Raw genomic sequence first — 56056 nt, 5'->3', positions numbered from 1 at the left:
GAGCAGCGTTGCGATCATTCCGGCCCGCGGCGGCAGCAAGCGAATCCCGCGCAAGAACCTCAAACCGTTCGACGGCGTGCCGATGATCGTTCGTTCGATTCGCACGGCGCTGGAGTCGCAACTGTTCGACCAGGTTATCGTCAGCACTGACGATGAAGAAATCGCCGAGGTCGCGCGGGCTCATGGGGCTCAGGTGCCGTTCTTGCGTCCGGCGTCGTTGGCCGACGACTTCACCGGCACCGCCGCGGTGATCGTTCATGCCTTGAATCAATTACCAGCATTCGACTATGCCTGCTGCATCTACGCGACCGCACCGCTGTTGCAGGTACGGTTTCTGCGTCAGGGACTTGAACTGCTGGAGCAGCATCCGGAAAAATCCTTCGCGTTTTCCGTGACCGATTTCGGCTTTCCCGTGCAGCGCGCCTTGACCCTCGACGAGCAGGGCGCGCTGACATCGTTGTACCCCGAGTTCCGCAACACCCGGTCGCAGGATCTGCCCGCTGCCTTTCAGGACGCCGGCCAGTTCTACTGGGGACGCAGCGAGGCTTGGTTGCGCGGCGACGTGTTGTTTTCCCCGGCGAGCCTGCCGGTTATCCTGCCGCGACATCTGGTGCAGGACATCGACACCCTCGAAGACTGGACGCGCGCCGAATACTTGTACGCTGCGCTGAAGGCGGGTGGTGAGTTGCAATGAGAGTGCTGATTCGCTCCGACGCGTCGCCCACCATTGGCAGCGGGCACATCGCTCGTTTGTTGCCGTTGGCCAGGGTTTTGCGCAAACAGGGCTCGCATGTTGCTTTTGCATGCCGCCAACTGCCGGGGCATCGGCTGGACATGCTGGCAGCCGAAGGCTTCCAGACATTTGCGCTGCCCGATCGTTATCCCGACGAAGACCCGCAACAAGCCATCGAATCCATGCTGCCGTGGCAGGCGGACATCGACGCGCTGGCGCACGCGTTGGAAAACCATCCTGCATTCGACTGGATCATCGTCGACCACTATGGGCTCGACCATCACTGGCAGGCGGCGGCCCGGCGCTGGGCGCCACGGATCGCCGCGGTGGACGACCTCGCCACTCGCCGGTACGCCGTCGACCTGCTGCTCAACCAGAATCTGTCGGGTACACCAGAGGCTTATGGTTCGCTGCTTGAACCCGGTTGCCAGACGTTGTTCGGCCCGCGATTCGCAATGCTGCGCGATGAGTTCTGCTGCCCGGCAATTACGATCAAGCCTCAGGCCAATAGGGTGCTGGTCAATTTCGGCGGTTTCGATGCGGCGATGCAGACTTATCACGCGATGTTGGCGATGGCCGATTTCCATGCGTTGGACGTTGATTTCGTGGCCGGTGCCGATAACCCGGCATGGGACAAGATGATGGCCATGGCGGCAAGTCATCCCAACTGGCGCTTGCACAGTTTTGTCAGCGACTTCTACCGCCTGATGACCGAGGCCGACCTGTTTGTCGGTGCCGGTGGGGGAACCAGTTGGGAGCGGGCGGCCTTGGGGTTGCCGACGATTTGCATTGCAGTCTCGAATAATCAGCAGGCCAACGGCGAGGTCATGGCGGCCTCGGGCTCCCATGTGTACCTGGGCCCCCGTGAGCAGGTGAGCGTCGAACAATTGCGGCAGGCCATCGGTTTTGTCGCGGGCAATCCTGGGATACGCCAGAGTCTGGCCGAACATTCGCGCCAGTTGGTGGATGGTCGGGGCGCACAGCGGGTGGCGGCCGCCCTGGCCGGTGCGGTGTTGCTGATCCGTCCCGTGACCACAGATGATGCGCAGCTTCTATTCGACGGGCGTAATGCCGAAGCGGTACGGCGCTCTTCGCTGGAGACTGGGGTGATCGAATGGTCGTCGCATCAAGACTGGCTGGCTGCCAGTTTGAACAATGCACAGCGTCTGCTGTTGATCGCCGAGGCCGATGACGGCCCGGTGGGCGTGTTGCGTTATGACTTGTGCGAATTTGAAGCTGAAGTCTCGATTTATCTGTTTGAAGATCGCATCGGCCTGGGGTGGGGCAAGGCGCTGCTGGCTCGGGGCGAGGCTTTCGTGACCACTCATTGGCCGCAACTGCGGACTATCACCGCTCAAGTATTGTCCGAGAACCTGCCGTCGCTGAAGGTATTTCGCGAAGCCGGTTTCACTCAGAGTGCTTGCGTGTTCACGCGCGAATTAAAGGATCACTGCAATGACTAGCTTCAAAATTGGCGACCGCTCGATCGGGGCTGATGCGCCGCCGTTCATCATCGCCGAGATGAGTGGCAACCATAACCAGTCACTGGACATGGCCCTGCAAATCGTCGATGCCGCGGCCAAGGCGGGTGCGCATGCCTTGAAGCTGCAAACCTACACCGCCGACACCATGACCCTGGACCTGTCCGAGGGCGAGTTCTTCATCAAGGACCCGAACAGTCTGTGGGCCGGGTCTTCCCTGTACGCGCTGTACGAAAAAGCGCATACGCCGTGGGAATGGCACGCGCCGATTTTCGCCCGCGCCAAGGCGCTGGGCATGCTCGCGTTTTCCACGCCGTTTGATGACACCGCAGTGGACTTCCTCGAAAGCCTCGACGTGCCGGCCTACAAGATCGCCAGTTTCGAGAATACGGACCTGCCGTTGATTCGCCGGGTTGCTGCAACCGGCAAGCCATTGATTATTTCTACCGGCATGGCCAGCATCGCTGAACTCGACGAAACCGTACGTGCCGCCCGCGAAGCCGGTTGCAAGGATCTGGTGTTGCTCAAGTGCACCAGCACCTACCCGGCGACGCCCGCCAACAGCAACGTGCGGACGATTCCTCATTTGCGCGAATTGTTTGGCTGTGAAGTCGGGCTGTCTGATCACTCGATGGGCGTCGGTGTGTCTGTGGCCGCGGTGGCCCTCGGGGCAACGGTGGTGGAAAAGCACTTCACCCTCGACCGTAGCGCCGGTGGCGTGGACGCCAGTTTTTCGCTGGAGCCGGCGGAGCTCGCCAGCCTGGTGATAGAAACCGAGCGCGCGTGGCAGGCCATGGGGCATGTGCATTACGGTGTGACGGACGCCGAGCGCAAGTCACTGGTGTACCGCCGCTCGCTCTACGTGACTCAGGACATGGCTGCCGGCGAACCCTTTACTATCGCTAATCTGCGAGCCATTCGTCCGGGGCTGGGGTTGGCTCCAAAACACGCGGAAACCCTTCTGGGTCGCCGTGCCCGTCAGGCCATCCCGCGCGGAACGCCGCTGGACTGGTCGTTGGTCGAATAACCCCTTATGGTGCCGATTCGGCAAAATAGCGTGACCTGCGAGTCATAACGCGCATCTTCACTGTATTGTATTAATCGGGAAGGTGGCGCCTGGCCTGTTTTTGGCCCAGTGATAGCCTTTTATTCTTCTCGCCGTCGCCTCAATGAGGCGGCGTTTTTCTCCGTTTGTCGGCGCCCCTCGAATCATTACGAGCGGTGGTATTGGGCTGTTTATTATTGGGAAGCCGTAATGATTGGCATAAAAAGCATTGCGAGCTACGTTCCTGTAGCCGGCGTGGACAATTACGCACAAGGTGCAAAATTCGAAAAGGATGAAGAATTCATCCTGGGCAAGATCGGTTCGGCCTTCCTGCCGCGTAAAGACGCTGGTCAGGAAACCTCGGACCTGTGTGTCGAAGCAGCCAACGCGCTGTTCGCCAACAATCCGGACTTGAAACGTGAAGACATCGACGTGCTGATCGTCGTCACGCAGAACGGCGACGAAGAAGGCCTGCCGCACACCGCCGCCATCGTTCAGGACAAACTGGGCCTGCCGACCACCGTCGCCGCGTTCGATATTTCCCTGGGCTGCTCCGGTTACGTCTACGGCATCTACGCCATCAAGGGCTTCATGGAAGCTGCAGGCTTGAAGAATGGCCTGCTGATCACCGCTGATCCGTACTCGAAGATCGTCGACCCGGAAGACCGCAACACCACCATGCTGTTTGGCGATGCCGCCACTGCAACCTGGATGGGCGAAAACGCGCCATGGCAATTGGGCAAGGCCAAGTTCGGCACCGACGGTTCCGGTGCGCCGCACCTGAAGGTGACCGATGGGGTGTTCTTCATGAACGGCCGTCAGGTGTTCAACTTCGCGCTGCTGAAAGTCCCGGCGCACTTGCACGAACTGCTGGCCGATTCGCAGCTGACCGCTGATGATATCGATGCGTTCTGCATTCACCAGGGCAGTGCCGCGATTGTCGACGCCGTAGCGCGCCGTTTCGAAGGCGAGCCGGAGAAGTTCATCAAGGACATGGTCGAGACCGGCAACACCGTGTCGTCGAGCATCCCGCTGCTGCTTGAGAAACACGTGCTGGACTCCACCTGGAAACGTGTGGCGTTGAGCGGTTTCGGCGTTGGTTTGTCATGGGGTTCGGCGATTATCTATCGCCCTTGATCCTTCAAAAGCCAGGCACAAAAAAAGCGTTCAAGGTGTAACCTTGAGCGCTATTTTTTTGCCCGAATGAAAAGCGAGGCTCCATGAGCGAGTTGTTTGAGCGCAACGGCGAGTTGATTCAGCGGCGCTGGCCCAAGGTCTGGCATCGACTGTCGGTGGAGAACAGCGCCGAGTTGCACGCAGATCTGGTGGAAGGCCAGGGCTCGACATTGAGCATCAATGGCATTCAGTTGACCAGTCGCCATGACCGCACTCGCGAAGCGTTGCTTCAGGCCGACAGCCTGCCCGTCGACAGTCCGGTGGTGCATGTCTATGGCACCGGGCTGGGGGATTTGCAGCTGCAATTGCTGGAGCGAACCGGGCTTGAACGGTTGTACGTGCACATTCTGAACGGCGCGGTGTTTGCCCTGGTGCTGCAACTGCTCGATCAACAGTCGTGGCTCGGCGATTCGCGAGTGGTGCTGCTGTACGCCGGCGATCTGGCGGAAATCCAGTTGCCGTACTTCGCGCTGCCTTCGGAGCTGGTGCTGGCGGATGACTACAACGCCAAGATCCGCGACCGGCTGATCAGCGAAACCCACTTGACCTTCAACAATCGCGAATTCAATGCCGACAATCCGGAGATTGCCGAGCGTTTGCAGGCGAGTGTCGAGCGTGTTCGCGCCGATGCCGATGCTGCCGAGCTGTTTGCCACCTGTTCCGGCAGGGAAGTGTTTGTCATTGCCACCGGACCCAGCCTGGAACAGCACTTCGACACGCTGCGGACAGTGCGCGAACAGGCGCAGCGGCCGTTGTTCATTTGCGTCGATACCGCCTACCGACCGCTTATCGAGCATGGCATCAAGCCGGATGTGGTGGTCACGATTGATCAGCGCATCTCGACGCGACATTTGCCGCCCGATGCCACGCGCGATATCACGCTGGTCTACATGCCTATGGTTGATCCTGAGGTTTTGGGAGGTTGGCAGGGCAAGCGTTACGTGGCCTATTCCGCCAGTCCTGTCTATAGGGACATACGCGAGCAGTTGCCCAAGGCCCAACTGTTTGTCGGTGGCAGTGTGATTCACCCGGCGGTGGACCTGGCGGTACACATGGGTGCCAGCCAGATCACGCTGTTCGGCGCCGACTTTGCTTTTCCGAACAACAAGACCCACGCCGGCTGGAATGACGGTGACCTTGGGCCGCAGGTGGGCGCTGCCCGGCACTGGGTGCTCGATGGCCACGGTCAGCGGGTCAAGACGCAGCTCAATTTCCGCAGTTACTTGTGCGAGCTGGAACGGTACATCGGCGGGCATCCTCAGGTGGCTTTCTATAACAGCAGTCGGGCAGGGGCGATGATCGTCGGCACGACGTTTCACCCGGAGCTCACGCGATGACTGAATCCTCCCTGATTGCCGAAGCGCTGCAGTGTTCTGTTTTGTTCCGTCTGGGGCGAGATGTCGAAGCCGCGCTGCTCATGGTCCAGGTATGCAGTGATGTGCAATCCGCGATGGGGCACGAGACTGTCGAGGTCCAATCCCGCTGGGCGGCGTTGCTCACCGACATGCTGACCTGTCAGGAGGCGCAGGATTGGTTGGCGCTGGCCGATTATCTCGATCATGAGTTGCCCCAATTGCTGGAAGCAGCCTTGGCCGGTCAAGGCTTTTGACAATGTGCCGGTACAGGCGAGTCCTCGCTGTCCCGTTACCGGCATTTCCCTGACGTCACTTTTTTGGATTGGCTTGCCGCCAAGCCCTTGTTTTATGGGGGGTGGCAGTGTGATGGCAAATTTTTTTCAAAATGGCCTAAAGCAACCTGCATTCGCGACGATAACTATTACGAAGGTTCTCTAGGCCATACCCGGCGGTTGCCAGGGCCGGAAGCCGCAGTACCCAACCAACGAGGAATTCGTCATGGCTTTGACAGTAAACACCAACACTACGTCGCTGAACGTTCAGAAAAACCTGAACCGTGCTTCCGACGCGCTTTCGACTTCGATGACTCGCCTGTCTTCCGGCCTGAAAATCAACAGCGCCAAAGACGACGCCGCCGGCCTGCAAATCGCTAACCGTATGACCTCGCAGATCCGTGGTCAGACCATGGCTATCAAAAACGCCAACGACGGTGTTTCGATCGCTCAGACCGCTGAAGGCGCTCTGCAAGAGTCGACCAACATTCTGCAACGTATGCGTGAAATTGCACTGCAATCGCGAAACGACTCCAACGGCACTGCTGACCGTACCGCTCTGGACAAAGAATACCAACAGTCGGTTGCAGAACTGACCCGTATTGCTCAGTCCACCAACCTGAACGGCAAAGCGCTGATCGACGGTACTGCTGGCGCGATGGAATTCCAGGTAGGTTCGAACACTACTTCCGACAACCAGATCACTCTGACCCTGTCGACCAGCTTCGACGCCAGCGCCCTGGGCATGACCGGTACTACCATCTCCGGTGCTTCCAACTCGGGTAACCACAACTCTGTTCTGTCGGCAATCTCGGCAATCAACGTTGCTCTGGACAAAATCAACTCCACTCGTGCTGACCTCGGTGCTGCTCAAAACCGTTTCTCCACCACGATCTCCAACCTGCAGAACATCAACGAAAACGCCAGTGCTGCACTGAGCCGCGTACAAGATACCGACTTCGCTGCTGAAACTGCACAGCTGACCAAGCAAAACACCCTGCAACAAGCTTCCACTTCGGTTCTGGCCCAGGCCAACCAACTGCCATCCGCTGTACTGAAACTGCTTCAGTAATAGCTCGGTAAGTTTTGGCGGGGGAGTGCGCACGCGTGCTCTCTCGCTTTTTCAATTTAAGAGGTGATGGACATGGATATGAGCGTGAAGCTGAACTTGTCTTATCCTGCCGCGAAGCCGGCGACGACTGTTGCTGAACAACCGGTGGAAAAGCCTCGAGCCGATGCTGCCACCGTGGCAACGGTCAAGGATGAACCAAAAGACGCGCAAACCGAGCAGGACAAACTGAAGATGGCCGTTCAGGAAATCGAAAAGTTCGTTCAATCGATCAAGCGCAATCTGGAGTTCTCGATCGATGAGCCTTCAGGCAAGGTTGTCGTTAAAGTGATCGCCAGCGAGTCGGGTGAAGTGGTTCGCCAGATCCCCAACGAAGAAGTGCTCAAACTGGCCAATAGTTTGAATGATGCAAGCAGCCTGTTGTTCAGCGCTAAAGTCTGACAGCTGGCACGAATTTTGTTGTTATGTTCTTTTGGGCGTTGTAATGGTCAAAAGGCCGGCGACACACTGAAGGGAGTCCTACATGGCAAGTCCAATTCTACCGGGTCTGGGGTTAGGCTCCGGCCTTGACACCACGGCTATCGTCAAAGCTTTGGTTGATGCTGATAAGTCGGCCAAGCAAACCCAGATCAACCGGCAGACGAACACCAATACATCGCAGATTTCCGGTGTCGGGACCCTCAAGAGTGTGTTGGCGAATTTCCAGGCCGCGATCAAAAACCTCGGTGATACCAAGACCCCTCAGTTCCTGGGTTACAACGCCACGAGTTCCGACCCCAAAGTGCTGACCTCTGTCGCCAGCAACTCGGCGGTCAACGGCACGTATGTCATCAAGGTCAACAACCTTGCGACATCATCGAAAGTGGCGACCGCTGCGTTTGCCCTTGGCCCTACCAGTGCCATTCAGGACGGTACGCTCAATATCACTCAAAATGGCATTGCCCGACCGGTCACCATTCCTCCTGGCGCTACGTTGCAGTCGGTGCGGGATGCGATCAACACCCAGCAAGGCGCCAATGGCTTCAGTGCCAACATTGTCACTGACTCCTTCGGTTCGCGTCTGGTCCTGGGGTCTACCGCGACCGGTTTGGGTTCCGATATCACGCTCAGTGGTATTCCTGGCCTGGAAATTACCGCGGGCCAGAAAATGGGTGCCACGCCTGATGAGACTTCGGCGGGTGCCATCGGCGAACTCGCTGTGAATGCCAGCTTTACGGTTGACGGGCTGGCTATCTCCAGCAAATCCAACACCGTGGATAGCGCCATTTCCGGCCTGACGCTGAATCTGGTGGCTGGGGGTGTTGGGGCGACCTCCACTGTGACGGTCGGGCCGAACAGTGACGGTTTGAAAAAATCGATCCAGGCCTTTGTCGACGCTTTCAACCAGGTGGTCACCACCGTCAGTACGCTGAGCAAGCCCTCCCTGGATAAAGATAACAAGCCAACCATTCCTGCGGCATTGACCGGTGACTCGCTGGGTCGCAGTGTTCTGGCGTCGATCCGTGAGCCGTTGGCAAGTACCGGTGCTGGCGACAAGCTGACCGTACTTTCGCAGTTGGGTATTACCACTAACCAGAAAACCGGTGCGCTCGATTTTGACAGCACCAAGTTCTCTGCGGCGATGGATACGCAGAAACTGGGTGGTGAGATTCAGAAGCTGTTCCTGGGTGATCCAACGGCGACTGGCGATGCCGCCAAGGGTCTGCTGGAACGAATGAATGCGGTGATTACGCCTTATACCGTCACTGGCAACGAAGGCATTCTTGATGCGCGTTCGGCCAGCCTGGCGAAGGTTAAAACCAACCTGGCCAGCCAGCAGGAAGCACTGGATCGTCGGGTCGCGACTCTGACAACCGTGCTGACCAAGAAGTACAACGACATGGACACCCTTGTCGGCAAGCTCAAGGCAACTGCAAGCAACATTACCTCGATGTTCGAGGCGATGAACGCTCAGAAAAACGCCTGATAGCGCGTAGGCGCCAAAAGCCCGGCAGCGAATTCCGCTTGTCGGGCTTTTTTTGTTTCGATCTAAAGATTTTTGACGCGGTGTCGATACACTGGCTATACGAATCACAAAGTTTTGATGAGGTACAGCATGAACCCGATGTTAGCCCTTCGGCAGTACCAGAAGATTGGTGCTCAGGCCCAGACTTCCGAAGCCAGCCCCCATCGCCTGGTGCAAATGCTCATGGAAGGTGGGCTGGATCGCATCGCTCAGGCCAAGGGTGCCATGGAGCGCAAGGATATTCCCAACAAAGGCATTTTCATCGGCAAGGCGATCGCGATCGTCGGCGGCTTGCGTGAAGGCCTGGACCTGGAAAATTCGGTTGAGTCTGTGGGTGAGCTGGACAAGCTGTACACCTACATGATGAAGCGCCTGGCAGAAGCCAACGTCAAAACCGATCCAAAGATTCTCGACGAAGTCGCCGATTTGCTTCGCACAGTCAAAGAAGGCTGGGATGCTATCGCCGCGCCGGGTCCGCAGTTTTAAGGAGATCACCATGAGTCTTGTATTGCAGCGTATCGAACACACCCGTGATGCCCTCGTCGGTGCCTTGGCCGAGCGCAATTGGGAAGCCATCGGTGAGTTGGATCTGGCTTGTCGTTCCTGCATGGAAGACGTCTTGAGTGAAGCTTCGGTGGACGAGGCCGCCTTGCGCGACAATCTTGAGGAGTTGCTGGGGGTGTATAAGCAGCTTCTGGAGGCGGCGACAGGGGAGCGACAAGCAATAGTTGATGAGATGTCGCAGATCCATCAAGCACAGAACGCTGCAAAGGTTTACCATCTGTTTGGTTAATTAATCCTCAGTTAATCCAAACATAGTGCGCCATAAATTTGACTGTGCACGGTTTTTTGACTTAACTAGTGGCTGGTTCCAGATTTCAGGCGTCTACAGGCATAACGTGTCTGCAAGCGTCTAGCTTGCCCCATCATTTCGGGCATTGAGTTGACTAGGGAAGTTGCTATTGCATGTGGCGTGAAACCAAAATTCTGCTGATTGATGACGATAGCGTCCGCCGCCGCGACCTGGCGGTGATTTTAAATTTTCTTGGCGAAGAAAATTTACCCTGCGGTAGCCATGACTGGCAGCAGGCTGTCGGCTCTTTGTCATCAAGTCGTGAAGTGATCTGTGTCCTCATCGGGACGGTCAATGCTCCTGGTGCACTTCCGGGCTTGTTAAAGACACTCTCTACCTGGGATGAGTTCCTTCCGGTTTTGTTAATGGGCGATAATTCTTCCGTTGACCTGCCAGAAGACCAGCGTCGCCGAGTGCTTTCGACCCTCGAAATGCCACCCAGCTACAGCAAACTGCTCGATTCGCTGCACCGTGCCCAGGTCTATCGCGAGATGTACGACCAGGCCCGCGAGCGCGGTCGTCATCGCGAGCCCAACCTTTTCCGCAGTCTTGTCGGCACCAGTCGGGCGATTCAACACGTCCGTCAGATGATGCAGCAAGTTGCCGACACCGACGCCAGCGTGCTGATCCTCGGCGAGTCGGGGACTGGCAAGGAAGTGGTCGCGCGCAACCTGCACTACCATTCCAAGCGTCGTGACGCGCCGTTCGTCCCGGTCAACTGCGGGGCGATCCCGGCCGAGTTGCTGGAAAGCGAATTGTTCGGTCATGAGAAAGGCGCCTTCACCGGGGCGATCACCAGTCGCGCCGGGCGCTTTGAGCTGGCCAATGGCGGCACGCTGTTCCTCGACGAAATCGGCGACATGCCGCTGCCGATGCAGGTCAAGCTGCTGCGCGTGCTGCAGGAACGCACTTTCGAGCGCGTAGGCAGCAACAAGACCCAAAGCGTCGATGTGCGCATCATCGCGGCGACTCACAAGAATCTCGAAAGCATGATCGAGATCGGCACTTTCCGCGAAGACTTGTACTACCGCCTGAACGTGTTCCCGATCGAGATGGCACCGCTGCGCGAACGTGTCGAAGACATTCCGCTGCTGATGAACGAGTTGATCTCGCGCATGGAGCACGAGAAGCGCGGTTCGATCCGTTTCAACTCCGCAGCGATCATGTCGCTGTGCCGTCACGGCTGGCCGGGCAACGTTCGCGAACTGGCCAACCTGGTGGAGCGCATGGCGATCATGCACCCGTACGGGGTGATCGGTGTGGTCGAGTTGCCGAAGAAATTCCGCTACGTCGATGACGAAGATGAGCAGCTGGTCGATAGCCTGCGCAGCGATCTTGAAGAGCGCGTGGCCATCAACGGTCACACTCCGGACTTCACCGCCAACGCCATGCTGCCGCCGGAAGGCCTGGACCTGAAAGACTACCTCGGTGGTCTGGAACAGGGCCTGATCCAGCAGGCGCTGGATGATGCCAATGGCATCGTGGCGCGTGCTGCCGAGCGGTTGCGGATCCGTCGTACCACGCTGGTAGAGAAGATGCGCAAGTACGGCATGAGTCGTCGCGACGGTGATGAACAGGCGGATGATTGACGCCTGTTTTTCAAGTCGTTCATTTGTAGGCGGTTTTTTTTAGGCACGGGTATTGCTACATCCCTCGCAACGTTCCGTTTAACTGACGGTCAGCCAAGCGAGAGAGCCCGATGCCCCAAGCCGCCCAGATGTCTCCTGTCCCTGATGCTTCGGGACAAACGTCGTCCGTAGAGCAGGCAAGCCGGCTTGGCCTTGAGCAGGCTTTCGCGTTGTTCAACCAGATGTCCAGCCAGTTGACCGACTCCTACAGCATGCTCGAAGCCCGGGTCACCGAGCTCAAGGGCGAGCTGGCGGTGGTCAGCGCTCAGCGCATGCAGGAACTGGCGGAAAAAGAACGCCTGGCCAACCGCCTGCAAAACCTCCTCGATCTGTTGCCCGGCGGCGTTATCGTCATCGACGTCCAGGGCATCGTGCGTGAAGCCAATCCCGCGGCCTGTGAACTGCTCGGCCTGCCTCTCGAAGGCGAGCTGTGGCGTCATGTCATTGCCCGATGCTTCGCGCCGCGCGAAGACGACGGTCACGAAATCTCGCTCAAGGACGGTCGGCGTCTGTCGATCGCCACCCGCTCGCTGGATGCCGAGCCCGGCCAGTTGGTGTTGCTCAACGACCTGACCGAAACCCGTCATCTGCAAGATCAACTGGCTCGCCACGAACGCCTGTCTTCCCTCGGTCGAATGGTCGCGTCGCTGGCTCACCAGATTCGTACGCCGTTGTCCGCGGCATTGCTTTACGCCAGTCATTTGACCGAGCAAGAACTGCCGGTTGCCACGCAGCAACGTTTTGCCGGGCGGCTTAAAGAGCGTTTGCATGAGCTGGAGCATCAAGTGCGCGACATGCTGGTGTTCGCTCGTGGCGAGCTGCCGCTGACCGATCGCGTCACGCCGAAAATGCTGATGCAATCCTTGCAGGCAGCGGCGCTGACCCATGTGCAGGATTTGCCGGTTCGCTGGCAGTGCGACAGTCATGCGGGTGAGTTGCTGTGCAATCGTGACACGCTGGTCGGGGCGATTCTCAATCTGATCGAGAACGCGATCCAGGCCAGTGCCGGCGACGTTCGCTTGAAAGTCCATCTCTACACCCGTGACAACAACCTGCGTGTCTGCGTCAGTGACAGCGGCAGCGGCATCGATACGAAAGTGCTGGCGCGTTTGGGCGAGCCATTTTTTACCACTAAAACCACCGGGACCGGCCTTGGCCTGACCGTGGTCAAGGCCGTGGCTCGTGCCCATCAGGGAGAATTGCAGCTGCACTCGCGGTTGGGTCGCGGCACCTGCGCGCAGGTGATTCTGCCGCTGTTTTCTGATGAGAAGCGCAGTACCCAGGGAGTGGAGTGAACGACATGGGGATCAAGGTTTTACTGGTCGAGGATGACCGCGCATTACGCGAAGCACTGACCGATACGCTGTTGCTCGCAGGGCATGACTACACAGCCGTGGGGTCGGCCGAAGAAGCGCTGGACGCCGTCGGAGCCGAGGCGTTCAACCTGGTGCTCAGTGACGTCAACATGCCGGGCATGGACGGCCATCAACTGCTCGGATTGCTGCGCGCTCGCCAGCCGCAGTTGCCGGTGCTGCTGATGACGGCGCACGGCGCCGTAGAGCGCGCGGTCGATGCGATGCGTCAGGGTGCGGCGGATTATCTGGTCAAGCCGTTCGAGCCCAAGGCTTTGCTGGATCTGGTTGCGCGGCATGCGCTGGGTAGCCTCGGTGCTGCCGACAGCGAGGGGCCTGTAGCGTTCGAGCCAGCCAGTGCGCAGTTGCTGGAATTGGCCGCACGGGTGGCACGCAGTGATTCGACGGTGTTGATCTCCGGTGAGTCCGGGACCGGTAAAGAAGTGCTGGCGCGTTACATCCATCAGCATTCTCATCGCGCCAGCCAGCCGTTCATTGCGATCAATTGCGCGGCGATTCCCGACAACATGCTCGAGGCAACGCTGTTCGGTCACGAAAAGGGTTCGTTCACTGGTGCCATCGCGGCGCAGGCCGGCAAGTTCGAGCAGGCTGACGGCGGAACCATTCTGCTCGACGAAATTTCCGAAATGCCCCTGGGTCTTCAAGCCAAGTTGCTGCGTGTATTGCAGGAGCGTGAAGTCGAGCGGGTCGGCGCGCGCAAACCGATCGCGCTGGATATTCGGGTCGTCGCCACCACCAACCGTGACCTTGTCGGTGAAGTGGCGGCAGGGCGTTTCCGTGAAGACCTTTACTATCGCCTGTCCGTATTTCCTTTGGCCTGGCGTCCGTTGCGCGAGCGCACCGCCGACATCCTGCCGCTGGCCGAGCGGCTGCTGACCAAGCACGTCAATAAAATGAAGCATGCGGCGGCGCGACTGTCGCCCGAGGCGCAAGCGTGCCTGATCGGCTATCCATGGCCGGGCAATGTGCGGGAGCTGGATAACGCGATTCAGCGTGCATTGATCCTGCAGCAGGGCGGTGTGATCCAGCCGCAGGATTTTTGCCTGGCCGGGCCGGTTGCCTGTGCGCCGTTACCGGCATTGGCCGCCGTGCCGATGCGGGTTGCTGACATCGAGCCCGAGTCTGCCGGTGCGCTGGGTGACGATCTGCGTCGCCGTGAATTCCAGATGATCATCGATACCTTGCGCTCTGAACGGGGTCGTCGCAAGGAGGCGGCAGAGCGTTTGGGTATCAGCCCTCGCACCCTGCGCTACAAACTGGCGCAAATGCGTGATGCCGGAATGGATGTAGAGGCTTACTTGTTCGCCACCTGATTTTACTTTGTGGGAGCGAGCCTGCTCGCGAAGAGGGTGCATCAGGCGACATTTATGCAGCTGTCACACCGCCTTCGCGAGCAGGCTCGCTCCCACACTGTTTTGCGGTGATTTACGGTAAGGCAAAGCCAGGACGGCTTTTGTTCAGCGCGGCCACGGAGCTGGCACCCTTGTTGCTAACACCTCACTACCCGCCGAGTGAGTGTCAAAAAATTGCGGGTCGTCAATGAGAGTAGACCATGAGCCAAGGTATTGAATTCAATCGGTTGATGCTGGATATGCGCTCCATGCAAATGGATGCCATGTCTGCGCCGAAATCGACTGCCGCCGTCCCTGAATTGAGCGGCAGCAGCTTTTCCGACATGCTCGGTCAGGCCGTCAATAAAGTGAGCGACACCCAGCAGGCTTCCAGTCAGTTGGCCAGTGCCTTCGAGATCGGCAAGAGTGGTGTCGACCTGACGGACGTGATGATTTCCTCGCAGAAGGCCAGCGTGTCTTTTCAGGCGTTGACCCAAGTGCGTAACAAGCTGGTTCAGGCATACCAAGACATCATGCAGATGCCGGTTTAAGGACGAGATTGAGTCATGGCAGAAGCAGTCGCCGATAATGTTCCGGCCAAGGCCACTCCGATAGACGGCAAACCGCCGCTGTTCGGCTTGTCCTTCCTGGAAAACCTCTCCGAGATGACCATGTTGCGTCAGGTGGGCCTGTTGGTCGGCCTGGCTGCGAGCGTGGCGATTGGCTTCGCCGTTGTGTTGTGGTCCCAGCAGCCGGACTACCGGCCTCTGTACGGCAGCCTTGCCGGTATGGACGCCAAGCAAGTCATGGATACCCTGGCTGCCGCTGACATTCCCTATACCGTTGAACCGAACTCCGGTGCCTTGCTGGTCAAGGCCGATGACCTGTCCCGTGCGCGACTGAAACTCGCGGGCGCTGGTGTCACTCCCAGCGACGGCAACATCGGTTTCGAGATCCTCGACAAGGACCAGGGGCTCGGCACCAGCCAGTTCATGGAAGCGACCCGTTATCGTCGCGGCCTCGAAGGCGAACTGGCCCGGACCATCTCCAGCCTGAACAACGTCAAGGGTGCCCGCGTGCACCTGGCGATTCCGAAAAGCTCGGTGTTCGTACGTGACGAGCGCAAGCCGAGCGCTTCGGTGCTGGTTGAGTTGTATTCCGGTCGCTCGCTGGAGCCGGGCCAGGTGGTGGCGATCATCAATCTGGTCGCGACCAGCGTTCCAGAACTCAGCAAATCGCAGATCACCGTCGTCGATCAGAAGGGCAACCTGCTCTCGGATCAGGCGGAGAACTCCGAACTGACCATGGCCGGCAAGCAATTCGATTACAGCCGTCGCATGGAAAGCATGCTCACTCAGCGTGTGCACAACATCCTGCAACCGGTGCTGGGCAACGACCGCTATAAAGCCGAAGTCTCGGCGGACGTGGATTTCAGCGCCGTCGAGTCGACCTCCGAGCAGTTCAACCCGGATCAGCCGGCGTTGCGCAGCGAACAGTCGGTCAACGAACAACGCACCGCCAGCAATGGCCCGCAAGGCGTACCGGGTGCCCTGAGCAACCAGCCGCCATCGCCAGCCTCAGCGCCGCAAACCACCGGTGGCGCTACCGCGTCGGCCGGCATGGTGCAGCCAGGCCAGCCACTGCTGGATGCCAACGGTCAGCAAATCATGGACCCGGCCACCGGCCAGCCGATGCTGGCACCGTATCCGGCGGACAAGCGTCAACAATCCACCAAGAACTTCGAACTCGACCGCTCCATCAGTCACACCAAACAACAGCAAGGGCGTTTGAACCGCCTGTCGGTGTCGGTAGTGGTGGACGATCAGGTCAAGATCAACGCAGCCAACGGCGAAACCACCCGTGCACCGTGGAGCGCCGACGAATTGGCGCGCTTCACTCGTCTGGTACAGGACGCCGTCGGTTTCGACGCCAGTCGTGGTGACAGCGTCAGCGTGATCAACATGCCGTTCTCCGCCGAGCGCGGTGAAGTGATTGCCGACATTCCGTTCTACTCCCAGCCGTGGTTCTGGGACATCGTCAAGCAAGTGCTGGGTGTCTTGTTCATCCTGATACTGGTGTTCGGTGTGCTGCGTCCGGTGCTCAACAACATCACCAATGGCGGCAAAGGCAAACAGCTGGCCGGTTTTGGCGGCGACGTGGAACTCGGTGGCATGGGCGGCCTGGACGGCGAACTGGCCAACGACCGCGTCAGCCTCGGCGGCCCGACCAGCATCCTGCTGCCGAGCCCGAGCGAAGGCTATGACGCACAGTTGAACGCAATCAAGAGTCTGGTGGCAGAAGATCCGGGTCGCGTGGCCCAGGTCGTGAAAGAGTGGATTAACGCAGATGAGTGATAACCGAGCCGTTGCCGCCAAACTGTCCCGGGTCGACAAAGCCGCAATCCTGCTGCTGTCTCTCGGTTCTACCGATGCCGCCCAAGTGCTGCGCCACATGGGGCCCAAAGAGGTCCAGCGTGTGGGTGTGGCCATGGCGCAGATGGGTAACGTGCACCGCGAGCAGGTCGAGCAGGTGATGAGCGAGTTCGTCGACATCGTCGGCGATCAGACCAGCCTGGGCGTCGGCTCCGACGACTACGTGCGCAAAATGCTGACTCAGGCGCTGGGCGAGGACAAGGCCAACGGCCTGATCGACCGGATCCTGCTGGGCGGCAACACCAGTGGCCTCGACAGCCTGAAGTGGATGGAACCGCGCGCCGTTGCCGACGTGATCCGTTACGAGCACCCGCAGATCCAGGCGATCGTCGTGGCGTATCTCGACCCGGACCAGGCCGGCGAAGTGCTGGGCAACTTCGACCACAAGGTGCGACTGGACATCATTCTGCGGGTTTCCTCGCTGAACACCGTGCAGCCAGCCGCCCTGAAAGAACTCAACCAGATTCTCGAGAAGCAGTTCTCCGGCAACTCGAATGCCTCGCGCACCACCCTGGGTGGCATCAAGCGTGCGGCCGACATCATGAACTTCCTCGACAGCTCGATCGAAGGTCAGCTGATGGACTCGATCCGCGAAGTCGACGAAGACCTGTCCGGTCAGATCGAAGACCTCATGTTCGTGTTCAACAACCTGTCCGATGTCGACGACCGCGGGATTCAGGCGTTGCTGCGCGAAGTGTCCTCCGATGTTTTGGTACTGGCCCTCAAAGGCTCGGACGAAGGCGTCAAGGAAAAGATCTTCAAGAACATGTCCAAGCGGGCGGCCGAACTGTTGCGCGACGACCTCGAGGCCAAAGGCCCGGTGCGTGTCAGCGACGTGGAAACCGCACAGAAAGAAATCCTCACCATTGCTCGCCGTATGGCCGAAGCCGGAGAAATCGTTCTCGGCGGGAAGGGCGGCGAAGAGATGATCTAAGGTCACTATGTCGTCCAAACATGATGAGTCCCAGACCGACCTGATCCGTGCCAAGGACGTCGGTGGTTTCGATGTCTGGTCGCTGCCCAGTTTCGACCCGCATGTACCGGAGCCCGAGCCGGAACCCGAGCCTGAGCCGCCGGAAATGGAGGAAGTGCCGCTGGAAGAAGTCCAGCCACTGACCCTTGAAGAACTCGAAAGCATTCGCCAGGAGGCCTACAACGAGGGCTTCGCCACAGGCGAGAAAGAAGGTTTTCACAGCACCACGCTCAAGGTCCGTCAGGAAGCAGAGGCGATCCTGACGCCGAAAGTCGCGGCGCTGGAGCAGTTGATGGCCAACCTGTTCGAGCCCATCGCCGAGCAGGACACCCAGATCGAAAAGTCGCTGGTCGACCTTGTTCAGCACATCACCAAACAGGTGATTCAGCGCGAACTGGCCATCGACTCGACGCAGATCGAACACGTCATGCGCGACGCCCTCAAGCTGTTGCCGCTGGGCGTGGGCAATGTGCGGCTGTACATCAACCCGCAGGATTTCGAACAGGTCAAAGCCCTGCGCGAGCGCCATGAAGAGACCTGGCGCATCGTCGAGGACGAAGCCTTGTTGCCTGGTGGTTGCCGGGTCGAGACGGAGCACAGTCGCATCGATGCCACCGTTGAAACGCGCATCGCCCGGGTCATGGACAAACTGTTCGATCAATTGCACGAACAGGCCTTGCACCCTGCCGCGCCGGACCTGAGCCTGGAACTGCCAATCGACGCCAAGCCTGCCGTCGAAGCTGAGCCGGACGTTCCCGATGCGCCTTGATCGCACCAGCTTCGCCAAGCGCCTGGGCAGTTACGCCGAGGCAACGGAGCTGGCCGGCGCACCGATCCTCGAAGGTCGCTTGCTGCGCATGGTCGGCCTGACCCTCGAAGCTGAAGGCCTGCGCGCCGCCATGGGCAGCCGCTGCATGGTCATTAACGACGACAGTTACCATCCGGTGCAGGTCGAAGCCGAAGTCATGGGCTTCTCCGGCAGCAAAGTCTTTCTGATGCCAGTCGGCAGCGTCGCCGGCATCGCGCCCGGCGCGCGAGTGGTGCCGTTGGCCGATACCGGTCGTCTGCCGATGGGCATGAGCATGCTCGGACGGGTGCTCGATGGCGCCGGTCGTGCGCTGGACGGCAAGGGCGGAATGAAGGCTGAAGACTGGGTGCCGATGGACGGCCCGACGATCAACCCGCTCAAGCGTCATCCGATCAGCGAGCCGCTGGACGTGGGCATTCGCTCCATCAACGGTTTGTTGACGGTCGGTCGCGGGCAGCGGCTCGGGCTGTTCGCCGGTACCGGCGTCGGCAAGAGTGTGCTGCTGGGCATGATGACCCGCTTCACCGAGGCCGACATTATCGTCGTCGGGCTGATCGGTGAACGGGGTCGCGAAGTTAAGGAATTCATCGAGCACATCCTCGGTGAAGAAGGGCTCAAACGTTCGGTGGTCGTGGCGTCCCCGGCGGACGATGCGCCGCTGATGCGTCTGCGCGCCGCGATGTATTGCACGCGGATTGCCGAGTATTTCCGCGACAAGGGCAAGAATGTCCTGTTGTTGATGGACTCGCTGACCCGTTTCGCCCAGGCCCAGCGGGAAATCGCCCTGGCCATTGGCGAGCCGCCGGCGACCAAGGGGTATCCGCCGTCGGTGTTCGCCAAGTTGCCGAAACTGGTGGAGCGGGCCGGTAACGCCGAAAAGGGCGGCGGTTCGATCACCGCGTTTTATACCGTATTGTCCGAAGGCGATGACCAGCAGGATCCGATCGCCGACGCGGCGCGGGGTGTGCTCGACGGGCACATCGTCCTGTCCCGGCGTCTGGCCGAGGAAGGGCATTACCCGGCCATCGACATCGAAGCGTCCATCAGCCGGGTCATGCCGTCGGTGGTGTCGCCCGAACACATGACTCGCGCCCAGTATTTCAAGCAGCTGTGGTCGCGCTATCAGCAGAGTCGCGACCTGATCAGTGTCGGCGCCTACGTCGCTGGCGGTGATCGCGAGACCGACCTGGCGATTTCCCTGCAGCCGCAGCTGGCCAAATACCTGCGCCAAGGGTTGAACGACAGCATCAGCCTGGGCGAAAGCGAATCCTATCTGGGCTCGATCTTCGCGCCTGCGGCTGGCGGTTAATCGATCATGGCCCAGAGTCGGGCAGGGCGTCTGGCGCCGGTGGTCGAAATGGCCGAAAAGGCCGAGAAAACCGCCGCTCAGCGGTTAGGCCATTTTCAGGGCCAGGTTCGCGTGGCAGAAAGCAAGCTCGCCGACCTTGAAGCCTTTCGACTCGACTATCAGGAACAATGGATCGTGCGTGGCAGCAGCGGCGTCTCGGGCCAGTGGCTGCTGGGTTATCAGGGCTTCCTCGCGCAACTGGGCACCGCCATCGATCAACAGCGGCAAAGCCTGGCGTGGCATCAGAACAATCTGAACAAGGCACGGGAAACCTGGCAGCAGGCATTTGCCCGGGTCGAGGGCTTGCGCAAACTGGTTCAGCGTTACGCTGACGAGGCACGACAGCTGGAAGACAAGCGTGAGCAGAAGCTGATGGACGAGTTGTCCCAGCGGTTGCCACGTGAGAGTCCGTACTGAATCAGTCAGGTCGCGTTATCGTTCTTCGCGGGCAAGCCTCGCTCCTACGGGATTTGTGTCGTTCGCGAAATCATGGACGATGCGAAACCTGTAGGAGCGAGGCTTGCCCGCGAAGGCGTGCTCGAAAACTCCGCACCTTTCCAGCCTTGCCCCCATCTCCGTCAAGTGCTAAACCTTGTACAAGTATGTTCACCAATGACAAGGATGCCGTTCAATGTCAGTCGTTACAGAAGTCTCTACGGATGGGAAGAAGCTGACGATATCGATCAGGGGACGATTCGATTTCGCCAAACATCAGGAATTTCGCGAGTCCTACGAGGACAAGGAACTCTCCGCAGTTGTCGTCGATTTGAAAGAAGCGACCTACCTCGACAGTTCTGCACTGGGCATGCTGCTTCTGCTGCGTGATCATGCCGGTGGCGACGAATCCGACATTCGCGTCGTCAACAGCAGTACTGACGTGAAGAAGATTCTCGCCATCTCCAACTTCGACAAACTGTTTGACATCAGTTGACCAGCGTGCAGCCGCTCGAGCCGCTGACGATCCTGATCGCCGAAGACAGCGCGGCCGACCGCATGCTGCTGTCGAGTATCGTCCGTCGCCAGGGTCATGAAGTCCTGACAGCGGCCAACGGTGCCGAAGCGGTCGAAGCGTTTCGTTTACAACGACCGCAACTGGTCCTGATGGACGCCATGATGCCGGTGATGGACGGTTTCGAGGCGGCACGTCAGATCAAGGCGCTGGCCGGGGAAACCCTGGTGCCGATCATCTTCCTGACGTCGCTGAGCGAAAGCGAAGCCTTGGCGCGCTGTCTGGAGGCTGGCGGTGACGACTTTCTGGCAAAACCCTACAACCAGGTGATCCTCGCCGCCAAAATCAAGGCAATGGACCGTTTGCGCCGGTTGCAGGCCACCGTGCTGGAGCAGCGCGACCAAATTGCCAGGCACCACGATTACCTGCTCAACGAGCAGCGTGTGGCCAAGGCCGTGTTCGACAAGGTCGCCCATTCCGGCTGCCTGAACGCCCCCAATATCCGCTACCTGCAATCGCCCTATGCGCTGTTCAATGGTGATTTGCTGCTCGCGGCGTTCACTCCGGCCGGCGACATGCATGTCTTGCTTGGCGATTTTACTGGCCATGGCTTGCCGGCAGCTGTCGGGGCGATGCCGCTGGCCGAGGTCTTCTACGGCATGACCGCCAAGGGGTATGGCCTGTCGGAAACCCTGCGCGAGATGAACGCCAAGCTCAAGCGCATCCTGCCGGTGGACATGTTCTGTTGTGCGACGTTGCTGTGCCTGAGTTTTCAGCGGCGCTCGGTGGAAGTCTGGAACGGCGGGATGCCGGACGGTTACCTGCACAGTATCGCCAGTGGCGAGCGCACACCGCTGACGGCCCGGCATTTGCCGCTTGGCGTGCTGAGCCCGCAGACCTTCGATGATCGCACCGAAGTGTTTCCGATGGCGGTCGGAGATCGGGTGTTCCTGTTGTCCGACGGGGTGATCGATACGTGTGATGCCAATGAGCAGTTGTTCGGCGTCGAGCGATTGCAGCAGGTGTTTACGGCCAATCGTCGGCCCGATCAGCTGTTCGAGGAGATCGAACAGGCGCTGCGGGATTTTCGCGGGGAAGCTCGCGACGATGTCAGCATGGTCGAGGTCAGCCTGCTGGAGGCTGCACAGCTGAGTCCGCCGGCCCTGGTTTATTCTGACAGCGGTCAGTCCTGCCCGCTGGACTGGTCGGTGAGTTTCGAGTTTCGTGCGGCCACTCTCAAGCGCTTCAATCCATTGCCGTATCTTTTGCAGTTGCTGCTGGAAGTGCATGGTTTGCGCGCCCAGAGCGGCGCGCTTTACAGTGTGCTCGCGGAGTTGTACTCCAACGCGCTGGAGCATGGCGTGCTGGGGCTGGACTCAAGCCTGAAGCGCGATGCCTCGGGTTTTGCCCGCTATTATCAACAGCGCAACGCGCGTCTGGACGAGCTGCAGGACGGCTTTGTGCGGCTGCATTTACAGGTTGCGCCCAAAGGCGAGGGTGGTTGCCTGACGATTCGTGTCGAAGACAGTGGCAAAGGTTTCGATGTCGACAGGGTGATGGCGCGCCCTCTCGATGGTGCCCGTCTGTCGGGACGTGGTGTCAGTCTGATCCGCCAGTTGAGCCGAAACGCCAACTGGTCTGACGATGGTCGTAGTGCCCGCGTGGAATTTTTCTGGGAGGCTCTGGCATAATCCGCGCATTCTTGATCAAGGAGTGAGCAAGTGGCTGACACACACCTGGACCGCGACGTGCTGAGCGCGTTGCAAGAAGTCATGGAGGATGAGTATCCGATGTTGCTGGGTACTTTTCTTGCCGATTCCATAGAGCGCTTGAGTCAGCTGCACAAGGCTGACGATGCCGAGACGCTCGGTGCCACTGCGCACAGTTTCAAGGGTAGTTGCAGCAACATGGGCGCCATTCGCCTCGCGCAGTTGTGCAATGAGCTCGAGCAGCGAAGCAAGCAGGAGTCGCTGGAAGGCGTCGAAAAACTGATCAGCGAAATCGATAGTGAATTCGCGATTATCCGCACCCTCTACGAAGCAGAGCGCCAGCGCTCTCTCGCTGACAGTGCGACCGTCCGGCGTTTTTAGCGCCGTTCGAACAAAACTGGCGCAACCCTTGCAGCAATCTCCGCAACTGTACCTACGATCCCAGTGCAGCGGAGACCGTTTCATGCCCGTTACCCCCAATATTCTTCTTCAGGCCGCCGCTCAGGCCAAGACTCAAGCCGCCTCCGCCAATCCATCGGCGCTGTCCGCTGAGCCCGGGGACAAAGCCTCCAGCTTCGCTCAGGTCTACGCCAATCAAGCCCAGAACAAGCCCTCGGCGGCCACCGATGGAGCGCCGAAGCCGGTGCGCGATAAAGCCCCGGACAGCCCCGATAAAAAGAGCGTCGGCAACGACAATGCTGCCGCCCCGGAGCCGACGGTTGCCGATAGCGGCAAAACCTTGCCCGCCGATAAACCGGCGTCGGCCGACGAAAAGGCAGCCAGCGATGATGCCGCAGACACCCCGGTAGTCGTCGACACTGCGCCGGTTGATCCGGCTCTCGATCCGTCATTGCTGCCAGCGTTGCAAGCCGTGGTGGCAGCTCCGGTTCCGCAAGCACCGCCAGTGGTGGTCACTGAGCAGCCGCAAGTCCAGGCGCCTGTTGCTGCGCCAGTGGCGGCGGCACAGGTTGCCGCACCGGCGGATGACGCCTTCGATCCTGAAGCCGACCCGCTGGATGCGCTACCGGCCGTGCGTATGGCGATGGAGCAGGGCGGTCATATTTCCGCTGCCAGTCAGGCGCAACCCAAGGCAGCGCCGACGGCTGCTCAGGCCCAGGCTGATGGCGAACCCACCTCGGCACAGAACTTTGCCGCTGGCATGGCGGGCATGCTCGATGTGCAGGCGGACAAGGACAGTACCAGCCAGGGCGGTGAGAAAACCTTCAGTGGGTTGATCGATGACGGCCTCAAGGATTTGAAGTCGGCGAGCAGCGATACCCGCGTTGACGACTTCGCCAACCGCCTGGCGGCGCTGACTCAGGCATCTACCCCGAAAACCGCCAACGCGGTACCGGTGAATCAACCGATCACGATGAATCAAAGCGGCTGGACCGAAGAAATCGTGAACCGGGTCATGTACTTGTCCAGCGCCAATCTCAAGGCGGCCGATATCCAGTTGCAACCGGCCGAACTGGGGCGCCTCGACATTCGGGTGAACATGGTGCCGGACCAGCAGACCCAAGTGACCTTCATGAGCGCGCATCCAAGCGTTCGCGAAGCGCTCGATGGTCAGATGCACCGCTTGCGTGACATGTTCGCGCAGCAGGGCATGGGGCAGGTCGATGTCAACGTGTCCGACCAGTCGCGTGGCTGGCAGGGGCAGGGTCAGGAGCAACAGGCTCAGCAGGGGCAGGGCGGGCGCACCAACGCCAGCGGTGGTCGCCTCGATGGCGTGGATGAAGAGCTCGCGCCGACCGTTGCCGAAGTCGCGGCCAGCACCACCAGTGTCATCGGCTCCAGCGCCGTCGACTACTACGCCTGATCAAACGCAATCCCTTGTAGGAGCTGGCTTGCCAGCGATCGTGGTGTGTCAGCCAGCGAACATGTCGGCTGACACACCGCCATCGCGAGCAAGCTTGCTCCTACAGTTGATCGGTATTCGCCGATCATTCGCTGTCTCCAATACCTCCTGACCAATACTTCCCGACACTTCTGGCATAACACTTGCTCTTGCCTTGCCGTGCGACTGTGAAAACCCGAATAGTGACGGATTATTGGCATGGCGAAGAGCGAAGCAGTAGTAAAAGACCCCGCAACCAAAGGCAAAATCAAGCTGATCATTGTGATCGTGGTGGCCCTGCTGCTGGCGATCGGCTTGTCCGTGGGAGCGACGTGGTTCTTCATGCACAGCGCTCAGAGCAAGCCTGCCGCCGCGGTTGAAGCTGCCCCGGTCGGCAAGCAACCAGCGGTTTTCGAGCAAATGGCGCCGGCCTTCGTGGCCAACTACAACCAGAACGGCCGCCAGCGCTTCATGCAGGTGAGCATCACCATGCAAGGTCGAAATCAGGCCGACCTGGAAGCCCTGAAAGTCCACATGCCGGTCATTCGCAACAACCTTGTCATGCTGTTCTCCGGGCAGGATTTCGCGACCCTGGCGTCGCCGGTTGGTCAGGAAATGCTGCGCCAGAAAGCCACGGCCAGTGTCCAGGAAGTGGCGCAGAAAGAGCTCGGCAAAGTGGTCATCGAACAGTTGCTTTTCACTAATTTCGTACTGCAGTAGGAACACGACATGGCCGTGCAGGACCTGCTGTCCCAGGATGAGATCGATGCGCTGTTGCATGGTGTCGACGATGGTCTGGTACAGACCGATACCGCTGCCGAACCCGGCAGCGTCAAAAGCTACGACCTGACCAGCCAGGATCGCATCGTCCGTGGACGCATGCCGACCCTGGAAATGATCAACGAGCGTTTCGCCCGCTACACCCGCATCAGCATGTTCAACATGCTGCGCCGCTCGGCGGACGTTGCCGTCGGTGGTGTGCAGGTGATGAAGTTTGGTGAATACGTGCACTCGCTGTACGTGCCGACCAGCCTCAACCTGGTCAAGATCAAACCGTTGCGCGGCACGGCGCTGTTCATCCTCGACGCCAAGCTGGTGTTCAAACTGGTGGACAACTTCTTCGGTGGTGACGGCCGTCACGCGAAGATCGAAGGGCGTGAATTCACCCCGACCGAACTGCGTGTGGTGCGCATGGTGCTGGAGCAGGCCTTCGTCGATCTGAAGGAAGCCTGGCAGGCGATCATGGAAGTGAACTTCGAGTACATCAACTCGGAAGTGAACCCGGCCATGGCCAACATCGTCGGCCCGAGCGAAGCCATTGTGGTGTCGACCTTCCACATCGAACTCGATGGCGGTGGCGGCGACCTGCACGTGACCATGCCGTACTCGATGATCGAGCCGGTACGCGAAATGCTCGACGCCGGCTTCCAGTCGGACCTCGACGATCAGGACGAGCGTTGGGTCAATGCCCTGCGCCAGGACGTGCTCGACGTCGACGTGCCGATCGGCGCCACAGTTGCCCGTCGCCAGTTGCGCCTGCGCGACATTCTGCACATGCAGCCGGGAGACATTATCCCGGTCGAAATGCCGGAAGAAATGATCATGCGCGCCAACGGCGTGCCTGCGTTCAAGGTCAAGATGGGCTCGCACAAAGGCAACCTCGCGTTGCAAGTGATCGAGCCGATCGAGCGCCGTTGACCGGCGCCTCTACATATTCGCTTTTAACTGACGGCTGCCCTCTGAAGGGTTGCCCGCCGAGGACACATGATGGCTGACGATATGAATACCCAGGACGACCAGGCGCTGGCTGACGAATGGGCTGCGGCCCTGGAAGAAACCGGCGATGCCGGGCAGGACGACATTGACGCCTTGCTGGCGGCTGACGCTGCCGGTTCGTCGTCGAACCGTCTGCCGATGGAAGAATTCGGCAGCGTGCCGAAAAACAACGACCCGGTAACCCTGGACGGTCCGAACCTGGACGTGATTCTCGACATCCCGGTGTCGATTTCCATGGAAGTCGGCAGCACCGACATCAACATCCGTAACCTGCTGCAGCTCAACCAGGGTTCGGTGATCGAGCTCGATCGCCTGGCCGGTGAACCGCTGGACGTGCTGGTCAACGGTACGTTGATTGCTCACGGTGAAGTGGTGGTGGTCAACGAAAAGTTCGGCATCCGCCTGACCGACGTGATCAGCCCAAGCGAACGCATCAAGAAGCTGCGCTGAGTGAAAAAGCTTTCAGGGTTGTTACTGGCCTTGCCGTTCAGTGCGTTGGCGGCCGAACCGGCGGCTAATGCTGCCGTGGCTGTCGCACCTGCTGTCAGCAGTGGTGTGGCGGGCCAGTTGACGCAATTGGTGCTCGGTCTGCTGCTGGTGCTGGGGTTGATCTTCTTCCTCGCCTGGCTGCTGCGCCGGGTCCAGCAGGCCGGGCCTGCGGGCAAGGCGCAGGTGATCGAGTTGATCGGTTCCCGGGCGCTGGGTCCGCGTGACCGATTGATGCTGGTGCAGGTCGGCAACGAGCAGATTCTGCTCGGTTTGAGCCCCGGCACCATCACCGCGCTGCATGTGCTCAAGGAGCCGGTGCACGTACCGGTCACCGAGAAAGCGACCCCGGAATTTGCCCTGCGCCTGATGGAACTGATGGGCAAGGATCAGAAGGATAAGAAGTAATGGGTGCGCTACGCATCATCTTGACGTTGGCCCTGATGCTGACCGCGCCGCTGGCCTTCGCCGCCGATCCGTTGTCGATCCCGGCGATCACCCTGGGCACCAACGCCCAGGGCGCTCAGGAATACTCGGTCAGCCTGCAAATCCTGCTGATCATGACCGCGCTGAGTTTCATTCCGGCGTTCGTCATGCTGATGACCAGTTTCACGCGGATCATCATCGTCTTCTCGATCCTGCGTCAGGCCCTGGGCCTGCAGCAGACGCCGTCGAACCAGATCCTCACGGGCATGGCGCTGTTTCTGACCCTGTTCATCATGGCGCCGGTGTTCGACCGGGTGAATCAGGACGCCTTGCAGCCGTATCTGGCGGAAAAACTCACCGCGCAGGATGCCGTGGCCAAGGCTCAGGTGCCGATCAAGGACTTCATGCTGGCGCAGACGCGCAGCAGCGATCTGGAACTGTTCATGCGCCTGTCCAAGCGCACGGACATTGCCACGCCGGATCAGGCGCCGCTGACCATTCTGGTGCCGGCCTTCGTCACGTCCGAGCTGAAAACCGCGTTCCAGATCGGCTTCATGATCTTCATTCCGTTCCTGATCATCGACCTGGTCGTCGCCAGTGTGCTGATGGCCATGGGTATGATGATGCTCTCGCCGCTGATCATTTCCCTGCCGTTCAAGATCATGCTGTTCGTGCTGGTGGATGGCTGGGCGCTGATCATCGGGACGTTGGCGAGTAGCTTCGGCGGTGTTTCGCCATGACGCCGGAAGTCGCGGTAGACATCTTTCGTGAAGCACTCTGGCTGACCACCATGATGGTCGCTGTGCTGGTGATTCCGAGTCTGCTGGTGGGCCTGCTGGTCGCGATGTTCCAGGCGGCCACGCAGATCAACGAACAAACCCTGAGCTTCTTGCCGCGTCTGCTGGTCATGCTGGTGACGCTGATCGTCGCCGGTCCGTGGCTGGTGCAGACGTTCATGGAATACATCCTGCAGTTGTACGGCAATATTCCTCGGGTCATCGGCTAAGCCATGTCGTCACTGTTGCAACTGACCGATACCCAGATCAGCACCTGGGTGGCGACGTTCTTGTTGCCCCTGTTTCGCATCGGTGGGTTGCTGATGGTCATGCCGGTTTTCGGTACGACCTTGGTGCCCCAGCGAGTGCGTCTGTATTTCGCCCTCGCGATCACGGTCGTGATTGCTCCCGGGTTACCGCCGATGCCGCCGGTCAATGCGCTGGACTTGAGCGGGCTGCTGCTGATTGCCGAGCAGATCCTCATCGGCGCGGTGATGGGGTTCGCCCTGCAACTATTCTTCCAGGCCTTTGTGGTCGCCGGGCAGATCGTTTCGATTCAGATGGGCATGGGCTTCGCGTCGATGGTCGACCCCACCAACGGCGTGTCGGTGGCGGTGATCGGGCAGTTCTTCACCATGCTGGTGACGCTGTTGTTCCTGGCCATGAATGGCCACTTGGTGGTCTTCGAAATTCTCACTGAAAGTTTCACCACGTTGCCGGTCGGTAGCGGCTTGATGGTTTCCCAATACTGGGACCTGGCCGGCAAGCTTGGTTGGGTGCTGGGTGCGGCATTGTTGCTGGTGCTGCCGGCGATCACGGCGCTGCTGGTGGTCAACATCGCGTTTGGCGTGATGACCCGCGCCGCGCCGCAGCTGAACATCTTTTCCATCGGCTTCCCGCTGACCCTGGTGCTCGGGCTGTTCATTGTCTGGGTCGGGCTGGCGGACATCATCAATCAGTACCAACCGCTGGCTACCGAGGCCTTGCAGTGGTTGCGCGAACTGGCACGGGCGCGCTGAGTCATGGCTGAGAGCGAAAGCGGTCAGGACAAAACAGAAGACCCCACGGAGAAACGTAAAAAGGACTCCAGGGACAAGGGCGAGATTGCGCGCTCCAAAGAGCTCAACACCTTGGCGATCATGCTTGCCGGTGCCAGTGCGCTGCTGATTTTCGGCGGGGCTTTGGCGCAGGACATGATGGAACTGATGCGCATGAACTTCACGCTGTCGCGGGAAGTGATTCTGGATCAGCGCAGCATGGGCACCTTCCTCCTGCACTCGGGGCAGATTGCCCTGTTGGCGATTCAGCCGGTGATGATCACCTTGCTGCTGGCGGCATTTCTCGGCCCGATTTCCCTCGGAGGCTGGCTGTTCGCGGCGGGCTCGATGGCGCCGAAATTCAGTCGCATGAACCCCGGCGCGGGGCTGAAGCGGATGTTCTCGGCCAAGGCGCTGGTGGAGCTGCTCAAGGCCCTGGCGAAGTTTTTCATTGTGCTGTTCGTCGCGCTGGCGGTGTTGAATTCCGACATCGACGACCTGATGCGCATTGCGCACGAGCCGTTGGAAATGGCGATCATTCACAGCCTGCAAGTGGTCGGCTGGAGCACCCTGTGGATGGCGTGCGGCTTGATCATCATCGCTGCCGTCGACGTTCCGGTGCAGCTCTGGGAAAGCCACAAGAAACTGCTGATGACCAAGCAGGAAGTGCGCGACGAGCACAAGGATCAGGAGGGGAGGCCGGAGGTCAAGCAGCGCATTCGCCAGTTGCAGCGCGAGATGTCCCAGCGCCGGATGATGGCGGCCATCCCCGAGGCCGATGTGGTCATTACCAACCCGACTCACTATGCCGTGGCGCTCAAATACGACCCGGACAAGGGCGCGGCGCCTGTGCTGATTGCCAAGGGCAGTGATTTCCTGGCCCTGAAAATCCGCGAAATCGCCGTGGCCAACGAAGTACTGCTGCTGGAGTCGCCGGCCCTGGCGCGTTCGATCTATTACTCCACGGAGCTGGAGCAGGAAATTCCTGGTGGGCTCTATCTGGCCGTCGCTCAGGTATTGGCCTACGTCTACCAGATCCGACAGCACCGCGCGGGCAAGGGCAAGCGGCCGGATCCGCTCAAGGATGACTTGCCGATTCCACCGGATCTGCGTCGCGATTCCTGAGTTTTGCGCTAGTCGTGCCGACGCCTTCGCGGGCAAGCCTCGCTCCTACAGGTTTTGCGTCGTCCACAAAAACACCTGTGCCATCCGTCCTGTAGGAGCAAGGCTTGCCCGCGAAGGCGGCAGCCCGAACAGCACAAATCCCCCTGATAAACCCCTCTGTTCCAAGCGCTCGGCAAAAGTTGGAAGGCTTCTTGCAGTAGCCGCCCTGCGTCTGCTTCAGGCGTCAAAAGTTTGCTTTAAAGGAACGGGGAAAACCGGTGGATCGCTCTCAGTTACTCAACAGTGCCCGCACAAACGTTGCCGACTTAAGTCGGGGCAATCTGGGCGTGCCGTTGTTGCTGCTGGTCATGCTGGCCATGATGATGCTGCCGGTGCCGCCGTTCCTGCTGGACGTGTTCTTCACGTTCAACATCGCGCTGTCGATCGTCGTGCTGCTGGTCTGCGTCTACGCGTTGCGGCCGCTGGATTTCGCGGTGTTCCCGACCATTCTGCTGGTGGCGACGTTGTTGCGACTGGCGCTGAACGTGGCCTCCACGCGGGTGGTGATGCTTCACGGGCAGGACGGCCACGCCGCCGCCGGTAAGGTGATCCAGGCGTTCGGTGAGGTGGTGATCGGCGGTAACTACGTGGTCGGTATCGTGGTCTTCGCGATTTTGATGATCATCAACTTCGTCGTGGTGACCAAGGGTGCCGGGCGGATTTCCGAGGTGAGCGCACGTTTCACCCTCGATGCGATGCCCGGCAAACAAATGGCGATCGACGCCGATTTGAACGCCGGCCTGATCGATCAGAACCAGGCCAAGCTGCGCCGGATGGAAGTGGCCCAGGAAGCCGAGTTCTACGGTTCCATGGACGGTGCCAGCAAGTTCGTGCGCGGCGACGCCATCGCCGGTTTGCTGATTCTGTTCATCAACCTGATCGGCGGCATGGCGGTCGGTATCTTCCAGCACGGTATGACCTTCGGCGATGCGGGCAGGGTTTACGCGTTGCTGACCATCGGTGACGGTTTGGTGGCGCAATTGCCATCACTGTTGTTATCTACAGCTGCAGCGATCATGGTGACCCGTGCTTCCGGTTCGGAAGACATGGGCAAACAGATCAATCGCCAGATGTTCGCCTCGCCCAAGGCGCTGGCGGTGGCGGCCGGTCTGATGGCGGTCATGGGGCTTGTGCCCGGCATGCCGCACTTTTCCTTTCTGAGCATGGCGGCCCTGGCGGCCGGTGGCGCGTACCTGTTCTGGAAGAAACAGAACGTCGTCAAGGTTCAGGCCTTGCAAGAGGTCAAGCGTCAGCAGGAATTGCTGCCATCGCCGGCTCGCGCTCAGGAAACCAAGGAGCTTGGCTGGGACGATGTGACGCCGATCGACATGATTGGCCTGGAAGTCGGCTATCGTCTGATTCCGCTGGTGGACCGCAATCAGGGTGGTCAGCTGCTGGCGCGGATCAAGGGTGTGCGTAAAAAGCTGTCCCAGGATCTGGGCTTCCTGATGCCGACTGTGCATATCCGTGACAACCTCGACCTTGCGCCGAGCGCCTATCGCCTCACTCTGATGGGGGTGATCCTGGCCGAAGCGGAGATTTATCCGGACCGCGAACTGGCGATCAACCCCGGTCAGGTCTACGGTTCGCTCAACGGTATTACCGCCAAAGATCCGGCTTTCGGGCTGGAGGCGGTCTGGATCGAAGTCAGCCAGCGTGCGCAGGCACAATCCCTCGGTTACACCGTGGTCGATGCCAGTACGGTAGTGGCAACCCATTTGAACCAGATTCTGTACAAGCACTCCAGTGAGCTGATTGGCCACGAAGAAGTGCAGCAACTCATGCAATTGCTGGCCAAAAGCTCGCCAAAACTGGCGGAAGAGCTGGTGCCGGGCGTGGTTTCGTTGTCGCAGCTACTCAAGGTGCTCCAGGCGTTGCTGGCCGAACAGGTGCCCGTACGGGACATTCGCAGCATCGCCGAGGCGATCGCGAACAATGCCGCCAAGAGTCAAGATACTGCCGCGCTGGTGGCCGCCGTCCGCGTCGGCGTATCTCGTGCAATCGTCCAAAGCATTGTGGGGACTGAGTCGGAGCTGCCAGTTATCACTCTGGAGCCAAGGTTGGAACAAATATTGCTCAATAGTCTTCAGAAGGCAGGACAAGGCTCGGAAGAGGGCGTTCTGCTGGAGCCAAGCATGGCTGAAAAACTGCAACGCTCGTTGATCGATGCGGCGCAGCGTCAGGAAATGCAAGGTCAGCCGGTGATTCTGCTGGTGGCCGGCCCGGTTCGCGCGATGCTGTCGCGATTCGGCCGACTGGCAGTCCCGGGTTTGCATGTGTTGGCTTACCAGGAAATCCCTGACAACAAGCAAGTGACCATCGTTGCGACAGTAGGGCCCAACGGCTGAGGTAGTGGTTTATGCAAGTTAAGCGTTTTTTCGCCGCCGATATGCGTCAGGCCATGAAGCTGGTTCGTGATGAGCTGGGCGCTGATGCCGCCATCATTGGCAACCGCCGGATCGCCGGTGGTGTCGAGCTGACGGCCGCTCTGGATTACAAACTGTCGGCGCTGGCCCCGCGTGTTCCGAACATGGAACTCGAGGATGAGCTGCGCAAGACCCAGTCGCGGATCGTCACCGCCCAGGCCGAACTGAGCCTGCGCAGCGATGGCGAGAGCGACAAGTCCACCAATCGCCAGTTGTTCGCCGGCCTGCCGTTGACCGCCGCCGAGCCGCTGATCGAGCCGACCTACGCTGAACCTCGTCGTCCGGCACCGGCCCCCGCGCCTGCCTCGACCGGTGTTGATCCGCGTGCCTTCGACTCGATGCGTTTCGAACTCAACAGCCTGCGCGAACTGATGGAAGTACAACTCGGTTCGCTGGCCTGGAATCAGTTGCAAGGCAGCCGCCCGGCCCAGGCCAACCTTTGGCGCCGCTTGCAACGCATCGGTTTGTCCGGTCCGTTGTCCCGCGATCTGCTGGAACTGATTACCGACATTGATGAGCCTCGTCAGGCCTGGCGCATGTTGCTGGCGCACCTGGCGCGGATGATCGCCACACCGGAAGTCGAGCCACTGGAAGAAGGCGGCGTGATTGCCATGGTCGGCCCCGCCGGCATGGGCAAGACCACCACCCTGGCCAAGCTCGCGGCCCGTTACGTGCTCAAGTACGGCGCGCAGAACATCGCGCTGGTGAGCATGGACAGCTACCGCATCGGTGCTCAGGAGCAACTCAAGACCCTCGGCCGGATCCTCAATGTGTCGGTGACGCACGTCGATCCGGGCCAGTCCCTGGTGCAGGCGCTGGATCCATTGTTGCGCAAGCGCGTGGTGCTGATCGATACCGCGGGCCTTCAGGCCAGCGATCCGGCATTGCGCATGCAGCTCGAAAGCCTGGCCGGTCGCGGCATCAAATCAAAAAATTATCTGGTTCTGGCAACCACCAGCCAGAAACAGGTTCTAACCGCCGCTTATCACAGTTACAAGCGCTGCGGGCTCGCTGGCTGCATCCTGACTAAACTGGATGAGACGGCAAGCCTGGGCGAGGTGTTGAGCCTGGCGATCAGTCATGAATTGCCGGTGGCTTACCTGACTGATGGACCGCGTATTCCGGATGATCTGCATCTGCCGCGTCGTCATCAGTTGGTCAGTCGCGCCGTCAGCGTGCAAATGCAGGAAGAACCCAGCGAAGAAGCCATGGCTGACATGTTCGCTGATATTTATCACAGCCCGACCAAGCAGGTTGGCTGAGGTATTAATGAACAGTTTTTGTACCTACATCGATGGTCTGCCATGCATTGTTCAGTTGATGAACGCGCAGCCAGTAATGTGGCCTCCGTCTATGCAAGACAAGGTAAAGAAATAACATGGGCAGCATGCATCCCGTACAGGTGATCGCGGTGACCGGCGGCAAAGGTGGCGTCGGGAAGACTAACGTGTCAGTGAACTTGTCCCTGGCTCTAGCTGAGCTCGGCCGGCGCGTCATGCTGCTGGACGCCGATCTGGGGCTGGCGAATGTCGACGTCCTGCTGGGACTGACACCCAAACGTACCCTGGCCGACGTCATCGAAGGCCGCTGTGAGCTGCGCGACGTGTTGTTGCAGGGGCCAGGCGGCATCCGCATCGTCCCGGCCGCGTCCGGCACTCAAAGCATGGTTCATCTGAGTCCGGCCCAGCATGCCGGCCTGATCCAGGCGTTCAGCGATATCGGCGACAACCTCGACGTGCTCGTGATCGACACCGCTGCGGGTATTGGTGACTCGGTAGTCAGTTTTGTTCGCGCCGCGCAAGAAGTCTTGCTGGTGGTCTGCGACGAGCCGACTTCGATCACGGATGCCTACGCCCTGATCAAACTGCTCAACCGCGACTACGGCATGAACCGCTTCCGCGTCCTGGCCAACATGGCCCAGAGCCCGCAGGAAGGCCGCAACCTGTTCGCCAAGTTGACCAAGGTCACGGACCGCTTCCTCGACGTCGCCTTACAATACGTCGGTGCGGTGCCGTACGACGAAAGCGTGCGCAAGGCTGTGCAGAAACAGCGCGCGGTCTATGAAGCCTTCCCTCGTTCCAAGTGCTCCCTGGCTTTCAAGGCCATCGCACAAAAAGTCGATACCTGGCCGCTGCCTGCCAACCCGCGCGGGCACCTGGAGTTTTTCGTCGAGCGCCTCGTGCAACAAACGGCAGGACCCGTGCTATGACAGCCAGCGGTTACAACCTCTACAAGAAGTCGGCGCGTGACGCGCAGTACGAGCTGATCGAGCGTTACGCGCCACTGGTCAAACGCATTGCTTACCACCTGCTGGCGCGACTGCCAGCCAGTGTCCAGGTCGAAGACCTGATCCAGGCCGGGATGATCGGCCTGCTTGAAGTATCCACCAAATATGACGCCAGCAAAGGCGCGAGTTTCGAGACGTACGCGGGCATCCGGATCCGCGGCGCCATGCTTGATGAAGTGCGCAAAGGGGACTGGGCGCCACGTTCGGTCCACCGCAATACCCGCATGGTCAGCGACGCAATTCGCTCGATTGAAGCTAAAACCGGCCGTGACGCTAAAGATCACGAAGTTGCGGCCGAACTCCAATTGAGTCTCGACGATTACTACGGGATTTTGAACGACACCCTGGGCAGCCGCTTGTTCAGTTTCGACGACCTGTTGCAGGACGGCGAACACGAAGGGCTGCATGAGGATGGCGCGAGTGCTCATCTCGAGCCGTCGCGCGATCTGGAAGATGAACGCTTCCAGGCAGCGCTGGCGGACGCGATTGCCAATTTGCCGGAGCGTGAGCGACTGGTGTTGGCGCTGTACTACGACGAAGAGTTGAATCTCAAGGAAATCGGTGAGGTCCTGGGGGTCAGCGAATCTCGGGTCAGCCAGTTACACAGCCAGTGCGCGGCCCGTTTGCGGGGGCGTTTGGGGGAGTGGCGAGCGCGCTGAAGGCAGTGTGGGGACACTGCGAACTTGGCTGGTGTGGTGTTGAACTGCACCGGTCTCGATCTGTTGTGCTCCAGACAGTCATTGAGTGCTTTGCCGGATTGATTGAAATGGCGCGTCCAGGTGCTGGGCGCGTTTAAGTCTGCTTGGAGGTCGAATTGGACAAGAACATGAAAATCCTCATCGTTGATGACTTCTCAACGATGCGGCGGATCATAAAAAACCTGTTGCGTGACCTTGGGTTCACCAACACGGTCGAGGCCGACGATGGCATTACTGCCATTCCGGTTCTCAACAGCGGAAGCATCGACTTTCTGGTAACAGACTGGAACATGCCTGGCATGACCGGTATCGATCTGCTGCGCCACGTGCGCGCCGATGAAAAGCTCAAGCACCTGCCGGTGCTGATGGTGACCGCTGAAGCCAAGCGCGAGCAGATCATTGAAGCGGCCCAGGCCGGCGTAAACGGCTATGTGGTCAAACCCTTCACGGCCCAGGCGTTGAAAGAAAAAATCGAGAAGATTTTCGAACGCATCGGTTGAGAAACTGCGCCACGGGGAAGCTATGGACCAAAACGAATCTTCACAGGGCGATTTTGAATCGACCCTGAAAAAACACGCGGTCGAACTGGTCGAAAGCCTTGAAAAAGGCAAGTTCGGCGACGCTGTGCAACTGATCCATGAGCTCAACCAGACCCGTGACCGCGGCCTGTATCAGGAAGTGGGCAAGCTCACCCGCGAGCTGCACAGTGCGATCGTCAATTTTCAGATTGACCCGCACATGCCGCAAGCCGAGGAAGTGTCCCAGATCACAGATGCCACCGAGCGTCTGGGTTACGTTGTCAAGCTGACAGAGGCCGCAGCCAACCGCACCATGGATCTGGTCGAAAACTCCACGCCGCTGGTCAACAGCCTGAGCGATGAAGCTCAGGCGCTGAGCACGGACTGGGGGCGGTTCATGCGTCGCGAAGTCGGGGCTGAGGAGTTTCGTGAACTGGCACGGCGTGTCGATGGTTTCCTGACACGCAGCAGCGTGGACAACCGTGCGGTGTCGAGCAACCTCAACGACATTCTGCTCGCTCAGGATTATCAGGACCTCACCGGTCAAGTGATCAAGCGTGTGACCCAATTGGTCACCGAAGTTGAAAGCAACCTGCTCAAGCTCGTGCTTATGGCCAGTCAGGTGGACCGCTTTGCGGGCATCGAACATGACCGTGAAGCGATGCTTGCAGAAAAAGATCCGCAAAAACATCTCTCTCAGGGTGAAGGTCCGCAGATTCATGCCGATAAAAGAGAAGATGTTGTGTCCGGTCAGGACGATGTGGACGATTTGTTATCCAGCCTGGGATTCTAGAGTTTTAGCATTTTAGGTTTTTTAGGTTTTTAGACCTTAGGAGCACCCCCTTAATGAGCTTCGGCGCCGATGAAGAGATCCTTCAGGATTTCCTGGTTGAGGCCGGCGAGATTCTAGAGCAACTGTCCGAACAGCTGGTCGAGCTTGAAAGCCGACCGGATGATGCGGACTTGCTCAATGCAATTTTTCGCGGTTTTCACACTGTAAAAGGGGGCGCCGGCTTCCTCCAGCTCAACGAGCTGGTGGAGTGCTGTCACATCGCCGAGAACGTGTTTGACATCCTGCGCAAGGGTGAACGTCGCGTCGACTCGGAATTGATGGACGTGGTTCTCGAAGCGCTGGACGCGGTGAACAGCATGTTCAGCGAAGTCCGCGAGCGCGGCCCGATAACGGCCGCCACGCCTGAATTGCTTGCCGCCCTGGCCCGTCTGGCCGAGCCGCAAACCGCCGATCAAGCCGCACCTGTGGCTGAAGTGGTGGAAGAACCGGCTGCCGAAGCCGAATCAGGCGACATCACCGATAACGAATTCGAACAACTGCTGGACTCGCTGAACGCCGTCAAGGCTCAGGCTGAGGCCCCGGCCGCTGTTCCGCTGCCGGCCGGCGATGCCGCGACCAGCGATGAAATCACCGATGCCGAGTTCGAGTCATTGCTCGATCAGTTGCACGGCAAAGGCCAGTTCGCCGTCGACGCGGTGGCAACACCCGCTGCGCCTGCCGCACCGGCTGCGCCGAAAGCGCCAGGTGACAGTTCCGACATTACCGACGATGAGTTCGAAGCACTGCTCGATCAGCTGCACGGCAAGGGCAACTTTGCGGTCGACGCGCTGGAATCGGCCATTGCCTCGGTACCGACCCCGGCTGTGCCAACCGCAGCAGCGGCTGGCGGTGATCTGATCTCGGATCACGAGTTCGAATCGCTGCTCGACGAATTGCATGGCAAAGGCAAGTTCACTGAAGTCGGCACCGGTTCCGCCGCCTCCTCGGTAGCAACGCCCGTCGCCAAGGCCCCGGCACCTGTCGCCAAGGCGCCCGAGCCAAAAGCCGAAGCAGCGAAGCCTGCTGCCGCCGCTGCACCGAAACCTGCCGCCGCCGCTGCTGCACCGGCGCCTGCCCGCGCCGCTGCCGCGCCGCCTGCGGAAAAACCGGCCAGCGAAGCCGAGACCACCGTGCGGGTCGACACCGCGCGTCTCGACGAAATCATGAACATGGTCGGCGAGTTGGTACTGGTGCGTAACCGCCTGGTTCGCCTGGGTGCCAATAGCGCCGATGAAGCCATGTCCAAAGCCGTGTCGAACCTCGACGTGGTCACGGCCGACCTGCAAACCGCGGTCATGAAGACCCGGATGCAACCGATCAAGAAAGTCTTCGGGCGCTTCCCGCGCCTGGTTCGCGACCTGGCTCGCCAGCTCAAGAAAGAGATCAACCTGGAGTTGGTCGGCGAAGAAACCGACCTCGACAAAAACCTTGTCGAGGCCCTGGCCGACCCGCTGGTCCACTTGGTGCGCAACTCGGTCGACCACGGTATCGAAGAGCCGGCCGATCGCGAAGCGATGGGCAAACCGCGCAGCGGCAAAGTGATTTTGTCCGCTGAACAGGAAGGCGACCACATCCTGCTGTCCATCTCCGATGACGGCAAGGGCATGGACGCCGACGTGTTGCGCGGCATCGCGGTGAAGAAAGGTTTGATGGACAAGGATGCGGCGGACCGCCTCAGCGAGTCGGACTGCTTCAACCTGATCTTCGCACCGGGTTTCTCGACCAAGACCGAGATCTCCGACGTGTCGGGTCGTGGCGTGGGCATGGACGTGGTGAAAACCAAGATCGCCCAGCTCAACGGCACCATCAATATCTACTCGACCAAGGGCAAGGGCTCGAAGATCGTCATCAAGGTCCCGTTGACCCTGGCGATCATGCCGACGCTGATGGTCATGCTCGGCAACCAGGCGTTCGCGTTCCCACTGGTGAACGTCAACGAGATCTTCCACCTCGACCTGTCGACCACCAACGTGGTGGACGGCCAGGAAGTGGTGATCGTGCGGGACAAGGCGCTGCCACTGTTCTACCTCAAGCGCTGGCTGGTCAGCTCCGCCGCTCACGAAGAGCAGCGCGAAGGCCATGTGGTGATCCTTTCGGTGGGCACCCAGCGGATCGGCTTCGTTGTCGATCAACTGGTCGGCCAGGAAGAAGTGGTCATCAAGCCATTGGGCAAAATGCTCCAGGGAACCCCGGGCATGTCGGGCGCCACCATCACCGGTGACGGTCGCATTGCGCTGATTCTCGATGTTCCGAGCATGCTCAAGCGTTACGCCGCACGGCGTATTTGATTCTGGGGGAGCGGGGCGACGAAGCCTCGCCCCCGCCTAACGGAGTGTTTATGGTAGTCAAAGTCCTGGTGGTGGACGATTCGGGGTTTTTCCGCCGCCGCGTCTCGGAAATTCTTTCAGCGGATTCGAATATCCAGGTCGTCGGTACGGCGACCAACGGAAAAGAGGCGATCGATCAGGCACTGGCCCTAAAGCCAGACGTGATCACCATGGACTACGAGATGCCGATGATGGATGGCATCACGGCAGTGCGGCACATCATGCAGCGCTGCCCGACCCCGGTGTTGATGTTCTCCTCGCTGACGCACGAAGGCGCCCGGGTCACCCTGGACGCGCTGGATGCTGGCGCGGTGGATTTCCTGCCGAAGAATTTCGAAGACATCTCGCGCAATCCCGAGAAGGTCAAGCAACTGCTGTGCGAGAAGATTCTCAGCATCTCGCGCAGTAACCGTCGTGTCAGCGCCTACAGCGCGCCGGCACCGGTCGCTGCACCCGCGCCGACACCTGCGCCTTCCAGCATCGGCAGTTATGGCAGCAGCGCACCTGCTCGCCCGGCACCGGCACCGATCCCGGCTCGCACATTCGCAGCCAGCCCGTCGTCGCCAGCGCCGAAACGCAAAGCCTACAAACTGGTTGCCATCGGTACGTCCACGGGCGGCCCGGTTGCCCTGCAACGGGTTCTGACCCAGTTGCCGGCCAACTTCCCGGCCCCGATCGTGTTGATCCAGCACATGCCGGCCGCCTTTACCAAGGCGTTCGCCGAGCGTCTGGACAAGCTGTGCCGCATCAGCGTCAAGGAAGCCGAGGATGGCGACATCCTGCGTCCGGGCCTGGCACTGCTGGCGCCGGGTGGCAAGCAAATGATGATCGACGGCCGTGGCGCGGTGAAAATCCTGCCGGGCGACGAACGTCTGAACTACAAGCCGTGCGTGGATATTACGTTCGGTTCGGCCGCCAAGTCCTACGGTGACAAAGTTCTGGCGGTGGTACTGACCGGCATGGGCGCCGATGGTCGTGAAGGCGCGCGCCTGCTCAAGCAGGGCGGCAGCTCGATCTGGGCTCAGGATGAAGCCAGCTGCGTGATCTACGGCATGCCGATGGCCATCGTCAAAGCCGAACTCGCCGATGCGGTGTACGGCCTCGACGACATTGGCAAGCACCTGGTCGAGGCGTGCATCTGATGGACGTTCTCAGCCTTATCGGGATCATCATGGCGTTCGTCGCCATCATCGGTGGCAACTTCCTTGAAGGCGGCCACCTCGGCGCGCTGGCCAACGGTCCGGCAGCGTTGATCGTGCTCGGCGGGACCGTCGGTGCGGCGTTGCTGCAATCGCCGATGAGCGCGTTCAAGCGCGCCATGCAGATTGTTGGCTGGATCCTGTTCCCGCCACGCGTGGACCTGGCCGGCGGCGTTGACCGCGTAGTGAACTGGAGCCTGACCGCCCGCAAGGAAGGTCTGCTCGGTCTGGAAGGTATCGCCGACGCCGAACCCGACGCCTACTCGCGCAAAGGCCTGCAACTGCTGGTGGACGGCGCCGAGCCGGAAGCGATTCGCAGCATTCTGGAAGTGGATTTCTACACCCAGGAAAGCCGCGACATCGAAGCCGCCAAAGTCTTCGAAAGCATGGGCGGTTACGCGCCGACCATCGGCATCATCGGTGCGGTGATGGGCCTGATCCATGTCATGGGCAACCTGGCCGATCCGTCGCAACTGGGCAGCGGCATCGCCGTGGCCTTCGTCGCCACTATCTACGGTGTGGCCAGTGCCAACCTGGTGCTGTTGCCGATTGCGGCAAAACTCAAATCCGTTGCATTGCGTCAGTCGCGTTATCGCGAAATGTTGCTGGAAGGCATCCTGTCGATCGCCGAAGGTGAAAACCCTCGCTCTATTGAGTTGAAGCTTCAGGGCTTCATGGATTGATGGGGGGGCAGGGCGTGCTCACAGTAAATGACGAAGCGCGCAGCGCCCCGCAAGCCACAAGACTAGGCGTGAGGAGAGAAGTTTGGTTGCTTCAAATGAACGACGAATAACGACGTATTGTGGCTTGCGGGGCGCTGCCCTCCGGGTTGGCGCTGTGATTGCGCCAGGCTGCGTTGCGGGATTTGAGAAGGGAAAAGCCATTCTCGGCATCCCGCGCCTTGCCTGGCACAATCACAGCGCCAACGCGCTTCGTCATTTACTGTGAGCACGCCCTGACTATGGCACGCCGTCGGCAACCTGAAGAACATGTAAACCATGAACGCTGGCTCGTTTCCTATGCCGACTTCATTACGTTGCTGTTCGCCTTTTTCGTGGTGATGTACTCGATCTCTTCGATCAACGAAGGCAAGTACAAGATCATCTCGCAAGCGTTGATCGGCGTGTTCACCGATTCGGATCGTTCGCTCCAGCCGATCCCCATCGGTGAAGAACGTCCGAAAACCGTGACCCCGGCCAAGCCGCTGGTCAAGGACAGCGAACAGGTCGACGCCGGTATCGCCGGTGCCAGCGATCCGCTGAAAAGCATTGCCGATGACATCAGCGCCGCGTTCGGGGACTTGATCAGCTCCAACCAGATGACCGTTCGCGGCAACGAGCTGTGGGTCGAGATCGAACTCAATTCCAGCCTGTTGTTCGGCAGCGGCGATGCCATGCCCAGCGACATGGCATTCAACATCATCGATAAAGTCGCAGTGATCCTGAGGCCGTTCGACAACCCGATTCACGTCGAAGGTTTCACCGACGATCAACCGATCCGCACCGCGCAATACCCGACCAACTGGGAGCTGTCCTCGGCCCGTTCGGCGAGCATCGTGCGGATGCTGGCGATGCAGGGGGTAAATCCTGGTCGTTTGGCGTCGGTGGGTTACGGCGAATTCCAGCCGGTGGCCAACAACGCGACCGCCGAAGGCCGTGCGCGCAACCGTCGTGTGGTGTTGGTGGTGTCACGAAATCTTGATGTCCGTCGCAGCCTCACTGGCACCGGAACCGCTCATGCGCAACCGGATGCCGCGTTGAAGCGTGCTGGCACACAAACTGCACCTGCACCGGTCAAGTCGCCGGGACGAGAGAGCGCCGTCAATTCTCCGTCACCCGCATTAACACGTTGAGCTATTTCCCGGTTGAATCGACCGGGAGGAACAATCCGAATGAGAGTCTGGGCCGTTGCCAATCAAAAGGGTGGTGTTGGTAAAACCACTTCCTCTATCGCTTTAGCCGGGTTGCTGGCTGAGGCGGGCAAGCGCGTGGTCGTGGTCGATCTCGACCCCCACGGCTCGATGACCAGTTACTTCGGTTACGATCCCGACAGCCTTGAACACAGTAGCTACGACCTGTTCCTGCACAAGGGCAGCGTGCCGCAGGGCTTGCCCGGTCAGTTGCTGTTGCCCACCAGTCACGCCAGTATTTCCCTGTTGCCGTCGAGCACTGCGCTGGCGACCCTCGAGCGTCAGTCGCCGGGGCAGAGTGGTTTGGGCCTGGTGATTGCCAAGAGCCTGGCGCAATTGTGGCAGGACTTCGATTACGCGGTGATCGACAGCCCGCCGTTGCTCGGCGTGCTGATGGTCAATGCCTTGGCGGCCAGTCAGCAATTGGTGATTCCGGTGCAGACCGAGCACCTGGCGGTCAAAGGCCTGGAGCGCATGGTCAATACGCTGGCGATGATCAACCGTTCGCGTAAGCAGCCATTGGCGTTCAACATCGTACCGACCCTGTTTGACCGGCGCACGCAAGCCTCGCTCGGGACCTTGCGGGTGTTGCGCGACAAGTATCCGGAAGAAATCTGGCAAGGCTACATCCCGGTCGACACGCGTTTGCGCGATGCCAGCCGTGCCGGCGTGACGCCTTCGCAATTCGACGGCAAGAGCCGCGGTGTGCTGGCCTATCGCGCGCTGCTCAAGCACTTGCTGGCGCAGCAATCCGTTGCGCAGGTGGCGTGAGATGAATCGCCCGGTAAAAATCACTTCCCGTCCGCAACTTGCGCTCCAGTCCTATCTGGACAGCTTGCTGATGGACGCGACCGAAGAGTTGCCGCCGGAAATCGAAGCGATTCCCGAGGTGGTCGAGGTTGAAGCGGCGCTGGACGAGTTTCAGGCCGCGGTGCTTGAAGAGCAGGCGCGCGATGCGCAGAAGCCAGCCGAGAAACCGCCAGCCGTTGCCGCGCCGGTCACCGCACCTGTGGTGAAAGCCCCGGTGGCGCTGATGGAAGCGCCGGCCCCGGTTCTTGCTGCGGTATCGACCATCGCTCCGCTGCTGCAAGCGCTGGTACCGCCGACCGCACCGCAGTTGCAAGCGCTGGTACCGCCGACTGCACCTCAGCTGCAAGAGCTCGTGCCGCCGATCGTCGAAGTCCATCTGCCGCCGAGCAACACGCCGCCGCCAGTGGAAACCGACGGCCGTCCTGCGTGGGCCGCCGAGCCGTTCGAATGCCTGTTGTTCGATGTCGCCGGGTTGACCCTGGCGGTGCCGCTGGTGTGCCTGGGCTCGATTTATTCCCTGGCCGGTCAGGAACTGACACCGCTGTTCGGTCAGCCGGAATGGTTCCTCGGGATTCTGCCGAGCCAGGCCGGCAACCTGAAAGTGCTCGATACCGCCCGTTGGGTCATGCCCGACCGCTATCGCGATGACTTCCGTCAGGGCCTGCAATACGTTATTTCGGTTCAGGGCTACGAGTGGGGGCTGGCGGTGCATCAGGTCAGCCGCTCGTTGCGCCTGGACCCGAACGAAATCAAATGGCGTACCCACCGTGGTCAACGGCCATGGCTGGCGGGCACGGTGATTGAACACATGTGTGCGTTGCTCGACGTTTCCGAACTGGCCGAGCTGATCGCCAGCGGTGGGGCGAAGCACATGGGCGGCGGCAAGCCGTCCCACAAACCGACATAAAAAACACGCGGGGCAAGTGACTTGCCATCGCACTGAACACACACCGCTAGGGCGGTTTTTCGAGGGGTCAGGGTATGAATGATAAGGCGTCGTCTGCAAAAGGTTCCGAAGATCCGATCCTGCAATGGGTAACCTTCAAGCTGGACAATGAAACCTACGGCATCAACGTGATGCGCGTTCAGGAAGTCCTGCGTTACACCGAAATCGCCCCGGTCCCGGGTGCCCCGAGCTACGTGCTGGGCATCATCAACCTGCGCGGTAATGTGGTCACCGTGATCGACACCCGTCAGCGCTTCGGCCTGATGAATGCCGAGATCAGCGACAACACCCGGATCGTCATCATCGAAGCTGACAAGCAAGTGGTCGGGATCATGGTCGACAGCGTGGCTGAAGTGGTTTACCTGCGTCAGTCGGAAATCGAAACCGCGCCGAACGTGGGTAACGAAGAGTCCGCCAAGTTCATTCAAGGCGTGTGCAACAAGAACAACGAATTGCTGATCCTGGTCGAGCTGGACAAGATGATGAGCGAAGAAGAATGGTCGGAACTGGAGAGTATCTGATTGATTCTTGAGGTTGCGGTCATTGTCCTGTTCCTTTTCTGGGCAGGCACGCTGGCAATGTTTCTGGCGTACATTCGCGGTCAGCGGCAGATCGCTGCGCAACAGGCCGAGGGCGATGCGCTGCGCGATCAGCGCATCAAGGACCTGGGCAAGCGCGTTGACAACTACCAGAGTGGCAGCGTGCGCATGGGTGAAGACCTGCACGAGCTGCGCGCGGTGGTCGGGCCGTTGCCGGACAAGCTGGCTCAGCTTGAACAGCGCGACCCGTCGAGCCTGTCGTTTGCCCAGGCAGCACGCCTGGTCGGAATGGGCGCGAGCGTCGATGAACTGACTCAGTCCTGCGGGTTGACCCAGGCTGAGGCGGAGTTGATGAGCAAGCTGCACAAGAACTGACATAGCTTTTGTAGGAGCCGGCTTGCTGGCGATGGCGTCCAAAAGGGCGCTGCAAGACTCAAGGCCGCTTCGCCGGCAAGCCGGCTCCTACAGAGTTTGGTGTTCCCGGATTTTTCACACGACGGCGCACTTGTAGGAGCTGGCTTGCCAGCGATGGCGTCCGAAAGGGCGGTGCAAGCCTCAAGGCCGCTTCGCCGGCAAGCCGGCTCCTACAGGTCAGTGGTGTTCACAGGTTCGTGCTACACCACAAAAAACTGTAGGAGCTGGCTTGCCAGCGATGGCGTCCGAAAGGGCGATGCAAGCCTCAGGGCCGCCTCGCCGGCAAGCCGGCTCCTACAGGTCAGTGGTGTTCACAGGTTCGTGCTACACCACAAAAAATTGTAGGAGCCGGCTTGCTGGCGATGGCGTCTTCGAAACCTCAGTAATCATCCCCGCGATCGGTGATGTCCTTCTCGATCATCGGCGCACTCGGGTCATGCCCCGCCGGAAACTTGCCTTTCAGATTCCAGGCAAACGCAATGATCTCGGCGATCGTGCGGTACAACTCCTCCGGAATACTGTCCCCAAGCTCCATCCTTGCCAGCAGTTTCACCAGCTCGGCATTTTCGTAGATCGGCACTTCATAATCGCGGGCAATCTTGAGGATTTCTTCCGCCAGTTCTTCGTCGCCCTTGGCCGTGAGGGTAGGGGCGTGGGTGCCGTCGTATTTGAGGGCGATGGCCTGGCGTGGAGTATCGGGATTTCTCATGCGGTTTCGTCGACCCAGCGTTGTTCCAGACGGGTTTGAGGACCTTGCGGCGGTGTGCCAAGGTGGCAATCGAGATCGCCGACGTTCAGGCCGGATGCCAGCAAGCGTTCGCGCAGCCCGACAAGATTGCTCTCGATCAGGCTCGCGGTGTACGGCCGCTCGGCCCATAGCTGGCTGGACAGACTGCCGTTGATCAACTGCGCCTGAATCTGCAGCGGCCCCAACGGCTCCATGTCGAACGCCAGCTCGACGCGCCACAGTTGTTGCTTGGGCTCGCGTTCGTCACGGCGTTCATTGGGTTGTTCTTTCTCCGGCGCTTCCTCGCGCTGGAACTTGACCTGCAACGGCACGATGTCCTGCATATTGCGCATCGGGATTTCCAGCTGCCAGGTGCTCATCAGCCGACCGTCGTCCGTGACGCCGGTTTGCTCCAGGCTCGACAGTTGATGGCTTTGCAGGCGTGAAACCGCTGCTGCCGCCAAGCGCAGCAAGTGCTCCAGATCACCTTCGCCGTCCGCGCTCTGCAGGAAGCGCTCCGGCAAAGGAAAACTGGTCGGCTGCGGTTTGGCACTGACCTGGCCGAGCATGCCCAGGGCGCTACGCACAAAGCTAGGCATGGTCTGGGCCAGCGTGTTGGCAGCGATGATCGCATTGAGATTGGTGTTGGCCGGCAACCCCGGTGTCAGTTGCGCGATCAACTTCAGCAAATCACCTTTCATATCCGGTGCCAGCGTCGGATTCGTCCCGGCGAGCAGTTTCGCCTCGAGGAACAGCCCGCTATTGGCCAGCGCCTGGGCCAGGCCTTTTGGCGTGCTGAGTTGCTGCACGTCCGGCAGGCCGGCAAGCAACTTGTCCACGGCGGCCCGCAGGTCGCTGGACGTCTGATTCGAGGCTGGCAGGTTTTGCAGCAGTTTCAGTAATCCGTCCAGCGAGCCCTGGCGGCTCTGTTGGCTGACCAGTTGCTGGGTGACTGCCAGTTGTTCCTGGCGGCTGCTCAACGGGACGAATTTCAGGGTCTGGGTGTCTTGCACCAGCGCGCTCAGCAAGGTGCCGATGCGCAGCGGCGTCGGGCTGTCGATGTTCAGGGTGCTGCCGCTCAGCGCCGTGTTGAGCAGGCTCACCATCGAACGAAACACCGTCGGCTGTCCCGGCACTTGCGGCAGCACCTGGGAGGTCAGCACTTTGCCTTGCAGCAGGGTGCCCACCGGCAGTTGTGTGGTGTCGATGCGGGTGAGGGTGGCGACGCTGGAGGCAATGGCTTGTTGCACCGTCACGGCGAGGTTGCCGGCCGATGGCTGGGTAATTGCCAGGTTCGTGCCCTGTGGCAACGGTTGGCTGCTGGTGGCCTGAACCGTGGTCTGACGGCCGCTTTCAAGGGTGACCTTGAGCAGCAGTTGAAAGGACTGATCCGCCTGCTTCAGCGACAGCACTTCGGCTTTGGCGGTCTGCCCGACGGTAATCAGGCCCTCCATCGGCGTCAGCAGCTTGAGCAGTTCGCCACTCACCACCTGCGGTCGCGACGTCGCGGACGTGGTCGGTGGTAGCGGGAGGATGTTCATTTCGCCTGTCATACGCGGTCACAACCTGAGGAAATTGCCCTCTTTAGAGTGGGGCATGGCATGTATAATGCCGCCCGTCTTTCACAGAGTGGCGAAAACATTGCATTTGTTTGACGCAGCTCTCTAGAACAGGCCGCCAATGCATCTATGCTGCATCTCTTTAGCGGCCGTTCCGCCGCCGACTTGAACCGTAAAGGCCCGTGATCTCTTGACCAGTCCTGTCCTGCAAACCGTTGCCCTTGCTTGTGAGCGAGACCTTCGGCTGCTCTTCGAAAATCTCGAATTGAGACTGGCCAGTGGCGAAATGTTGCAAATCAGCGGCCCCAACGGCAGTGGCAAAACCAGTCTTTTGCGTTTGCTTTCGGGCCTGATGCAACCGACCGCCGGTCAAGTGCTGCTCAATGGCCAGCCGCTGAACGAACAACGCAGCGAACTGGCGCGCAATCTGCTGTGGATCGGCCATGCCGCTGGTATCAAGGATCTGCTGACCCCTGAAGAAAACCTGAGCTGGCTCTGCGCGCTGCATCAACCGGCCTCCCATGAAGCCATTTGGGCAGCGCTTGCTGCTGTCGGACTGCGCGGTTTCGAAGATGTTCCGTGTCACACCCTGTCCGCCGGTCAGCAACGCCGCGTGGCCCTGGCGCGGTTGTATCTGGACAGCCCGCCGCTGTGGATTCTCGACGAGCCGTTCACTGCGCTCGACAAGCAAGGCGTGGCGCAACTCGAAGAACACCTGGCCGCGCACTGTGAGCGCGGCGGCATGGTGGTGCTGACCACGCATCACACGCTGAGTCGAATGCCGACCGGCTATCGCGACATTGATCTGGGGAATTGGGCCGTATGAGTGTTTTCGGCCTGTTGGTCGCCCGTGAGGCTCGCTTGTTGTTCCGTCGTCCGGCGGAGTTGGCCAATCCTCTGGTGTTCTTCGCGATCGTGGTTTCGCTGTTCCCGTTGGCGGTCGGACCCGAGTCTCAATTGTTGCAAACCTTGTCGCCGGGACTGGTCTGGGTGGCAGCCCTTTTATCGGTTTTGCTCTCGCTGGACGGGCTTTTCCGCAGTGATTTCGAAGACGGTTCCCTTGAGCAGTGGGTCCTTTCGCCGCACCCCCTGCCTCTTCTGGTTTTGGCCAAGGTACTGGCACACTGGGCCTTCTCTGGTCTGGCACTGGTTTTGCTCGCTCCACTGCTGGCGTTGATGCTCGGTTTGCCCACCGCCTGTCTGCCCGTGTTGCTGCTTTCCCTGTTGCTGGGTACACCGGTGCTGAGCCTGCTCGGTGCGGTGGGCGCGGCCCTGACGGTAGGCTTGAAGCGGGGCGGCCTGTTACTGGCGCTGCTGATTCTGCCGTTGTACATCCCGGTGTTGATTCTCGGCAGTGGCGCCTTGCAGGCGGCATTGCAGGGCATGCCGGCGATCGGTTATCTCCTGTGGCTTGGTAGCCTGACCGCCCTGGCGATAACCCTGACACCTTTTGCAATAGCTGCTGGCCTGAAGATCAGCGTCGGCGAATAATGAGGTCTGGTTAAATTTTGACCAGTAAAGACCCTGCGCTGCTCGTGATGGCGAGCAGCAACCGTGATGGAAACAGTAATGAACTGGACCTGGTTTCATAAGCTCGGCTCACCCAAATGGTTTTATGGCATCAGCGGCAAACTGCTGCCGTGGCTGAGCATCGCAGCGTTGCTGCTGATCAGCATTGGTGTCGTTTGGGGCCTGGCCTTCGCGCCGCCGGACTACCAGCAAGGCAACAGCTTTCGCATCATCTATATCCACGTTCCCGCCGCCATGCTGGCGCAGTCCGTCTACGTCATGCTGGCGGTGTGCGGCATCGTCGGGCTGGTGTGGAAAATGAAACTGGCCGACGTCGCCCTGCAATGCGCGGCGCCCATCGGTGCCTGGATGACCGCCGTGGCGCTGGTCACCGGCGCGATCTGGGGCAAACCGACCTGGGGTTCGTGGTGGGTCTGGGATGCACGACTTACGTCCATGCTGATTCTGCTGTTTCTGTACTTCGGTCTCATTGCGCTGGGCAACGCCATCAGCAATCGTGACAGCGCGGCCAAGGCCTGCGCGGTGCTGGCGATTGTCGGCGTGATCAACATCCCGATCATCAAATACTCGGTGGAGTGGTGGAACACCCTGCACCAGGGCGCGACCTTCACCCTCACCGAAAAACCGGCGATGCCGGCCGAAATGTGGCTGCCATTACTGCTGACGGTGCTGGGTTTCTACTGTTTCTTCGGCGCGGTTTTGCTGCTGCGCATGCGCCTTGAAGTGCTCAAGCGCGAAGCCCGCGCCAGTTGGGTGAAAGCCGAAGTGCAGAACAGCCTGGAGGCCGCTCGATGAGTTTTGCTTCATTCGGCGACTTCCTCGCCATGGGCCATCACGGCCTGTATGTCTGGTCAGCCTACGGCATCTGCCTGGCGGTGCTGGCCCTCAACGTGGCGGCGCCGATCCTGGCCCGCAAGCGGTATCTGCAACAAGAGGCGCGTCGTCTGCGCCGGGAGAACGGCAAGTGAATCCGCTGCGCAAAAAGCGTCTTATCATCATTCTCGCGATCCTGGTCGGTGTCGGCGCTGCCGTCGGTCTGGCCCTGAGCGCCCTGCAGCAGAACATCAATCTGTTTTACACCCCGACGCAAATCGCCAACGGCGAAGCGCCGCAAGACACGCGTATTCGTGCGGGCGGCATGGTCGAAAAGGGTTCGCTGCAACGTTCCGGTGATTCGCTGGACGTGAAATTCATCGTCACCGACTTCAACAAGTCCGTGACCATCAGTTACCGCGGCATCCTCCCGGACCTGTTCCGCGAAGGGCAGGGCATCGTCGCGCTGGGCAAACTGAACGCCGACGGCGTGGTGGTGGCTGACGAAGTGCTGGCCAAGCACGATGAGAAATACATGCCGCCGGAAGTGACCAAGGCTTTGAAAGACAGTGGTCAATCTGCTCCAACGCCCGCGAAGGAGGGTTGATCGATGACATCTGCACTTTATAGTTCAGGGCTGTTTATCCCCGAACTCGGCCATCTGGCAATGATTCTGGCGCTGTGTTTCGCGCTGGTTCAGGCCGTCGTGCCGTTGCTCGGCGCCTGGCGCGGTGATCGTTTGTGGATGAGCCTGGCCCAGCCGGCCGCCTGGGGGCAGTTCGCGTTTCTGCTGTTCGCTTTCGGTTGCCTGACCTACGCGTTCATGGCCGACGACTTCTCCGTCGCCTACGTCGCCAGCAACTCCAACAGCGCCTTGCCGTGGTACTACAAGTTCAGTGCAGTGTGGGGCGCGCATGAAGGTTCGTTGCTGTTGTGGGCGTTGATCCTCGGCGGCTGGACCTTCGCTGTGTCGGTGTTCTCCCGGCAATTGCCGCAAGTCATGCTGGCGCGGGTGTTGGCGGTGATGGGCATGATCAGCACCGGTTTCCTGCTGTTCCTGATCCTTACCTCCAACCCGTTTGCACGGATCCTGCCGCAGATTCCGGCGGACGGTCGTGACCTCAACCCGCTGCTGCAAGACATCGGCCTGATCGTTCACCCGCCGATGCTGTACATGGGCTACGTCGGTTTCTCCGTGGCCTTCGCGTTCGCCATCGCGGCATTGCTCGGCGGTCGACTTGATGCGGCGTGGGCGCGTTGGTCGCGTCCGTGGACCATCGTCGCCTGGGCCTTCCTCGGCATCGGCATCACCCTCGGTTCGTGGTGGGCTTACTACGAACTCGGCTGGGGCGGCTGGTGGTTCTGGGACCCGGTGGAAAACGCCTCCTTCATGCCTTGGCTGGTGGGCACTGCGCTGATCCACTCGTTGGCGGTCACGGAAAAACGTGGCGTGTTCAAGAGCTGGACCGTGTTGCTGGCCATCGCTGCGTTCTCGTTGAGCTTGCTGGGGACGTTCCTGGTGCGTTCCGGCGTGCTGACCTCGGTTCACGCCTTTGCCTCCGATCCGGAGCGCGGCGTGTTCATCCTGATTTTCCTGCTGTTCGTGGTGGGCGGCTCGCTGACGCTGTTTGCCCTGCGTGCGCCGGTGGTGAAGAGCCATGTCGGCTTCAACCTCTGGTCTCGTGAAACCTTGCTGCTGGGCAACAACCTGGTGCTGGTGGTAGCGGCATCGATGATCCTGCTGGGAACCTTGTACCCGCTGATTCTCGATGCAATGACCGGCGCCAAGCTGTCGGTCGGCCCGCCGTACTTCAACGCGCTGTTCATTCCATTGATGGCGTTGCTGATGGTGGTGATGGCGGTTGGCATGCTGGTGCGCTGGAAAGATACTCCGGTCAAATGGCTGATGAGCATGTTGACCCCGGTGTTGCTCGGCAGTGCCGCGCTGGCCGTGGTGGCTGGCGTCGCTTATGGCGATTTCAACTGGGCAGTGATCGCGACGTTCATGCTGGCCGCCTGGGTGTTGCTGGCCGGTATCCGCGACATTTTCGACAAGACCCGCCACAAAGGCCTGATCAAAGGCCTGCCGACCCTGACTCGCAGTTATTGGGGCATGCAGCTTGCGCATTTGGGTATCGCCGTGTGCGCGCTTGGTGTCGTGCTGTCGAGTCAGAACAGCGCCGAACGTGATCTGCGCCTGGCACCGGGCGAGTCCATGGACCTGGGCGGTTATCAGTTCGTGTTCGAAGGCGCCAAGCACTTTGAAGGCCCGAACTTCACATCCGACAAAGGCACCGTGCGGGTGATCCGCGACGGCAAGGAAGTCAGCGTGTTGCACCCGGAAAAACGCCTGTACACCGTGCAGAACTCGGTGATGACCGAAGCCGGGATCGACGCCGGGTTCACCCGTGACCTTTATGTCGCACTCGGCGAACCGCTGGGTGATGGCGCCTGGGCCGTACGCGTGCACGTCAAACCGTTTGTGCGCTGGATCTGGTTCGGCGGCCTGCTGACCGGTTTGGGCGGGCTGCTCGCGGCGCTGGATCGTCGTTATCGGGTCAAGGTGAAAAGCCGCGTGCGTGAAGCATTGGGCATGACGGGAGCGACTGCATGAGACGTTGGTTGATGCTGTTGCCGCTGGCGATTTTTCTGGTGGTGGCTGTTTTCCTTTATCGCGGGCTCTATCTGGACCCGGCCGAGCTGCCTTCGGCAATGATCGGCAAACCGTTCCCGGAGTTTTCCCTGCCCGCGGTGCAGGGCGACAAGACCCTGACCAAGGCGGACATTCTCGGTAAACCGGCGCTGGTCAACGTGTGGGGCACCTGGTGCATTTCCTGCCGGGTCGAGCACCCGGTGTTGAACAAACTGGCTGAGAAGGGCGTGGTGATCTACGGCATCAACTACAAGGACATCAATGCAGATGCCTTGAAGTGGCTGGTGGAGTTCCACAACCCGTACCAACTGGACATCCGTGACGACGAAGGCACGCTGGGCTTGAACCTCGGCGTATACGGCGCTCCGGAAACCTTCTTCATCGACGCCAAGGGCATCATCCGCGACAAGTTCGTCGGCGTGATCGACGAGCAGGTCTGGCGCGAAAAACTGGCGGCCAAGTATCAGGCGCTGGTGGACGAGGCCAAGCCATGAAGCGCTGGATAGCTGCCGCTGTATTGGGCTTGAGCATGGCCGGCGTGGCGCACGCGGCCATCGACACCTATGAGTTCGCCAAGGAAGCTGATCGCGAGCGTTTTCGCGAGCTGACCAAAGAGCTTCGTTGCCCCAAGTGCCAGAATCAGGACATTGCCGATTCCAACGCACCGATCGCCGCCGACCTGCGCAAAGAGATTTTCCGCATGCTGGGCGAGGGCAAGGACAATCAGCAGATCATCGATTTCATGGTCGATCGCTACGGTGATTTCGTCCGCTACAAACCCGCACTCAACGCCAAGACTGCCTTGCTCTGGTTCGGCCCCGCCGGCCTGCTGCTGGGCGGTTTTGTGATCATCGCCGTGATCGTCCGCCGCCGTCGCGTCCAACGCGCTGATGCCAAGGATGAGCTTTCTGCCGAGGAGCGCGAGCGCCTCGATCAACTGTTGGATAAAACCAAGAATGATTGATTTCTGGCTCGCTGCAGGTCTGCTGCTTCTGGTTGCCCTGAGTTTTCTGCTGATCCCCGTTTTGCGCGGCCGCCGTGCCCAGCTGGAGGAGGATCGTACTGCCCTGAATGTCGCGCTGTATCAAGAGCGTGTGGCTGAGTTGCAAACCGAGCAGGAAGAGGGCGTGCTCAACGCTGCGCAACTGGAAACCGGTCGCGCCGAAGCTGCTCGTGAGTTGCTCGCCGACACCGAAGGCGCCGAGGCTCCGCGCGTGGCACGCCTGGGCAAACCGTTGCCATTGCTGGCGGCGATTCTGGTGCCGGTGTTGGGGCTTGGGCTCTACCTGCATTTCGGCGCAAGCGACAAGGTCGAACTGACCCGCGAATTCTCTCAGGCGCCGCAGTCGATGGAAGAGATGACCCACCGCCTGGAACGCGCCGTCGCCGCTCAACCGGATTCGGCCGAAGGCCTGTACTTCCTGGGTCGCACTTACATGGCGCAGGATCGTCCCGCCGACGCGGCGAAGATCTTCGAGCGCACGGTGAACCTGGCCGGTCGTCAGCCAGAACTGCTCGGTCAATGGGCGCAAGCCCAGTACTTCGCCGATGGCAAGAAGTGGTCGGACAAGGTTCAGGCCCTGACCGACGAAGCGCTGAAAGCCGATCCGAAGGAAGTCACCAGCCTTGGCCTGCTCGGCATCGCCGCGTTTGAAAGCGCGCATTATCAGGACGCCATCGATTACTGGAATCGCCTGTTGGTGCAACTGCCGCCGGAAGACGGCTCCCGCGCCGCGCTGCAAGGCGGTATTGCCCGGGCTACCGAGAAACTCGAAGCCAGCGGCGGCAAGGTTGCCCAGGCGCCTGCGGCCAAGGTTGCGGCGCTGCTCAAGGTCAGCGTCGATCTGGCGCCAGAGCTCAAGGCCAAGGTTCAGCCGGGTGACAGCGTGTTCATTTTCGCCCGCGCCACCTCGGGGCCTCCTGCACCATTGGCCGCCAAACGCCTGACCGTGGCGGACTTGCCGGCGACCGTCGAACTGGGCGATGCCGACGCAATGATGCCGCAGTTGAAACTGTCGAACTTCCCTGAAGTCCAACTGGTTGCGCGCATCTCACGAGCCGGCCAACCGACTGCCGGCGAATGGATCGGTCGCAGCCAGCCTCTGGCCAGCAGCACCACTGCGGCGCAAAAACTGACCATCGACAGCCCAGACAAATAACAGGAACCACCGCCATGACCGCCATTGCTCGTATTACCCTGCTCAGTCTGGTTTTGGGGTTAAGCGCGTGTGCGGTCCAGCGCCCCGAGCCGACGTCGCTGCCACCGATCCCGCCGTCGCAGCCCCGCCCGACGCCATCAACGACACCGACGCCAGGCAAGCCAGGTATTCCGGCCAAGCCCGCCAAACCGCAGCCACGCACCTCGGCCAGCTTCGCACCGCCACCGGGTGGTAACAGCCATTGGGATCAGAAGCTCGGCGTATATGTGCTCGATGACCAGACCAACACCTTCTACCGCCAGCGCACGTACTACCGCTGGAACAACGGCTGGAGCCGCTCGATCAGCCCGAACGGGCCATGGGAAGACACGGACATCCATGGCGTACCAGGTGGGTTGGGACGGCAATTCGGGCAGTAAATGGAAACGGCGATCTACGGATCGCCGTTTTGCTGTCTGGAGTCTGTGAAGGACGTTCAGAGAATGGCGCGGTACTCGGTCAATGCCTTGCTTGATTGAACCAGGCCCTGACGCAGCAGAAGTTCAAGGTAACTACCGACATCCATCGGCGGCCGCTTCAGCTGCTTGCGCTGCCGTTGTGCCGCCTCGATCACTGCCGCCGGATCGAGATCAAAAAGGTTCTCGACGAACTCGTCAGGGTGTTGCGCCTCAATACCGAAGGGGCTCAGTGCAGAGTAGGGGAAGTCTTTTTGATTGAAGGTGACGATGACGCTGGCATTGCAGCGAATGGCAGCTGCCAGGACATGTCGGTCGTCGGCGTCGGGTAGCGATAGTCCCTCAATCAGCTCTTCGTAGCCGGACACGCGAGCATCGGGTAAAGCCTGATCCATCAGTTCGGATGTGCGATCCAGTTGTTTTGCGTTCAGGTCCGGGCGGTTCTTGAGCAGGTTGCGTTTCCATTCGGAATGTATCTCCAGAGTCCATTTCGCTCTAAAACGCCCGGAGAGCGCGAGCCACATCAGGAAGTCTCTCAGGGGCGCGGGGTAAAGCACACAGGCGTCGTATACAGCGGTAAATGAAGAAAGCCTCACTCGTATCCTGTCCTTAACGCTTGTGCCTGCTCGGCGAGCAGCATCATTGCTTGCTCGCTGGCGGTATCGCGCCGGTTTTTATAGTCCATCAAATCGGCAAAGCGCACACGTCGGTGCTTGCCGGTTTTGTGGTAGGACAAGTCGCCGGATTCGAGCAGTTTGATCAGGTGCGGGCGTGAGACGTTAAGCAGATCAGCCGCTTCCTGCGTCGTCAGTTCAGCGTGAACCGGGACTACTTTGACAGCATTGCCCGCAGCGAGCGCTTCCAGGATATCGACTAGCAAACGAAGAGCCGAAGTGGGTAATTCGACGCTGTGAGCCTCATTCCGGTCGTCGAAAATCTGGATGCGCTGTGTTTCGAATTGAGTGGCAAGGTAGGCGGCCAAAGCGCGCTGGCCTTCAATTGCGGCCTGTATTTCGCGCTCCAGCGGGAGTTTTATCGTCGGATGGAGGGTGGGCGACATGATGGTTCCAGCCTTCTGAGTAAGCGAAGCTGGCAGGCTATTCGAAATAATCGAAAATCGCAATAAACGAAACGGGTGCTGTCAGACTCTTTTTACCAACAACCTTTGCACATACTCCACAAACGCCCGAGCCTTGGCGCTGGCCATCCG

At 60.0% G+C, this 56056-nt stretch carries 61 protein-coding genes (2 of these 61 running past the window's edge); 56 read left to right on the top strand and 5 right to left on the bottom strand.

Annotated elements, in window-relative coordinates:
* The 46 genes from pseF to ACYZUC_RS11995 all read left to right on the top strand — a co-directional run.
* A protein-coding gene (pseF, locus tag ACYZUC_RS12220; protein ID WP_461995951.1) for a pseudaminic acid cytidylyltransferase crosses the window boundary here: on the top strand, positions 1-694 show its 3' portion. 2 nt of this gene lie to the left of the window's left edge; 694 of the gene's 696 nt are visible here — the last part of the coding sequence; the start codon is cut by the window's left edge — 1 of its three bases falls inside, at position 1; it ends in the stop codon at positions 692-694.
* Positions 691-2196 carry a UDP-2,4-diacetamido-2,4,6-trideoxy-beta-L-altropyranose hydrolase gene (pseG, locus tag ACYZUC_RS12215; RefSeq protein WP_461995949.1) on the top strand — a complete coding sequence of 502 codons (1506 nt, stop codon included), beginning with the start codon at positions 691-693 and terminating at the stop codon, positions 2194-2196. Before pseF ends, pseG begins: the two co-directional genes overlap by 4 nt.
* A complete protein-coding gene (pseI, locus tag ACYZUC_RS12210; protein WP_461995947.1) occupies positions 2189-3241 on the top strand; it encodes a pseudaminic acid synthase in 1053 nt (350 codons plus the stop codon). Before pseG ends, pseI begins: the two co-directional genes overlap by 8 nt.
* Before the next feature lie 228 nt (positions 3242-3469).
* The gene (locus ACYZUC_RS12205) at positions 3470-4396 is read left to right on the top strand and encodes a ketoacyl-ACP synthase III (RefSeq protein ID WP_134421374.1); all 927 of its coding nucleotides are present in this window, start codon (positions 3470-3472) and stop codon (positions 4394-4396) included.
* A gap of 83 nt (positions 4397-4479) precedes the next feature.
* Entirely contained in the window at positions 4480-5772 is a 1293-nt protein-coding gene (locus ACYZUC_RS12200; protein ID WP_461995945.1) for a motility associated factor glycosyltransferase family protein, read from the top strand.
* Positions 5769-6044: a hypothetical protein gene (locus tag ACYZUC_RS12195; protein ID WP_461995943.1), complete on the top strand. Its 276-nt coding sequence runs from the start codon at positions 5769-5771 to the stop codon at positions 6042-6044. The genes ACYZUC_RS12200 and ACYZUC_RS12195 overlap by 4 nt, the downstream gene beginning before the upstream one ends.
* Before the next feature lie 244 nt (positions 6045-6288).
* Positions 6289-7134, top strand: a complete 846-nt coding sequence (locus ACYZUC_RS12190) for a flagellin domain-containing protein (RefSeq protein WP_461995942.1) — start codon at positions 6289-6291, stop codon at positions 7132-7134.
* A gap of 72 nt (positions 7135-7206) precedes the next feature.
* Positions 7207-7572 (top strand): flagellar protein FlaG, encoded by a 366-nt coding sequence (locus tag ACYZUC_RS12185; RefSeq protein ID WP_461995940.1) that lies wholly within the window; start codon positions 7207-7209, stop codon positions 7570-7572.
* 82 nt (positions 7573-7654) lie between these two features.
* On the top strand, positions 7655-9097 hold the full coding sequence (gene fliD / locus ACYZUC_RS12180; RefSeq protein ID WP_461995938.1) for a flagellar filament capping protein FliD: 1443 nt from the start codon (positions 7655-7657) through the stop codon (positions 9095-9097).
* Positions 9098-9226: 129 nt separating this feature from the next.
* A complete protein-coding gene (gene fliS, locus ACYZUC_RS12175) occupies positions 9227-9622 on the top strand; it encodes a flagellar export chaperone FliS (protein ID WP_461995936.1) in 396 nt (131 codons plus the stop codon).
* A 10-nt stretch (positions 9623-9632) separates the two neighbouring features.
* Positions 9633-9929, top strand: a complete 297-nt coding sequence (locus ACYZUC_RS12170) for a hypothetical protein (protein ID WP_008044601.1) — start codon at positions 9633-9635, stop codon at positions 9927-9929.
* A 173-nt stretch (positions 9930-10102) separates the two neighbouring features.
* The gene (locus tag ACYZUC_RS12165; protein ID WP_008044600.1) at positions 10103-11578 is read left to right on the top strand and encodes a sigma-54 dependent transcriptional regulator; all 1476 of its coding nucleotides are present in this window, start codon (positions 10103-10105) and stop codon (positions 11576-11578) included.
* Between the two features lie 110 nt (positions 11579-11688).
* On the top strand, positions 11689-12912 hold the full coding sequence (locus ACYZUC_RS12160; RefSeq protein ID WP_461995934.1) for a sensor histidine kinase: 1224 nt from the start codon (positions 11689-11691) through the stop codon (positions 12910-12912).
* A 5-nt stretch (positions 12913-12917) separates the two neighbouring features.
* Complete coding sequence (locus tag ACYZUC_RS12155; RefSeq protein ID WP_461995932.1) at positions 12918-14303, top strand: sigma-54-dependent transcriptional regulator; 1386 nt, start codon at positions 12918-12920, stop codon at positions 14301-14303.
* 239 nt (positions 14304-14542) lie between these two features.
* Positions 14543-14872: a flagellar hook-basal body complex protein FliE gene (gene fliE / locus ACYZUC_RS12150; RefSeq protein WP_008044594.1), complete on the top strand. Its 330-nt coding sequence runs from the start codon at positions 14543-14545 to the stop codon at positions 14870-14872.
* A gap of 15 nt (positions 14873-14887) precedes the next feature.
* On the top strand, positions 14888-16675 hold the full coding sequence (gene fliF / locus ACYZUC_RS12145; RefSeq protein ID WP_008044586.1) for a flagellar basal-body MS-ring/collar protein FliF: 1788 nt from the start codon (positions 14888-14890) through the stop codon (positions 16673-16675).
* Positions 16668-17687, top strand: a complete 1020-nt coding sequence (fliG, locus tag ACYZUC_RS12140) for a flagellar motor switch protein FliG (RefSeq protein ID WP_008006649.1) — start codon at positions 16668-16670, stop codon at positions 17685-17687. The genes fliF and fliG overlap by 8 nt, the downstream gene beginning before the upstream one ends.
* 7 nt (positions 17688-17694) lie before the next feature.
* The gene (gene fliH, locus ACYZUC_RS12135) at positions 17695-18495 is read left to right on the top strand and encodes a flagellar assembly protein FliH (RefSeq protein ID WP_461995929.1); all 801 of its coding nucleotides are present in this window, start codon (positions 17695-17697) and stop codon (positions 18493-18495) included.
* Positions 18485-19843 carry a flagellar protein export ATPase FliI gene (gene fliI / locus ACYZUC_RS12130; protein WP_192419604.1) on the top strand — a complete coding sequence of 453 codons (1359 nt, stop codon included), beginning with the start codon at positions 18485-18487 and terminating at the stop codon, positions 19841-19843. The genes fliH and fliI overlap by 11 nt, the downstream gene beginning before the upstream one ends.
* Before the next feature lie 6 nt (positions 19844-19849).
* Positions 19850-20299, top strand: coding sequence for a flagellar export protein FliJ (fliJ, locus tag ACYZUC_RS12125; RefSeq protein ID WP_253402272.1), 450 nt, complete (start codon positions 19850-19852; stop codon positions 20297-20299).
* A gap of 214 nt (positions 20300-20513) precedes the next feature.
* On the top strand, positions 20514-20813 hold the full coding sequence (locus tag ACYZUC_RS12120; protein WP_461995926.1) for an STAS domain-containing protein: 300 nt from the start codon (positions 20514-20516) through the stop codon (positions 20811-20813).
* Positions 20814-20818: 5 nt separating this feature from the next.
* Complete coding sequence (locus ACYZUC_RS12115) at positions 20819-22522, top strand: ATP-binding SpoIIE family protein phosphatase (RefSeq protein ID WP_461995925.1); 1704 nt, start codon at positions 20819-20821, stop codon at positions 22520-22522.
* 30 nt (positions 22523-22552) lie between these two features.
* Entirely contained in the window at positions 22553-22921 is a 369-nt protein-coding gene (locus ACYZUC_RS12110; protein WP_461995924.1) for an Hpt domain-containing protein, read from the top strand.
* Between the two features lie 82 nt (positions 22922-23003).
* A complete protein-coding gene (locus ACYZUC_RS12105) occupies positions 23004-24362 on the top strand; it encodes a flagellar hook-length control protein FliK (RefSeq protein ID WP_461995923.1) in 1359 nt (452 codons plus the stop codon).
* A 237-nt stretch (positions 24363-24599) separates the two neighbouring features.
* Positions 24600-25100 carry a flagellar basal body-associated protein FliL gene (gene fliL, locus ACYZUC_RS12100; RefSeq protein ID WP_192419617.1) on the top strand — a complete coding sequence of 167 codons (501 nt, stop codon included), beginning with the start codon at positions 24600-24602 and terminating at the stop codon, positions 25098-25100.
* 9 nt (positions 25101-25109) lie between these two features.
* Positions 25110-26078 carry a flagellar motor switch protein FliM gene (gene fliM, locus ACYZUC_RS12095; protein ID WP_008024584.1) on the top strand — a complete coding sequence of 323 codons (969 nt, stop codon included), beginning with the start codon at positions 25110-25112 and terminating at the stop codon, positions 26076-26078.
* Between the two features lie 69 nt (positions 26079-26147).
* Positions 26148-26606, top strand: a complete 459-nt coding sequence (gene fliN, locus ACYZUC_RS12090; protein ID WP_008039811.1) for a flagellar motor switch protein FliN — start codon at positions 26148-26150, stop codon at positions 26604-26606.
* Positions 26607-27050 carry a flagellar biosynthetic protein FliO gene (fliO, locus tag ACYZUC_RS12085; protein ID WP_192419618.1) on the top strand — a complete coding sequence of 148 codons (444 nt, stop codon included), beginning with the start codon at positions 26607-26609 and terminating at the stop codon, positions 27048-27050.
* Positions 27050-27808: a flagellar type III secretion system pore protein FliP gene (gene fliP / locus ACYZUC_RS12080; RefSeq protein ID WP_461995920.1), complete on the top strand. Its 759-nt coding sequence runs from the start codon at positions 27050-27052 to the stop codon at positions 27806-27808. The genes fliO and fliP overlap by 1 nt, the downstream gene beginning before the upstream one ends.
* Entirely contained in the window at positions 27805-28074 is a 270-nt protein-coding gene (gene fliQ, locus ACYZUC_RS12075) for a flagellar biosynthesis protein FliQ (protein WP_008024593.1), read from the top strand. The genes fliP and fliQ overlap by 4 nt, the downstream gene beginning before the upstream one ends.
* A 3-nt stretch (positions 28075-28077) precedes the next feature.
* The gene (gene fliR / locus ACYZUC_RS12070) at positions 28078-28863 is read left to right on the top strand and encodes a flagellar biosynthetic protein FliR (protein ID WP_461995918.1); all 786 of its coding nucleotides are present in this window, start codon (positions 28078-28080) and stop codon (positions 28861-28863) included.
* A gap of 3 nt (positions 28864-28866) precedes the next feature.
* Entirely contained in the window at positions 28867-30006 is a 1140-nt protein-coding gene (gene flhB, locus ACYZUC_RS12065; protein ID WP_461995916.1) for a flagellar biosynthesis protein FlhB, read from the top strand.
* A 257-nt stretch (positions 30007-30263) separates the two neighbouring features.
* A complete protein-coding gene (gene flhA / locus ACYZUC_RS12060; RefSeq protein ID WP_461995915.1) occupies positions 30264-32393 on the top strand; it encodes a flagellar biosynthesis protein FlhA in 2130 nt (709 codons plus the stop codon).
* A gap of 11 nt (positions 32394-32404) precedes the next feature.
* Entirely contained in the window at positions 32405-33733 is a 1329-nt protein-coding gene (gene flhF / locus ACYZUC_RS12055; RefSeq protein ID WP_192419623.1) for a flagellar biosynthesis protein FlhF, read from the top strand.
* Positions 33734-33849: 116 nt separating this feature from the next.
* Complete coding sequence (fleN, locus tag ACYZUC_RS12050) at positions 33850-34680, top strand: flagellar synthesis regulator FleN (RefSeq protein ID WP_008001746.1); 831 nt, start codon at positions 33850-33852, stop codon at positions 34678-34680.
* On the top strand, positions 34677-35417 hold the full coding sequence (fliA, locus tag ACYZUC_RS12045) for an RNA polymerase sigma factor FliA (protein ID WP_007894214.1): 741 nt from the start codon (positions 34677-34679) through the stop codon (positions 35415-35417). The genes fleN and fliA overlap by 4 nt, the downstream gene beginning before the upstream one ends.
* A 167-nt stretch (positions 35418-35584) precedes the next feature.
* Entirely contained in the window at positions 35585-35956 is a 372-nt protein-coding gene (locus ACYZUC_RS12040) for a chemotaxis response regulator CheY (protein WP_008006721.1), read from the top strand.
* A 22-nt stretch (positions 35957-35978) separates the two neighbouring features.
* Positions 35979-36767, top strand: a complete 789-nt coding sequence (locus ACYZUC_RS12035; RefSeq protein ID WP_461995912.1) for a protein phosphatase CheZ — start codon at positions 35979-35981, stop codon at positions 36765-36767.
* 53 nt (positions 36768-36820) lie between these two features.
* Positions 36821-39094: a chemotaxis protein CheA gene (locus ACYZUC_RS12030; RefSeq protein ID WP_461995910.1), complete on the top strand. Its 2274-nt coding sequence runs from the start codon at positions 36821-36823 to the stop codon at positions 39092-39094.
* A 50-nt stretch (positions 39095-39144) separates the two neighbouring features.
* The gene (locus tag ACYZUC_RS12025; RefSeq protein ID WP_008024614.1) at positions 39145-40275 is read left to right on the top strand and encodes a protein-glutamate methylesterase/protein-glutamine glutaminase; all 1131 of its coding nucleotides are present in this window, start codon (positions 39145-39147) and stop codon (positions 40273-40275) included.
* The gene (locus ACYZUC_RS12020; protein WP_008024616.1) at positions 40275-41015 is read left to right on the top strand and encodes a flagellar motor protein; all 741 of its coding nucleotides are present in this window, start codon (positions 40275-40277) and stop codon (positions 41013-41015) included. Before ACYZUC_RS12025 ends, ACYZUC_RS12020 begins: the two co-directional genes overlap by 1 nt.
* 278 nt (positions 41016-41293) lie before the next feature.
* A complete protein-coding gene (motD, locus tag ACYZUC_RS12015; protein ID WP_008024618.1) occupies positions 41294-42184 on the top strand; it encodes a flagellar motor protein MotD in 891 nt (296 codons plus the stop codon).
* Positions 42185-42223: 39 nt separating this feature from the next.
* On the top strand, positions 42224-43012 hold the full coding sequence (locus tag ACYZUC_RS12010; protein ID WP_461995908.1) for a ParA family protein: 789 nt from the start codon (positions 42224-42226) through the stop codon (positions 43010-43012).
* A 1-nt stretch (position 43013) separates the two neighbouring features.
* Positions 43014-43958 (top strand): CheW domain-containing protein, encoded by a 945-nt coding sequence (locus ACYZUC_RS12005; protein ID WP_461995906.1) that lies wholly within the window; start codon positions 43014-43016, stop codon positions 43956-43958.
* Between the two features lie 74 nt (positions 43959-44032).
* Positions 44033-44518: a chemotaxis protein CheW gene (locus ACYZUC_RS12000; protein WP_008024622.1), complete on the top strand. Its 486-nt coding sequence runs from the start codon at positions 44033-44035 to the stop codon at positions 44516-44518.
* Positions 44519-44911 (top strand): DUF2802 domain-containing protein, encoded by a 393-nt coding sequence (locus tag ACYZUC_RS11995; protein WP_461995903.1) that lies wholly within the window; start codon positions 44519-44521, stop codon positions 44909-44911. It begins immediately after the preceding gene.
* A gap of 418 nt (positions 44912-45329) precedes the next feature.
* Here the strand turns inward: ACYZUC_RS11995 and ACYZUC_RS11990 are convergent, their stop codons facing one another.
* Entirely contained in the window at positions 45330-45659 is a 330-nt protein-coding gene (locus ACYZUC_RS11990) for an EscU/YscU/HrcU family type III secretion system export apparatus switch protein (RefSeq protein ID WP_008026830.1), read from the bottom strand.
* Positions 45656-47230: a flagellar hook-length control protein FliK gene (gene fliK / locus ACYZUC_RS11985; RefSeq protein ID WP_461995901.1), complete on the bottom strand. Its 1575-nt coding sequence runs from the start codon at positions 47228-47230 to the stop codon at positions 45656-45658. Before fliK ends, ACYZUC_RS11990 begins: the two co-directional genes overlap by 4 nt.
* 196 nt (positions 47231-47426) lie before the next feature.
* Between fliK and ccmA the strand changes: the two genes are divergently transcribed.
* The 10 genes from ccmA to ACYZUC_RS11935 all read left to right on the top strand — a co-directional run bounded on the left by ccmA (position 47427) and on the right by ACYZUC_RS11935 (position 54810).
* Positions 47427-48062, top strand: coding sequence for a cytochrome c biogenesis heme-transporting ATPase CcmA (gene ccmA / locus ACYZUC_RS11980; RefSeq protein ID WP_008026825.1), 636 nt, complete (start codon positions 47427-47429; stop codon positions 48060-48062).
* Positions 48059-48727: a heme exporter protein CcmB gene (ccmB, locus tag ACYZUC_RS11975; protein WP_008026823.1), complete on the top strand. Its 669-nt coding sequence runs from the start codon at positions 48059-48061 to the stop codon at positions 48725-48727. Before ccmA ends, ccmB begins: the two co-directional genes overlap by 4 nt.
* A gap of 78 nt (positions 48728-48805) precedes the next feature.
* Positions 48806-49561, top strand: coding sequence for a heme ABC transporter permease (locus ACYZUC_RS11970; RefSeq protein WP_461980282.1), 756 nt, complete (start codon positions 48806-48808; stop codon positions 49559-49561).
* Positions 49558-49734, top strand: coding sequence for a heme exporter protein CcmD (gene ccmD, locus ACYZUC_RS11965; protein ID WP_008055370.1), 177 nt, complete (start codon positions 49558-49560; stop codon positions 49732-49734). Before ACYZUC_RS11970 ends, ccmD begins: the two co-directional genes overlap by 4 nt.
* Complete coding sequence (gene ccmE / locus ACYZUC_RS11960) at positions 49731-50186, top strand: cytochrome c maturation protein CcmE (RefSeq protein ID WP_008026817.1); 456 nt, start codon at positions 49731-49733, stop codon at positions 50184-50186. Before ccmD ends, ccmE begins: the two co-directional genes overlap by 4 nt.
* A gap of 3 nt (positions 50187-50189) precedes the next feature.
* Positions 50190-52193 (top strand): heme lyase CcmF/NrfE family subunit, encoded by a 2004-nt coding sequence (locus ACYZUC_RS11955; protein WP_461995898.1) that lies wholly within the window; start codon positions 50190-50192, stop codon positions 52191-52193.
* A complete protein-coding gene (locus ACYZUC_RS11950; RefSeq protein ID WP_150630206.1) occupies positions 52190-52726 on the top strand; it encodes a DsbE family thiol:disulfide interchange protein in 537 nt (178 codons plus the stop codon). The genes ACYZUC_RS11955 and ACYZUC_RS11950 overlap by 4 nt, the downstream gene beginning before the upstream one ends.
* The gene (locus ACYZUC_RS11945; RefSeq protein WP_192419640.1) at positions 52723-53196 is read left to right on the top strand and encodes a cytochrome c-type biogenesis protein; all 474 of its coding nucleotides are present in this window, start codon (positions 52723-52725) and stop codon (positions 53194-53196) included. Before ACYZUC_RS11950 ends, ACYZUC_RS11945 begins: the two co-directional genes overlap by 4 nt.
* Positions 53189-54391: a c-type cytochrome biogenesis protein CcmI gene (ccmI, locus tag ACYZUC_RS11940; RefSeq protein ID WP_461995895.1), complete on the top strand. Its 1203-nt coding sequence runs from the start codon at positions 53189-53191 to the stop codon at positions 54389-54391. The genes ACYZUC_RS11945 and ccmI overlap by 8 nt, the downstream gene beginning before the upstream one ends.
* Positions 54392-54405: 14 nt before the next feature.
* Positions 54406-54810: a hypothetical protein gene (locus tag ACYZUC_RS11935; RefSeq protein WP_461995893.1), complete on the top strand. Its 405-nt coding sequence runs from the start codon at positions 54406-54408 to the stop codon at positions 54808-54810.
* 56 nt (positions 54811-54866) lie between these two features.
* Here the strand turns inward: ACYZUC_RS11935 and ACYZUC_RS11930 are convergent, their stop codons facing one another.
* The 3 genes from ACYZUC_RS11930 to ACYZUC_RS11920 form a co-directional block, all read right to left on the bottom strand.
* A complete protein-coding gene (locus ACYZUC_RS11930) occupies positions 54867-55442 on the bottom strand; it encodes a PIN domain-containing protein (protein ID WP_461995891.1) in 576 nt (191 codons plus the stop codon).
* A complete protein-coding gene (locus ACYZUC_RS11925) occupies positions 55439-55906 on the bottom strand; it encodes a helix-turn-helix domain-containing protein (protein ID WP_461995889.1) in 468 nt (155 codons plus the stop codon). Before ACYZUC_RS11925 ends, ACYZUC_RS11930 begins: the two co-directional genes overlap by 4 nt.
* 81 nt (positions 55907-55987) lie before the next feature.
* Positions 55988-56056 carry the 3' end of a LysR family transcriptional regulator gene (locus ACYZUC_RS11920; RefSeq protein ID WP_461995888.1) on the bottom strand. 819 nt of this gene lie beyond the right edge of the window, so the window shows 69 of its 888 coding nt (coding positions 820-888); the start codon falls outside the window, past its right edge; its stop codon occupies positions 55988-55990.

Source organism: Pseudomonas sp. GT1P32 (assembly GCF_054897805.1).
The sequence above is the reverse complement of the archived record's forward strand: the minus strand, read 5'-3'. Positions and strand labels throughout refer to the sequence as shown.

Coding starts and splice junctions, on each gene's coding strand:
- pseG (WP_461995949.1), top strand. CDS start 691: ATGAGAGTGCTGATTCGCTCCGACGCGTCGCCCACCATTGGCAGCGGG.
- pseI (WP_461995947.1), top strand. CDS start 2,189: ATGACTAGCTTCAAAATTGGCGACCGCTCGATCGGGGCTGATGCGCCG.
- ACYZUC_RS12205 (WP_134421374.1), top strand. CDS start 3,470: ATGATTGGCATAAAAAGCATTGCGAGCTACGTTCCTGTAGCCGGCGTG.
- ACYZUC_RS12200 (WP_461995945.1), top strand. CDS start 4,480: ATGAGCGAGTTGTTTGAGCGCAACGGCGAGTTGATTCAGCGGCGCTGG.
- ACYZUC_RS12195 (WP_461995943.1), top strand. CDS start 5,769: ATGACTGAATCCTCCCTGATTGCCGAAGCGCTGCAGTGTTCTGTTTTG.
- ACYZUC_RS12190 (WP_461995942.1), top strand. CDS start 6,289: ATGGCTTTGACAGTAAACACCAACACTACGTCGCTGAACGTTCAGAAA.
- ACYZUC_RS12185 (WP_461995940.1), top strand. CDS start 7,207: ATGGATATGAGCGTGAAGCTGAACTTGTCTTATCCTGCCGCGAAGCCG.
- fliD (WP_461995938.1), top strand. CDS start 7,655: ATGGCAAGTCCAATTCTACCGGGTCTGGGGTTAGGCTCCGGCCTTGAC.
- fliS (WP_461995936.1), top strand. CDS start 9,227: ATGAACCCGATGTTAGCCCTTCGGCAGTACCAGAAGATTGGTGCTCAG.
- ACYZUC_RS12170 (WP_008044601.1), top strand. CDS start 9,633: ATGAGTCTTGTATTGCAGCGTATCGAACACACCCGTGATGCCCTCGTC.
- ACYZUC_RS12165 (WP_008044600.1), top strand. CDS start 10,103: ATGTGGCGTGAAACCAAAATTCTGCTGATTGATGACGATAGCGTCCGC.
- ACYZUC_RS12160 (WP_461995934.1), top strand. CDS start 11,689: ATGCCCCAAGCCGCCCAGATGTCTCCTGTCCCTGATGCTTCGGGACAA.
- ACYZUC_RS12155 (WP_461995932.1), top strand. CDS start 12,918: ATGGGGATCAAGGTTTTACTGGTCGAGGATGACCGCGCATTACGCGAA.
- fliE (WP_008044594.1), top strand. CDS start 14,543: ATGAGCCAAGGTATTGAATTCAATCGGTTGATGCTGGATATGCGCTCC.
- fliF (WP_008044586.1), top strand. CDS start 14,888: ATGGCAGAAGCAGTCGCCGATAATGTTCCGGCCAAGGCCACTCCGATA.
- fliG (WP_008006649.1), top strand. CDS start 16,668: ATGAGTGATAACCGAGCCGTTGCCGCCAAACTGTCCCGGGTCGACAAA.
- fliH (WP_461995929.1), top strand. CDS start 17,695: ATGTCGTCCAAACATGATGAGTCCCAGACCGACCTGATCCGTGCCAAG.
- fliI (WP_192419604.1), top strand. CDS start 18,485: ATGCGCCTTGATCGCACCAGCTTCGCCAAGCGCCTGGGCAGTTACGCC.
- fliJ (WP_253402272.1), top strand. CDS start 19,850: ATGGCCCAGAGTCGGGCAGGGCGTCTGGCGCCGGTGGTCGAAATGGCC.
- ACYZUC_RS12120 (WP_461995926.1), top strand. CDS start 20,514: ATGTCAGTCGTTACAGAAGTCTCTACGGATGGGAAGAAGCTGACGATA.
- ACYZUC_RS12105 (WP_461995923.1), top strand. CDS start 23,004: ATGCCCGTTACCCCCAATATTCTTCTTCAGGCCGCCGCTCAGGCCAAG.
- fliL (WP_192419617.1), top strand. CDS start 24,600: ATGGCGAAGAGCGAAGCAGTAGTAAAAGACCCCGCAACCAAAGGCAAA.
- fliM (WP_008024584.1), top strand. CDS start 25,110: ATGGCCGTGCAGGACCTGCTGTCCCAGGATGAGATCGATGCGCTGTTG.
- fliN (WP_008039811.1), top strand. CDS start 26,148: ATGGCTGACGATATGAATACCCAGGACGACCAGGCGCTGGCTGACGAA.
- fliP (WP_461995920.1), top strand. CDS start 27,050: ATGGGTGCGCTACGCATCATCTTGACGTTGGCCCTGATGCTGACCGCG.
- fliQ (WP_008024593.1), top strand. CDS start 27,805: ATGACGCCGGAAGTCGCGGTAGACATCTTTCGTGAAGCACTCTGGCTG.
- fliR (WP_461995918.1), top strand. CDS start 28,078: ATGTCGTCACTGTTGCAACTGACCGATACCCAGATCAGCACCTGGGTG.
- flhB (WP_461995916.1), top strand. CDS start 28,867: ATGGCTGAGAGCGAAAGCGGTCAGGACAAAACAGAAGACCCCACGGAG.
- flhF (WP_192419623.1), top strand. CDS start 32,405: ATGCAAGTTAAGCGTTTTTTCGCCGCCGATATGCGTCAGGCCATGAAG.
- fleN (WP_008001746.1), top strand. CDS start 33,850: ATGGGCAGCATGCATCCCGTACAGGTGATCGCGGTGACCGGCGGCAAA.
- fliA (WP_007894214.1), top strand. CDS start 34,677: ATGACAGCCAGCGGTTACAACCTCTACAAGAAGTCGGCGCGTGACGCG.
- ACYZUC_RS12040 (WP_008006721.1), top strand. CDS start 35,585: ATGAAAATCCTCATCGTTGATGACTTCTCAACGATGCGGCGGATCATA.
- ACYZUC_RS12035 (WP_461995912.1), top strand. CDS start 35,979: ATGGACCAAAACGAATCTTCACAGGGCGATTTTGAATCGACCCTGAAA.
- ACYZUC_RS12030 (WP_461995910.1), top strand. CDS start 36,821: ATGAGCTTCGGCGCCGATGAAGAGATCCTTCAGGATTTCCTGGTTGAG.
- ACYZUC_RS12025 (WP_008024614.1), top strand. CDS start 39,145: ATGGTAGTCAAAGTCCTGGTGGTGGACGATTCGGGGTTTTTCCGCCGC.
- ACYZUC_RS12020 (WP_008024616.1), top strand. CDS start 40,275: ATGGACGTTCTCAGCCTTATCGGGATCATCATGGCGTTCGTCGCCATC.
- motD (WP_008024618.1), top strand. CDS start 41,294: ATGGCACGCCGTCGGCAACCTGAAGAACATGTAAACCATGAACGCTGG.
- ACYZUC_RS12010 (WP_461995908.1), top strand. CDS start 42,224: ATGAGAGTCTGGGCCGTTGCCAATCAAAAGGGTGGTGTTGGTAAAACC.
- ACYZUC_RS12005 (WP_461995906.1), top strand. CDS start 43,014: ATGAATCGCCCGGTAAAAATCACTTCCCGTCCGCAACTTGCGCTCCAG.
- ACYZUC_RS12000 (WP_008024622.1), top strand. CDS start 44,033: ATGAATGATAAGGCGTCGTCTGCAAAAGGTTCCGAAGATCCGATCCTG.
- ACYZUC_RS11990 (WP_008026830.1), bottom strand. CDS start 45,659: ATGAGAAATCCCGATACTCCACGCCAGGCCATCGCCCTCAAATACGAC.
- fliK (WP_461995901.1), bottom strand. CDS start 47,230: ATGACAGGCGAAATGAACATCCTCCCGCTACCACCGACCACGTCCGCG.
- ccmB (WP_008026823.1), top strand. CDS start 48,059: ATGAGTGTTTTCGGCCTGTTGGTCGCCCGTGAGGCTCGCTTGTTGTTC.
- ACYZUC_RS11970 (WP_461980282.1), top strand. CDS start 48,806: ATGAACTGGACCTGGTTTCATAAGCTCGGCTCACCCAAATGGTTTTAT.
- ccmD (WP_008055370.1), top strand. CDS start 49,558: ATGAGTTTTGCTTCATTCGGCGACTTCCTCGCCATGGGCCATCACGGC.
- ACYZUC_RS11955 (WP_461995898.1), top strand. CDS start 50,190: ATGACATCTGCACTTTATAGTTCAGGGCTGTTTATCCCCGAACTCGGC.
- ACYZUC_RS11950 (WP_150630206.1), top strand. CDS start 52,190: ATGAGACGTTGGTTGATGCTGTTGCCGCTGGCGATTTTTCTGGTGGTG.
- ACYZUC_RS11945 (WP_192419640.1), top strand. CDS start 52,723: ATGAAGCGCTGGATAGCTGCCGCTGTATTGGGCTTGAGCATGGCCGGC.
- ccmI (WP_461995895.1), top strand. CDS start 53,189: ATGATTGATTTCTGGCTCGCTGCAGGTCTGCTGCTTCTGGTTGCCCTG.
- ACYZUC_RS11935 (WP_461995893.1), top strand. CDS start 54,406: ATGACCGCCATTGCTCGTATTACCCTGCTCAGTCTGGTTTTGGGGTTA.
- ACYZUC_RS11925 (WP_461995889.1), bottom strand. CDS start 55,906: ATGTCGCCCACCCTCCATCCGACGATAAAACTCCCGCTGGAGCGCGAA.